We start from the raw sequence: 57,043 nt of genomic DNA on the forward strand, positions 1-57,043 counted from the left end.
GCGCACCAGCAGCGGCGCCGCCAACGCGGCCAGCGCCAGGGTCAAGCCCAGGTTGGCCAGGTTGCTGCCGACCGCGTTGCCCAGCGCCAGGTCCTGCGCGCCGACCGCGTAGGCGCGCGCATTGACCGCCAGCTCCGGCAGCGAGGTGCCGAACGCCACCAGCAGCAGCCCGGCGACGAACGGCGAGGCGCCGCAGCGCTGCGCCAGGCCCGAGGCCGCCTTGACGATCGAATCGCCGCCCAACGCCAGCAGCAGCAGTCCCACCAGCACCAAGCCGATCGCGCTCGCCATCGCCCACCCCTCGCCAATACGATGCGCGATTCTATGCGCAGCGCGGATGATGCGGCCGTCATCGTGGCGACGGCGGGCCGGGATGCACCGCCGGGCGGTTGTTCGGCGGCGTCGAGCGTTGGCGGCATGGATCGCGGCCGAGGGTCGAGCCGCTTGGGGTCGCCCCTGGATGGGCTCGCCGCCAGGTTGGGTGAGAGCGTGCGGGAAGATGAGCCCCGGGCGTTTGGGCCATCGGCCCCGACAGCCAACCGAAACCGGTGAGGCCACTGCGGCGTTCGTCGCGACTGAAGTCGCTCCTACAAGGGGCGTGCAGCCGGATAGCCGGCGAACTGCGGCGGGAGTTTGGGCGTGGCTTGGGACCGTCGGCTCCGGCGGCTATCCGAGCCGTTGAGGCTGCTGCGGCGTTCGTCGCGACTGAAGTCGCTCCTACAGGGGCGTGCAGCCGGATAGCCGGCGAACTGCGGCGGGAGTTTGGGCGTGGCTTGGGACCGTCGGCTCCGGCGGCTATCCGAGCCGTTGAGGCTGCTGCGGCGTTCGTCGCGACTGAAGTCGCTCCTACAGGGGCTTGCGGAGACCAGCTGGGCATACTGCAGGAGAGGCTTCGGCCCCGCCCGCTGCTGCCGAACCCACCCTCTCACCGTTGCGCCTGCCGCGGCTGAAGCCGGTCCTACAGAGGATGCGGTGCCTTGGCCGGGTGCACTGTGGGAGCGGCTTCAGCCGCGACGCGTTCCGCCGACCGCACCCGCTGGTTCAACGCCATCGCCGCCGAAGGCAACGGCAATCCGCTAGCCGCAGCCTTCGACATAATCCACCTGCGGCGGCAGGCCGACGCGCCAGGCGCTGGCCTTGCCGGCGGCGTCGATCTCGAACGCCAGCACGCCGGACTGGGCGGTGGCACCGGCGATGCGCAGGACCTTGCCGCCTTCGATGTACTTGTGCGGCTGCTCCTCCACGCGTCCGGCGTACAGCGCGCGCAGTTGCGCCAGGTCCATGCCGACCTTGCCGCCGCCCGGCGCGGTTTCCTTGGCATTGCGTACGTCGTAGCGCACCAGCTTGTCGGCCTCGAACATCAGGCCGAAGTCGTTGCCGCCTTTGGCCCAGCGCGGCCTGAGGACATAGCAGCCGCCAGCCTCGCCGGGCTGGCCATCGAGCTCGCCGCCCCACGCCGCGCGCGCCTGCGCCGCGCTCATGCCCAGGCGCAGGTCGCCGTAGCCGTCCTCGCGCGCCAGCTGGCGCGCGGCCGGCGCCATCTCCGGCGGGATCGCCGCCGCCGGGGCCTGTGCCGGGGGTACGTCGGTGTCCGGTTGGTCCAGTGCCGGCGGCGGCAAGGCCTCGTCGCGCGCCGCGGCAGGCGCGGGCGGCGGGGATGCCGGCGGCGCCTTGCCGCAGGCGCCCAGCGCGAGCAGCAGCAACGCGGCGGCGGGCAGGGTCGGCTTCATCGCAGTTCCTCGCAGGAGCAGCGCATAGGCTAACGCGCGTGCGGTGCGCATGCACTGACTGGCGTTGCGGAATCGCGATGCAGGCCGCCGTCGCTATCGCTGCCGGCTCGGCGTTGGCTTCGGCATCCGGGCCGGAATCGGCCCGAAGCTGGCATCGCGTCGGCGTCGGTATTGCCATTGGCGATGGCAGCGGTGGCGGTCGCAATGGCGCAGACAACGCCTCCGTGCGATCCGCCCGCCACGTACCGTACGCGTCGCATGGTGCGAGACACGACAAGCCGTTTCCACAAAAGGCCAATTCTTCGCCGCCGCAGCCCGAGGAAGGCCAGGAAGAGTCGCGCAACGCATCCTGCGCGATCGTCGCGGCGTTCCCATCGACATCACGGCGGCCACGAAGTTCGCCCCTCGCCGCGCTCGCGTCCGCTCTCCTCGCCGCGCAGGCGGCCCGCAGCGCCTGTCGCCTGCCGCTGTCATCAGCGTTTCACCGCCGGCGGCGAAGCTGCGCACCTTCCGGTATCCCGCCATGCACCCGCGCAAGACCGCCCTCGCCCTCGCGGCACTGCAATCCCATGCCGCGCCGCTGGACATGCGCCAGCGGCGCGTGCTGATCCTGGCCGATGGCCAGCGCAGCGTCGAGGAACTGGTCGCGTTGGGCGGCAGCAACGCCGCGGCGATCGTGCAGGCGCTGTTGCAGCAGGGTTACCTGGACGACGGCCGCATGCCCGCCGCGCCGGTCGCGGCACCGGCGGCCCCCGCCGCGGCGCCGGCGGATCCGCGCCGCGCGCTGCTCAACGCGCGCATGTATCTGCTCGACCTGCTGCAGCTGCAGCGCCATCCGGCCTCGCGCCCGCTGCAGCAACAGTTGCGCGACGCGCGCGAGGACGCCGCCACGCTGCAGGCGATCGCGCACGCGCTGCGCGCGATGCCGGAGATGACCTCGGAGCGCTATGCGCAGCGCATCCGCGAGCGCGTGCTGGAAGTGCTGCCGGCACCGCTGCACGCGTCGCTGGAAGCCGCCTGAGCGCACGGTTGCAGGGCCGCCCGCGCGCGGCACGGGCCGCGGCACCCCGCGCCACGCACGCTCAGGGCGCGCGGAAATGGCGGCGCAGGCCCTGCCAGCACTGCTGGTAGTCGCGCTGGCGGTGCGCGGCGGCCAGCGCCTGCGCGGTCGGGCGCAGCACCGCGCGGGTCTCGAACATGAAGGCCATGGTGTCGGCGATGACGTCCGGCCGCGACAGGTCCGCCTGCGAGGCCTTGTCGAAGGTGGCCGCATCCGGGCCGTGCCCGCTCATGCAGTTGTGCAGCGACGCGCCGCCCGGCGCGAAGCCTTCGGCCTTGGCGTCGTAGACGCCGTGCACCAGGCCCATGAACTCGCTGGCCACGTTGCGGTGGAACCACGGCGGCCGGAACGTGTGCTGCGCCACCAGCCAGCGCGGCGGGAAGATGGCGAAATCCAGGTTGGCGGTGCCTGGCGTGTCGCTGGGCGCGGTGAGCACGGTGAAGATGCTCGGATCCGGATGGTCGAAGCTGATCGAGCCGATGGTGTTGAAACGGCGAAGGTCGTACTTGTACGGGGCGTAGTTGCCGTGCCAGGCGACCACGTCCAGCGGCGAATGCGCGATCGGCGCACGCCACAGGTGGCCCTGGAACTTGGCGATCAGTTCGAACTCGCCCTCGTCCTCCTCGTAGGCGGCTACCGGGGTCAGGAAGTCGCGCGGATTGGCCAGGCCGTTGGCGCCGATCGGGCCCAGGTCGGGCAGCCGCAGCAGCGCGCCGAAGTTCTCGCACACGTAGCCGCGCGCCTGTCCGTCGGGCAGCGCGACGCGGAAGCGCACGCCGCGCGGGATCACCGCGATCTCCTGGGGCTCGACCTCGAGCGTGCCCAGTTCGGTGCACAGCTGCAGGCGGCCGAGTTGCGGCACGATCAGCATTTCCGCGTCGGCGTTGTAGAAGAACCGCCCCTGCATCGAGGCGCTGGCCGCATACAGATGCACCGCCACCCCATGCTGCGCGGCGGCCGAGCCGTTGCCGGCCATCGTGTACAGGCCGTCGACGAAATCCACCGCGGCCTGCGGCAGCGGCAGCGGGCTCCAGCGCAACTGGTCGGGCGACACCGGCCCGGCATTGACGTCGTTGTGGAAACCGCCGGCCTGCGCATACGCGGCGAAGGTGCCGTGCACCGCCGCCGGACGGATCCGATACAGCCAGCTGCGCCGGTTCACCCCGCGCGGCGCGGTGAACGCGGTGCCGGACAGCTGCTCGGCGTACAGGCCATGGGCGACGCGCTGCGGCGAGTTCTGCCCTTGCGGCAGTGCGCCGGGCACGGCTTCTGTGGCGAATTCGTTGCCGAAGCCGGATTGATAGCCGTTGTGCGAGATGTTCATGGCGTGGGCTCTTGCTCTGAAAGCCCCTCTCCCACCGGGAGAGGGGTTGGGGTGAGGGTACGGACGAAGACAGGATCGATAGCACCAGCAACATCCAAGATCGACGCGACCACCGCATCCGCGTGCAGGAGTACGTCGTCGTTCCAGAACCGGAGCATGCGCATTCCTTGGGACTCCAGGTAGCCAGACCGCTCGGCATCGATCTTTGTCGAATGTTGTGAGCCGTCCAGTTCAACGATCAGCTTCAATGCCTCGCAATAGAAATCGACGACATAAGTGGGACCGGATGCTGTCTGCGAAACTTCAAACCGTACAGACGCTCACCGCGTAGATGCTGCCAGAGTTTTCGTTCCGCATCGGTCATGTCGCGGCTCAGCTTGCGCGCGCTTCTCAGGGTCGTTGTGGGCAAGGGCGGCTTGGGCTTCATGACCCCACCATACCCTCACCCCAACCCCTCTTCCGTCGGAGAGGGCTTTTGCCGCATCGGCATTCTCCGCGACGTAGCCTCAGAGCACGCCGCGCTTCATCTGGTCGCGCTCGATGCTCTCGAACAGCGCCTGGAAGTTGCCTTCGCCGAAGCCCTCGTTGCCCTTGCGCTGGATGATCTCGAAGAAGATCGGGCCGATGCAGTTCTGGGTGAAGATCTGCAGCAGCTTGCGCTGCTTGGTCTCCGGGTCGGCGTCGATCAGGATCTTGTTGCGCGCCAGCCGCGGCACGTCTTCGCCGTGGTTGGGAATGCGCTGGTCGATCACCTCGAAGTAGGCGTCCGGGGTGTCCAGGAATTCCACGCCGGCCGCGCGCATCCGCTCCACCGTCTCGTAGATGTCGTCGGTGAAGCAGGCGATGTGCTGGATGCCTTCGCCATGGTAGGCGTCGAGGTATTCGTTGATCTGGCTCTTCGGATCGGAGGATTCGTTGAGCGGGATGCGCACCACGCCGTCCGGCGCGGTCATCGCCTTGGAGGTCAGCCCGGTCTTGGCGCCCTTGATGTCGAAGTAGCGGATCTCGCGGAAGTTGAACAGGCGCTCGTAGTAGTCCGACCAGCGCTGCATGTTGCCGAAGTACAGGTTGTGGGTCAGGTGGTCGATGAAGGTCAGGCCGAAGCCGGCCGGGTACGGCTCGGCGCCGGGCACCGGTTCGAAGTCGGCGTACACCGAGCCCTTCTCGCCGTAGCGGTCGACCAGGTACAGCATGCAGTCGCCGATGCCCTTGACCACCGGCGCCGGCACCGCGCGCGTGTCGGCCTTGTCGGCGATGGCTTCGCCGCCGTTATCCAGCACCTTGGCGAACACTTCCTCGGCCGGATGCTGGAAGCGGATCGCGAAGCCGCAGGCGCAGGGGCCGTGCGCGGCGGCGAAATCGGCGGCGAACGAATCGGGTTCCTCGTTGACCAGGAAATTGACCCCGCCCTGCCGGTACACGGTGATCGCGCGGCTGCGGTGGCGCAGCACCGCGCTGAAGCCCATGGCGCGGAAGTAGGCGTGCAGCTGCTCGCCCTGGCCGGCCGGCGCGGCGAATTCGACGAATTCGAAGCCGTCGATGCCCATCGGGTTCTCGAAGGTGGTGACCTGCATGCCCAGGTTGGCCGGCTGGGACGGATACTGCGGTTGTGCGCTCATGGCTCGTCTCCTGGAGGACGCGGGCCGGAGGCCGCCCGAAATTTCGGATGCGGACGGACGCCAGACTCGCGAGAATGGACAGTAGTCTCCTCCCTTATAGTTACAAATGAAACCACCAGCAAGGTGCAATGCAGCATGACGATCGCCCCCTCCGCGCCACCGCCTTCCGAGCCCTCCCTGGATCTGGAGCAGTTCCTGCCCTATCGCATCAGCGTGCTGTCCAACCGGATCAGCAGCAACATCGCCCGCGTCTACGGCGAGCGCTACGGCATGGCGGTGACCGAGTGGCGGGTGATGGCGGTGCTGGCGCTGTACCCGGGGCTGTCGGCCGGCGAGGTGTCCGAGCGCACCGCGATGGACAAGGTGGCGGTGAGCCGCGCGGTGGCGCGCCTGCTCGAGCGCGGTTTCATCCAGCGCGAGACCCATGGCGACGACCGCCGCCGCTCGGTGCTGCACCTGTCGGCGGCAGGCGTGGAGGTGTACCAGGTGGTGGCGCCGATGGTGCTGGAGTGCGAGCGCCGGCTGCTGGCGCCGTTCAGCGAGGAGGAGCAGCGCGTGCTGAACCGGCTGATCGACCGCCTGGCGGCCGAGGGGCTGCCGAGCATGACCGGAAAGTGAGACGACGGCACGCCACGCCCTCAGCGGGCGTGGCTTATGCGTACTGCACAACCGCGACCGCCTCGCCGACCTGCGCGGTGGACGCGGTACCGGACACGGTGGCCGACTCGGGCACCGCCTGCGCGGTACTCGCCGTCGCTGCCGGTGCTCGTGTAGGAGCGGCTTCAGCCGCGACAGGTTCTATCGGTAACGCCCGTCGCGGCTGAAGCCGCTCCTACAGGGTGCACGGCGGCTTTCGGCATCCCGGGAAGACGCCCTGGGCTTGGCCTAGGTCTTCGGCGGCGCCCACTGCTTGAGGAAGTCGAAGAACTTCTTGCGGTCGTAGCCCTTGCCCTTCTCCAGCTCGCCGGTGAACTGCGAGTGCAGCAGCTTGCCGTCGGCGTCGAGCACCAGCAGGTGCGGGTAGGCCTCGATCTTCGGGTACTGGGCCAGGAACGCCTCGTTCTTGTTCTCGTCGCTGTAGTTGACCTTGACCCACACGTAGTTGGCGTCGCGGAAGCTGCGCACCTCGGCGTCGCCCTCGATGAATTCGTCGAGGATGTGGCACCACGAGCACCACTGGCCGCCCACGTCCAGCAGGATCCGCTTGCCGCCGCGCTTGGCTTCCACCTCGGCCGTTTCCAGGTCGTTGGCCGGGTCGCGCGCCGGGTCGAACTGCGCGCCCAATGCCGCCACCGCGGCCACGTCGGCGGCGGCGGGGGTATTGCCCGAGGCCACCGGCTGGTTGGGATCGGCCACCGGCGGCTTCTGCACCGAGGTGTCCAGCGGCTTGGCCGGCGCCTGCTCGGCCTCCGGCGCGACGGCCTTCTCGCAGCCCGCCAGGGCCAGCAGCAGCGCCGCCGCGCCGCCCATCGTCTTGATCGTCTTGTTCGACATTGCGATCTACCTCACGTCATTTGACACCGTGCATCAGCTTGTTGATCAACGGTGCAAGCAGGAACAACAACACACCCGAGCCGAGCAGCGCCCAGAAACCGAAAGTGTAGCCCTTCAGCGCCGAGGCCACGGTCATGCCGGTCTCACCGCTGACGCCCGCGGCGAAGATGCCGGACAGGTTGTTGCCGATGGCGGTGGACAGGAACCAGCCGCCCATCGCGAAGCCCACCACCTTGGTCGGCGCCAGCTTGGTGGTCATCGACAGGCCGATCGGCGACAGGCACAGCTCGCCCACGGTCTGGATCACGTAGACCATGAACAGGGTCCAGAACGGGATCTTGCCGGAGCCGTCGACCAGCGAGGACAGGGCGAACATCAGCAGCGCGAAGGCCAGGCCGTTGAAGATCAGGCCCAGGCCGAACTTGCGCGGGATCGACGGGTTGGCCGAGCGCAGCGCCACCCACAGCCACACGAACACCGGGCCCAGCACCAGGATCGCCAGCGTGTTGACCGACTGGAACCAGCCGACCGGGAACATCCAGCCGCCCAGGTCGCGCTCGACGATGTTCTGCGCGAGGAAGTTGAACGAACTGCCGGCCTGCTCGAAGAACATGAAGAACATCACGTTGAACACGAACACGATCAGCATGGCGATCGAGCGGTCGCGCGGCACGCGGCCCTCGCGGATGCCTTCGACCAGGATCATCGCGCACAGCGCCACGAACAGCGCGGTGAGGATCCAGCCGAGGATGCCGGCGTCGATCAGCAGCAGGCCATAGGCCACCGGGATCACCACCAGCGTCGCCAGCAGCACGCCGAACGTGCGGCCCATGCCCTCGCCGCCGGCCGGCGGCTGGCCGACCGCGCCGAGCTGGTGGCGCCCGATCCAGAACCAGACCAGGCTGATCAGCATGCCGATGCCGGAGGCGATGAACACGTACTTGTAGGCCGGCATCGCTTCGGTGCCGAACAGCTTGTCGGCCAGCAGGCCGGTCAGGATCGGCGCGACGAAACCGCCGGCGTTGATGCCCATGTAGAAGATGGTGAAGCCCGAATCGCGGCGCGGATCGTCGAGCGGATACAGCTTGCCGACCATGGTCGACACGTTCGGCTTGAACAGGCCGTTGCCGGCAATGATCGTGGCCAGGCCGATCTTGAACACTTCTTCGTTCGGCACCGCGATCAGGAACAGGCCCACCGACATGACCACCGCGCCGATCAGCAGCGAGCGCTGGTAGCCGATCAGCCGGTCGGCGACGAAGCCGCCGAACAGCGCCGAGGCGTAGACCAGCGCCAGATAGGCGCCGTAGAGCCGGTTGGCCGGGGCCTCGCCCGCGCCGGAGCCCTGAAAGAACTCGGCCACGATGTAGAGGGTCAGCGCCCAGCGGATGCCGTAGAACGCGAAGCGCTCCCAGAATTCGGTCATGAACAGCATCCACAATGGCCGTGGATGGCCCAGCAAGGTCTTGAATTCGGGCGGTTGCGCCGGCTGCGGCGAGGCGGGGGGGTGCGACGCGACGTCGTCAACGCTCATGCGGTGTCCCTTGCGTATTCAGTATGGGCTGGGCGACTCCCGGCCGGGCCGGGCGAACGGGCGAGCATCACCGACAGTTGGCGGTCGCGTCAAATGGCCGGGATTGGGGATTCGGGATTCGTGGGAACCTCTGGATCTGACCCCGTTGCTCGAGACCAGTGCCCGAACGCGCTAGGGCGCCTGTAGCCCTTCATCGGGTCCCGCGTCCGGGGTCACGAGCCCCGGCTCGGCATCGCGCCCATCCGGCAGGCCCACCGAGGTGCGCACCTCGAACAGTTCGGGGAAGAAGGTCAGCGCCAGCGCCTGCTGCAGGAAGCCCACGCCGCTGGAGCCGCCGGTACCGCGCTTGAAGCCGATCACCCGCATCACCGTGCGCATGTGGCGGAAGCGCCACAGCTGGAACTGCGTCTCCAGGTCCACCAGGTCCTCGCACAGCGCGTACTCGCGCCAGTAGCGGTCGGTGTTCTCGTAGATGCGCTCGAACACCGGGCGCAGCAGCGGGTCGCTGACGTGCGGCTGGCGCCAGTCGCGCGCGCGGTACTGCTCGGGCACGGCATGGCCGAAGCGGGTCAGGTAGCGCAGGAACTCCTCGTACAGGCTGGGCGCTTCCAGCACCGCCTGCAGCCCGGCCTGCGCGTGCGGGTCGTGGCCGAACACGCGCAGCATCTGCGCGTTCTTGTTGCCGAGCAGGAACTCGATGGTGCGGTACTGCAGCGACTGGAAGCCGGACGCGGGCCCGAGCACGTCGCGAAAGCCCATGTATTCGGACGGGGTCAGCGTCTCCAGCACCGACCACTGCTCGGTCAGCAGGCGCAGCACCTGCTTGCTGCGCGCCAGCACCTTGCGGCACTGCCATACCTCGTCGCGCTGCAGGTGCGCGATCGCCGCGCGCAGCTCGTGCGCCAGCAGCTTCAGCCACAGCTCGGAGGTCTGGTGCTGGATGATGAACAGCATCTCGTCGTGGTGCGGCGGGTCGGACAGCGGCTGCTGCGCGGACAGCAGCTGGTCCAGCCGCAGGTAGCCGCCGTAGGTCAGCCGCCCCTCCAGGTCGGTGTGGATGCCGGCTTCGAGCGGGCGCTGGTTGTGTTCGACGGGCATGGGCGGGTACGGCGGTCCGGGCCGGCAAGGGTACCGCAGCGACGCCTGTCACATCCCGGTCAGCGGCCGGCGGCAAACTCGGGCAGAATCGGGCCAGCGCCTTGGGGGGCGCCCGGTCGTCGTCCGCGGTATTCCACGTCTTCAAGGATTGGGGAGAGTCTTCGTCATGCGAACCATGCTGCTTCGTGCCGCAGTGTTGTCGTGCGCGCTTGCCTGTGCCGGAACCGGCCAGGCCCAGGTCGTCATCAGCCAGGTCTACGGCGGTGGCGGCAACAGCGGCGCCACCTACAAGAGCGATTTCATCGAACTGCACAACAACGGCAGCGAGGCGGTGAGCCTGGCCGGCTGGTCGGTGCAGTACGCTTCGGCCGCCGGCAGCAGCTGGCAGGTCACCCCGCTGGCCGGCAGCATTCCCGCCGGCGGCTACTACCTGGTCAAGCAGGCCGACGGCAGCGGCGGCAGCACCGCGCTGCCGGCGCCGGACGCGACCGGCACCATCGCCATGAGCGGCACCGCCGGCAAGGTCGCGCTGAGCAGCGCGGCGGCCGCGCTGAGCGGCGCCTGCCCCGCGGGCAACGTGGATTTCGTCGGCTACGGCAGCAGCGCCAGCTGCGCCGAAGGCAGCGCGCCGACCGCCGCGCCGAGCAACGCCCTGGCGGTGCTGCGCGGCAACGGCGGCTGCAGCGACAGCGACAACAACAATGCCGACTTCGCCACCGGCGCGCCGACCCCGCGCAATGCCGCGGCGCCGGCCAACCTGTGCGGCGGCGGCAACCAGCCGGTGGCCAGCGTGGCCAACGTCAGCCGCGGCGAAGGCGACGGCGGCAGCACCGCGTTCGTGTTCACCATCGCCCTGAGCCAGCCGGCCGGCAGCGGCGGGGTCGGCTTCAGCGTCGCCACCCGCGACGGCAGCGCCAGCGCCGGCAGCGACTACCAGGCCCTGGCCGCGACCAGCGTGACCATCCCCGCAGGCGAGAGCAGCGCCCAGGTCAGCGTGCTGGTCGACGGCGACACCGCCAACGAGCCCGACGAGACCTTCTATCTCGACGTCAGCGGCATCAGCGGCGCGCTGCCGGCCACGCTGACCGCCAGCGGCGTGATCCTCAACGACGACTTCAACCTGGTGCCGATCCACAGCATCCAGGGCAGCGGCGCGCGTTCGCCGCTGGTCGGGCAGATCGTCGCCACCAGCGGCATCGTCACCGCGCGGCGCAGCGCCGGCTTCTTCCTGCAGGCGCCCGACGCCCAGGCCGACGCCGACCCGCTGACCTCCGAAGGCATCTACGTCTACACCGGCAGCGCGCCGCCGGCCGAGGCCGCGGTGGGCAACGCGGTGCGGGTGCAGGCCACCGTGCTCGAGTACGTGCCCAGCGCCGACCCGACCCAGCCGCCGCTGACCGAACTGGGCACGCCGACCGTGCTGCTGCAGTCCACCGGCAACCCGCTGCCGGCCGCGGTCACGCTGACCACGCAATTCCCCGACCCGACCGGCGCCTACGACCAGCTCGAGCGCCTGGAAGGCATGCGCGTGGCCGCGCCCAGCCTGACCGTCAACGCGCCCACCGGCGGCAACGTCAACGAGACCAACGCCACCGCCAGCAGCAACGGCGTGTTCCATGCCGTGGTCACCGGCCTGCCGCGCGCCTGGCGCACCGCCGGCGTGCAGCAGCCCGACCCGCTGCCGGCCGGCTCCCCGGCCGGCGTGCCGCGCTGGAACACCAACCCGCAGGTGATCGCGGTGGGCAGCGCCGGTCTCGGCGGCGAGCGCATCGACGTGGCCGGCGGCTGCGTGGTGCTCGGCGTCAGCGGCCCGCTGGACTACAGCTTCCGTCGCTACACGATCTATCCGGACACCGCGCCGACCGTGCAATGCAACGGCGCCGACCAGCCCAAGCCGGCGCCCGCGCCGCAGGCCGACGACGTCAACGTCGCCACCTACAACATGGAGCGCTTCTTCGACGACCAGAACGACCCGGCGATCGGCGAACCGGTGCTGACCGCGGCCGCCTACCAGGCCCGGCTCAACAAGGCCTCGCTGGCGATCCGCAACTACCTCAACACGCCCGACATCCTGGGCACGGTGGAAGTGGAGAGCCTGAGCGTGCTGCAGACCCTAGCCGCGCGCATCAACGCCGACGCGGTCGCCGCCGGCCAGCCCGACCCGCAGTACGTGGCCTATCTGCAGGAAGGCAACGACGTCGGCGGCATCGACGTCGGCTTCCTGGTCAAGACCGGCGCGGTGGGCGCCGGCGTCGCCCGCGTCGAAGTGCTCTCGGTCAGCCAGGAAGGCAAGACCACCACCTGGACCGAGCCGGCCGGCGGCACCAGCCTGCTCAACGACCGCCCGCCGCTGGTGCTGAAGGCGGTGGTGCATTTCGCCGACGGCCGCACGCTGCCGCTGACCGTGGTCGAGGTGCACCAGCGTTCGCTCAACGGCGCCGAGACCGACGACGCCAGCGGCCTGCGCATCCGCGCCAAGCGCCAGGCGCAGGCGGTGTTCCTGGCCAACCTGCTGCAGGCGCGGCAGGCCGCCGATCCCGGCGAACAACTGCTGGTGATGGGCGACTTCAACGCCTTCGAGTTCAACGACGGCTACGTCGATGCGATGGGCACGGTCACCGGCCTGCCCTCGGCCGACGCGCAGACCGTGGTCGACGGCGACGGCGCCGACCTGGTCGAGCCGGACCTGTACAACCTGACCCTGCTGTCCACGCCGGACCAGAGCTACTCGTACGCCTACGACGGCAACGTGCAGTCGCTGGACCATATCCTCGCCAACCGCGCGCTGATGCAGTCGGCGCAGGTCGCCAGCCTGGTCGAGGGCCATGCGCGGCTCAACGCCGACTTCCCGGCCACCGCGCGCAACGACGCCAATTCACCGGCGCGGCTGTCCGACCACGATCCGGCGGTGGTGCTGCTCAAGCTCAAGCCGCTGCAGCGTGCCGACCTGGGCGTGACCGCGAGCGCGGCCAATGCCGCGGTTTACGCCGGCGACACGATCCGCTACAGCGTCGAAGTCGGCAACGCCGGTCCGGACGCGGCGCGCTTCGCCGCGGTCGCCTTCGCCCTGGACGCGGCGGTGACGCCGACCGTGACCGCCGCCCCGGGCTGGGCCTGCGCCGCGCCGGACGTGGCCGCGCAGACCGTGGTCACCTGCACCACGACCGAGTTCGCCGCCGGCGCGGCGCAGCGCTTCGAGCTCGCGGTGCCGGCCGGCGCCGAGCTGGTCGGGCGCACGCTGACCCTGGCCGCCTCGGCCGCCTCGCAGACCGAGGACCCGAACGCCGGCAACAACGGCGCCAGCGCCGCGGTGGCGGTGCAGGCCGCACCCGCCGGCAACCTGGCGCTGCGCATCGATGGCCCGGCGACGCTGCCGCTGACCGCGTTCGGCGCCAACTACCGCATCGCCCTGGTCAACCGCGGCAATGCACCGGTGCGCCGCGCCAGCCTGACCGTCAGCGGCAACACCCTGTCGGTGCTGTCGGCGCTGGTGCCGCCGCGCGGCTGGCAATGCGTGCGCCAGGCCCACGGCCTGCGCAGCGCACAGTTCCAGTGCAGCACCCGCGCCGACCTGGCCCCGGGCGCCGGCACCGCCTTCACCCTGGCCGTGGCCACCCGCCCGCTGCCGGCCGACCGCACCATCGTGATCGAAGCCAGCGCCAGCTCGGCCTCGCCCGATGCCGACCCGTCCGACAACGCCGCACGCTTCAGCACCCGCATCGGCCGCTGATCGCAACCGCCTGAGGGAAGCACAAGGGCGCGGCCACAAGCCGCGCCCTTTTTTTTTTGCCGCCGCTCCAGAAGCAGCAGTGGCCCTCGAAACTCCACGGTCGAAGCCCCTCTCCCCACGGGAGAGGAGTTTGGATGAGGGTACGGGCGCAGCCTCATGCACCCAAACGCTGCGAGACGCTTCGCGCCGTACCCTCATCCGCCCCTACGGGGCATCTTCCCCCGAAAAGGAAGCCATGGTCCCGGTGGGAGAAGGGAACAGCCGACGGGCATAGCCACCTCGCCCTCCATTCAAATGCAGTCTTCGCTCCCGCTTCGAGCCTTTCGCTGTCGCTCTTGAGCTTTTGCTTTTGCCTTTTTGCTTTTGCCGTTAGCTGTCGCTGTTAAAACTTCCCGCCTTAAAGCGAGCCGAGCACTACAGGCGCGAGCGGCCGAAGAAGCGCCCCTGTCTGAGCGAAGCGAGTTTGGGCGCCGTCCCGAAAGGGGATGAATGCCGCTCGCGCCGAGGAGCGCAGGGCACCGGTGCGGCTTCATCGCACCGGATCGCGTCGGGCGGGAGCGGTTTTGGTTGCTTTTTGCCAAGACAAAAGTAACGCGCGCCAACAGGCGCGAAAGCTCTTGATCCTGATCTTGCTCCAGCCGTTGCTTTTGCAGTCAAGCGAACACGCCCAGCCCGCAGCATCGCCTGCACTCCGGGCGCCAGGCCACCGCGAAGCAAAACGTCCACCGCTGGACATCCACATCCGCTGCCCACCCGCTGCGCACATCGCACCGCACCGCAGCAATCCCCCAAGTGAACGCCAGCAATGCAACCCACGCCCGCCCCGCGCGTTTTTGCTGCAATCCAGCAAGATACTGTGCTGCGGTGCAGGACGGCTTTTGTGCACGCCTTCCTTAACATGTCGAGTCTTATCATTTGAAACTTGTTGTCGAGAGTGCCGCCGTCATGACCATCGCCGCGCAATTCGAAATTGAATACCTGCAGTACCTCGACGCGAGCGGCCAGCCGGTCCGCGACGCGCTTCCGGCCGATTCGGCCAACCCGCAGACCCTGCTGGCCCTGTTCAAGCAGATGCTCTACGTGCGCACCTTCGACAGCAAGGCCGTGGCCCTGCAGCGCACCGGCAAGCTCGGCACCTACGCCTCGTGCCTGGGCCACGAAGCCACCCACATCGGCATCGGCGCCTCGATGCGCAGCGGCGACGTGCTGGCGCCCAGCTATCGCGAGTACGGCGCCATGTTCATGCGCGGCGTGCGCCCGCGCGAGGTGCTGCTGTACTGGGGCGGCGACGAGCGCGGCAGCGATTTCCTGCGCGAGACCGACGCGGTCAAGGACTTTCCGATCTGCGTGCCGATCTCCACCCAGTGCCTGCACGCCGCCGGCGCGGCGCTGGCGTTCAAGCTGCGCGGCGAAGGCCACGTCGCGGTCGCTACCTGCGGCGACGGCGGCTCCTCGAAGACCGATTTCTATGCCGCGCTCAATTCCGCCGGCGCCTACCAGCTGCCGCTGATCCTGTGCGTGATCAACAACGGCTGGGCGATCTCGGTGCCGCGCGCGGCGCAGACCGGCGCGCAGACCCTGGCGCAGAAGGGCCTGGCCGGCGGCCTGCATTGCCTGCAGGTGGACGGCAACGACCTGATCGCGGTGCTGGAGGCGATGCGCCAGGCGCGCGAGCGCGCGCTGTCCGGCCAGGGCGGCTCGGTCATCGAGTTCATGACCTACCGCCTGTCCGACCACACCACCGCCGACGACGCGCGCCGCTACCGCGACGAGGCCGAGGTCAAGCAGGCCTGGGAGCGCGAGCCGCTGACCCGCCTGCGTGCCTGGCTGACCGCGCAGGGCCTGTGGAGCGAGGCCGAGGAAGCGGCGTGGAAGCAGGAGTGCGCGCGCCTGGTCGACACCGAGGTCAACGCCTACCTGGCCACGCCGGTGCAGCCGGTGGAAGCGATGTTCGACTACCTGTACGCCGATCCGCCGCCGGAGCTGCTCGCGCAGCGCGCCGAGGCCGTCGCCCTGGAGCAGCGCCATGGATGAGCTCGCGCCCCGCCTCGCCGACACGGCCGCCGCGCACGCGGCCGGCACCGCCCACAACGCCGCCACCGCGCGCGGAGACACCAGCATGACCAGCACGCCCATCACCCTGATCGAAGCGGTCACCCAGGCCCTGGCCTGGGAACTGCAGCACGACCCGTCGGTGCTGGTGCTGGGCGAGGACGTGGGCGTCAACGGCGGCGTGTTCCGCGCCACCGCCGGCCTGCAGCAGCGCTTCGGCGCGCAGCGCGTGCTGGACACCCCGCTGGACGAGACCACCATCGCCGGCCTGAGCGTCGGCCTGGCCGCGCAGGGCATGAAGCCGGTGGCCGAAGCGCAGTTCGACGGCTTCGTCTACCCGATGGTCGATCACCTGATCTGCCACGCCGCGCGCCTGCGCAACCGCACCCGCGGCCGCCTGCACTGTCCGATGGTGCTGCGCGTGCCGTGGGGCGGCGGGATCCGCGCGCCGGAGCACCACAGCGAGGCCAACGAGGCCATCTTCACCAACGTGCCGGGCCTGCGCGTGGTGCTGCCGTCCTCGCCGCAGCGCGCCTACGGCCTGCTGCTGGCGGCGATCCGCGAGCCGGATCCGGTGATCTACATGGAGCCCAAGCGCCTGTACCGCCAGTACAAGGAAGTGGTCGCCGACGACGGCGAGGCGCTGCCGCTGGACGTGTGCTTCGTGCTGCGCGAAGGCAGCGACGTGACCCTGGTGGCGTGGGGCGCGCAGGTCAAGGAAGCGCTGGAGGCGGCCGACAGGCTGGCCGCCGACGGCATCAGCGCCGAGGTCATCGACGTGGCCACGCTGCGTCCGCTGGACTTCGACACCATCGCCGAATCGGTGGCGCGCACCGGCCGCTGCGTGATCGTGCAGGAGGCCCCGCGCAGCGCCGGCTTCGGCGCCGAGATCGCCGCGCGCCTGGCCGAGCAGTCGATGTATGACCTGGTCGCGCCGGTGCAGCGGGTGACCGGCTACGACACGCACATCCCGTTGTTCCGGCTGGAGATGAAGTACCTGCCGAGCGTGGACAAGATCGTCGCGGCGGCCAAGCGTGCCGTCGCCGCAGGCTGACATGCGCGCGCGCCTGCTCAGCGACTACCGCGCCGCCTACCCGCACCCGATCCGCTTCGCCGCCGGCGAGCGGGTGGCGCTGGGCGTGCGCGACGAGGAATGGCCCGCGTTCGTCTGGACCACCACCGCCGCCGGCGGCGCCGGCTGGGCGCCGCTGGCCTGGCTGCGCGCCACCGGCGACGGCCATGCCGAAGCGCTGCGCGACTACGACGCGCGCGAACTGACCGCCGCGCAGGGCGACACCGTGACCCTGCACCACGAATACGGCGACTGGTGGTGGGCCGAGCGCGCCGATGGCGTGCAGGGCTGGCTGCCGGCACGCGACCTGGAACTGCTGGAAGAGACCACATGAGCGAAACCAAGAACTTCAACCTGCCCGACCTCGGCGAAGGCCTGCCCGACGCGACCATCGTCGAATGGTTCGTCAAGGAAGGCGACACCATCCAGCTCGACGAACCGCTGGTGTCGATGGAGACCGCCAAGGCGGTGGTCGAGGTGCCCTCCCCGGTCTCGGGCAAGGTGCTGAAACTGGCCGGCGCGCCGGGCGACATCGTCGTCACCGGCGCCATGCTGGCGCAGTTCGCGCCCGACGCCAGCATGCCGCAGCGCGCCGAAGGCCAGGACACCGGCCACCACCATGGCGGCGCCGCGCCGGCCAGCCCCGGCAAGGGCGCCGGCGCCGATGCGCCGGGCGACAACGACCGCGTCGTCGCCTCCGACGACGGCGGCGAACTGCGCGATGCCGACGCCGCGCAAGCCGGCGGCGAACGCGACGACGCCGGCACCGTGGTCGGCGCGATGCAGAGCTCCAACACCGTGCACAGCGAGCGCACGGTCTCGGTCGGCGGCGTGCGCGCGATGCCGGCGGTGCGTGCGCTGGCCAGGAAACTGGGCGTGGACCTGGCGCGGGTGCGCGCCAGCGGCGGCGACGGCGCGGTGACCCTGGCCGACGTGAAGCAGGCCGCGGCCGACGGCTCGGCCGTCGCGGGTGCGGCGGCACGTGGCCCAGGGCCATCGGCCACGGCTGCACGCTCCCCGCAGGTCGCCGCTGAAGCCGCTCCTGCGCCGGCGCCGGCAGCCGCGGCGCCGACGCGCACGCCGCTGTCCGCCGCCGGCAAGCCGATGCGCACGCAGCCGCCGGGCACCGCGGTGCAGGGCCAGCCCGAGCAGCTCAAGGGCGTGCGCCGCAACATGGCGCGGGTGATGGCCGACGCGCACGCCAAGGTGGTGCCGACCACGCTCAACGACGACGCCGACATCCACGCCTGGGCGCCCGGCAACGACATGACCGCGCGCCTGGTGCGCGCCATCGTCGCCGCCTGCCGCGCGGTGCCGGCGCTCAACGCCTGGTTCGACGGCGACGCGCTGACCCGCACCCTGCACGCGCAGGTGGACATCGGCATCGCCGTGGACACCGACGACGGCCTGTTCGTGCCGGCGCTGCGCAACGCCGACATGCTCGATGCGCGCGGCATCCGCGAAGGCATCACCCGCCTGCGCCAGCAGGTGGAAGCGCGCAGCATCGCCGCCTCGGAACTGAGCGGCTACACCATCTCGCTGTCCAACTTCGGCATGTTCGCCGGCCGCTACGCCACCCCGGTGGTGGTGCCGCCGTGCGTGGCGATCGTCGCCGCCGGTCGCGCCCGCCACCAGCTGGTACCGGTGATGGGCGGCATCGAGACGCACAAGCTGATCCCGCTGTCGGTCACCTTCGACCACCGCGCCTGCACCGGCGGCGAAGCGGCGCGCTTCCTGCGCGCGATGATCGACGACCTGGCGCTGGCGGGCTGAGCGACGCCGCGCGGCGTCGCCACCGCGCGCTCGGCCTGCTTTCGGCGCCGCTGCGGCGTAAGCTTCGCCGCAGCCTGGCGGCGCGATCGGCTCCGTTCGGATGTCGCGAACCCGCCGGCCGCGCTCCTCCTCCTTCGGATACCGCTTCATGCCATTCGCCTCGCTGGGCTTTTCGCCCGAGCTGCTGCCGTTCCTCGCCCGCGCCATGGACGAGGCCGGCTACGCCGCGCCCACCGCGGTGCAGGCACAGGCGATCCCGGCGATCCTGCAGGGGCGCGACGTGCTCGGCTGCGCGCCGACCGGCTCGGGCAAGACCGCCGCGTTCGCGCTGCCGTTGCTGCAGCACGCGGCGCAACGCGCGGCGCCGCCCGACGGGCAGGTGCGCGCCCTGGTGCTGGTGCCCACGCGCGAACTGGCCGCGCAGGCCAGCGACACGCTGGCCGCGCTGGCGCGGCACCTGCCGCGGCGCATCAAGGTCGTCGCGCTGGCCGGCGGCGTGTCGATCAACCCGCAGCTGATGCAGCTGCGCGGCGGCGCCGACCTGGTGGTGGCGACGCCGGGGCGATTGCTCGACGCGATCGCGCACAACGCGCTCGGCCTGGGCGGCGTGGCGACGCTGGTGCTGGACGAAGCCGACCGCCTGCTGGAGCTGGGCTTCGCCGACGAACTGGGCCAGATCCTGGCGCGGCTGCCGCCACAGCGGCAGACCCTGTTGTTCTCGGCCACCTTCCCGGCGCCGGTCGAGCGCCTGGCGCGGCGCCTGCTGCGCGAGCCGCTGCGCGTCGACGTCGCCGCCGGCGCCGGCGCCGAAACGGAAGCCGCGCCGGCGATCCGGCAGCGCGCCATCGAGGTCGATCCCGCGCAGCGCACGCAACTGCTGCGACACCTGCTGCACAGCGAGGCATGGCCGCAGGCGCTGGTGTTCGTCGCCAGCCAGCGCGCGGCCGAGAACGTGGCCGAGAAGCTGCGCAAGGCCGGCCTGGCCGCGCAGCCGCTGCACGGCGAACTGAGCCAGGGCCGGCGCCGCCAGACCCTGGACGCCTTCAAGGCGGGCCAGCTGCAGGTGCTGGTCGCCACCGACCTGGCCGCGCGCGGGATCGACATCGCGCGGCTGCCGGTGGTGGTCAACTACGACCTGCCGCGCGCGACCGTCGACTACACCCACCGCATCGGGCGCACTGCCCGCGCCGGTGCCGCCGGCATGGCGGTGAGCTTCGTCGGCGCCGACGCCCAGGCGCACCTGCGCCTGATCGAGAAACGCGAGCGGCTGCGGGTGCCGCGCGAACGCATCGCCGGCTTCGAGCCGACCCAGGCGCCGGCGGCGAATCCGGCCGATCCGCAGGGCAACGGCGGGATCAAGGGCAAGCGCCCGAGCAAGAAGGACAAGCTGCGCGCGGCGAACGCGCAGGGCGGCGGCGCGCCGGGTGGGCAGGGTTGAGCGCATTGCCGCGGCATCGGATGCGCGTCCTGCGCTGATCAGAGTGTGCGAGGGCTGGTCCCGGAAAGAGGACAAGCGCCGTTCCTATGGGCCGGCGACTGGCGGTGCACTGTAGGAGGGCTTCAGCCCCGACTGGTCCGGCGCCTGAACGTCTGCCGCTTCGCTCGTCGCGACTGAAGTCGCTCCTACAAAGAAGCCGGGACGCCTGTTGCGTGCCGCGGGAGGAACTTCGGTCCCCTGGTCCGGCGCCGGGAAGCTCGCCGCTTCGCTCGTCGCGACTGAAGTCGCTCCTACAAAGAAGCCGGGACGCCTGTTGCGTGCCGCGGGAGGAACTTCGGTCCCGCCTGGGTCCGGCGCCGGGAAGCTCGTCGCGACTGAAGTCGCTCCATAGCGCATCCGGCCGGCATTCGGTGTGCCGCTTCTTGTGGGAGCGACTTCAGTCGCGACGCGACGGTCCGTCAGCGGCCGGCTTCGGAAGCCGTCGCGACTCCTGACACTGCCCGGATCGCCTGGCGCGCAGTTCGGGGCGATTCCCTCGGGTTCGCCATTGCGTCCGTCCCACCCTCGGCCAGCGCGGCAAGCGCACCGTTTCGCGCGGTTCCGGCTGGCCGAAACCATCGCTCGCGCAGGAGCCGCCTGCCTCAGTCGTCGAATGGATCGGCCACGGCAGCGCCGCCGTTCGGGCGTGGCGTGCGCTTGCCCGGCTTGCTGCGGATCTCGACGTAGAACTGGGTGGCGCCGGTCGCCACCAGCGCGTCGATCGCGCGGATCAGTTCGGCCGGCGGCAGCACCGCGGCGCTGGCTTCGTCGGCGCCGAACAGCGTGTCGAAGTCCCAGTAGTCCGCGCCGGCCGGCAGCGTCTTGCGGCGCTCGCGGCGGATGTACTTGCGGATGTCGTGCTTGCTGGCGTCGAGCAGGCGGTCGGGGTGCTTGCCTTCGATGCGGAGCTGGTAGGTCTTCTTCACTGCGGGAGGATCCTGGAAAAGGGGGAACGCGGCCGCCGGACGCGACGCGTCGGCGCTCGCTGGCGGACAGGCCGGGCCCGGCTCGGGCCTGCCTGCCGTCGGCGGCAGGCGGGCGCGGCGGGCCGCCATGGTGCCAGAACCCGGCCCCGCGCTGCGGATTGGCCGACAATCGGCGCCTGGCGCACTCCCGCGCCGCCGCAGGAGCCGCCGATGACCGATCCTTCCACCTTCGCGGGCTACCGCGTGCTCGTCGCCGGTGCCAGCCGCGGCATCGGCCTGGCGATCGCCGACGCCTTCGCCCGCCGCGGTGCGGGCGTGGCGATCTGCGCGCGCAACCCCGGCGACCTGGCGGATGCGGCCGAGCAACTGCTCCGCCATGGCCATCCGGTGGCGCGGCTGACCTGCGACCTGGCCGATCCGGCGCAGATCCAGCAGTGGGTGGCGCATGCGGCCGGCGCCCTGGGCGGCATCGACGTGATGGTCAACAACGCCTCCGGCTACGGCCACGGCGACGACGACGCCAGCTGGCAGGCCGGCTTCGACATCGACCTGATGGCCGCGGTGCGCTGCAACCGCGCCGCGCTGCCGGCGCTGCGCGCCAGCGCCCACGGCTGCATCCTCAACGTCAGTTCGATCAACGCACTGCGGCCGACACCGCGGGCGCCGGCGTACTCGGCGGCGAAAGCGGCGCTGAACTACTACACGACCACCCTGGCCGCGGAACTGGCGCGCGAGCGGATCCGGGTCAACGCGATCGCGCCCGGTTCGATCGAATTCCCCGGCGGGCTGTGGGACCAGCGCCGCGAGCAGCAGCCGGAGCTGTACCGGCGCATCCGCGCCGGCATCCCGTTCGGCAGCTTCGGCGCGCTCGAGGACGTCGCCCACGCCGCACTGTTCCTGGCCTCGCCGCAGGCACGCTGGATCACCGGCCAGATCCTGGCGGTGGATGGCGGGCAGTCGCTGGGGGTCTGAACCGCGCCGCGGCATTCCCGCCGGCCTGCAGCGGGCACTGCGGCCACTGGCCGAGGGCACGCCGGGCGAGACACCGGCGCGGGCAGGCAGGCGACCCCGTTCCCCAACACGCGGGCTGCCAGTCGCATGCCGACGCGCGGCAGCGCACCGTCGGTGGGCGATCGTTGCGCGCTGCTGTGCAAACACGTCGCGGGCAAGCGTCGGCCAACGCCGCCGGTTGCTGGCGGCGCGACGACTGCTGCCGGGCCGGCCCGGCTGGCGACCATGCCATGCCCGGAAGCGGCCTGCCGCCGTCCCGGCAGTCTTCGGCCCGCCGCTCCACGCTGCGGCGCACCAAATTCCCCAATTCGCCGATGCGCCGCCACGCGCCGGCGCAGCGGCCTGCTGCCCGTCCGAGCCGCGCCCAGGCAGGCAGAAACCCCGCCCGATCAAGGCCGCCACCCGAAGCCGAGCGCGCGCACCTGACCGCACACCTGAATAAATAACAACAAGAAAGTTCCAAATCGAACAATAACGAACATCAAACGAGCATCGCGACGATATGCTCCGGCCGCACAGGGGTTTGCATCGACTTTCATCCGCCCGTCGACACGCGTGGCGACAGGCGACCTGGAGGCCACGTGTTCCATCCGCGCACCGACGTCGTTACCAGCCCCGTTCCCCGTCACCGGGCCAGCGCGGCAGGCCGCAGGCCCTGTTTCCGCCGTGCCCCGGACCGCGCCGCGGTCTACGCCGGCGTCGGTGCGGCCGCCGTCCCCGCGGCGGTCGTCCTGCTCCACGCGGCAACCGTCGCGCCGGAGTCCTTCTCCATGAACGGGCCGCGCAGTTCGGCCCCCCGCAAAGCGAGTCACTCATGAACAAGACCCCATGCATCGCCCTGGCGGCGCTGTCGGCCGCGCTGTGCTGCGCACCGGCCGCGGCCCAGGATTTCGACCCGGCCAAGACCCTCACCGGCGACTGGGGCGGCGCGCGCACCCGGCTGGTCGACAGCGGCGTGGACCTGCGCCTGTCCTACACCGGCGAGTTCGCGCACAACAACTCCGGCGGACGCCGCGACGACACCTATGCCTACGCCGACCAGTTCTTCCTGGCCGGCACCTTCGACCTGGACAAGCTGTGGGCCTGGCGCGGCGCGACCTTCAAGGTCGAAGTGGCCAACCGCAACGGCGAGTCGCTCAACGACACGGCCGGCTTCCCGACCCTGCTGGCGGTGCAGGAGATCCACGGCCGCGGTTCGGTGACCCGTTTGAGCCAGTTCTCGCTGACCCAGGAACTGTTCGACGACCGGCTCAGCATCAAGCTCGGTCGTTTGTACGCCAACGGCGATTTCTTCTCGTTCTCCTGCAAGTTCCAGAACCTGAGCTTCTGCGGCGGCCTGCCCGGCTACGTCAGCAACGGCTGGTACGTCGACCCGATCAGCCAGTACGGCGCGGTGGTGGCGTTCAAGCCCAACGATGCCTGGCGCTTCAAGGTCGGCGCCTACGACGTCAACCCGAACAACCTGGACCGCGACCAGGGCCTGAAACTACGCACCGACGGCGACAGCCAGGGCACGCTGCTGGTGGCCGAGGTCGAGTACCTGCCCAGCTTCGGCGACGGCCTGCAGGGCCACTACCGCGCCGGCGGCTGGCGCAACAGCGCCAACTACCGCAACACCGTCACCACCAGCGGCCTGCCGTCGGACCTCAGCGACGACGCCACTGCGGTGATGGACAGCGAAAGCGGCTACTACGCCACCGCCGAGCAGGTGCTGTGGCGTGCGCCCGGCGGCGGCACGCTGCGCCTGTTCGGCAACTGGGTGCAGGCCGACAAGGACACCGACCGCATCGACCAGATGCTGCAGCTGGGCGCCTGGCTGGACGCGCCGTTCGCCTCGCGCCCGTACGACCGCATCGGCTTCGCCGCCGGCCGCACCCGGGTCAGCGAACGCCTGGGCGATGCGCAACGCCGCTACAACGCCGCGCTGCCGGCCGGGGCGGCGGCCGTGGGCGTGCAGGAATACGAATATCCGCTGGAACTGAACTACCAGTACGCCATCACCCCGGCGCTGTCGCTGATGCCCAACCTGCAGTACATCCGCAACGCCAACGGCATCAAGGACAACAACGGCGTGGTCGGCGGGCTGCGGGTCAGCATGAACTTCTGATCGGCGGCGGCCGCCGATGGCGCCAGTCGCATGGCGCCATCGAGGGATCCCTGAGAACCCCGATTTGCAAACCTGACGCGCTGCGCATCGATGGTGTGCGAGCGCTTCGATCGAGTTTCTCAGGGTTGGAGGTTCCCGCAAGGCGGTGGTGCGGCGGGAGCGGTTCGGCGATCAGGTCGCCGCCTTCTTCCGATGCACCGCGGTGCGGTCGGTTGCCAGGTGTCGCGATGCAGGCACAGCAAGCGCAATAGCCGGTGCATGCGGCCAGCGCAGCGACGCGGTCATGACGGACGCGGCAGCGGCAGTGCCTGTCTTCGGGCAAGCCGCCGCCGCTGCGCCGGCGCAGCATCGCCCAAGCGCGCGGCTGCGCCGGGCCATCCGCGCTCCGCAGTGCTCAGGCCAACTGTTCCGACCCGACCACATGGACGCCGGCGCGTGGCCGCAATGCGTTGTCCACCAGCGCGGCGGCGACGTGCGCGGCGGGATTGATCCGGTAGCGTCGCGGCAGCAGCGGGCCCAGCGCCTGCAACACCGTGCCTGCCAGGCGCTCGGCGCGGCGCGGCTGCGCGCGTTCGCCTCCGATCAGGCCCGGCCGCACCAAGGCGAGCGAGGCGAAGCCCAGCGCCTGCAGCTCGCGCTCCAGCTCGCCCTTGACCCGGTTGTAGAAGAAGCGCGAGCGCGGATCGGCGCCCAGCGCCGAGTTCAGCGCGAACGCGGCGGCGCCGTGCCGCTGCGCCAGCCGCGCGATCGCCAGCGGATAGTCGTGGTCGACACGGCGGAACGCGGCGCGCGAACCAGCCTGCCGCAGCGTGGTGCCGAGCGCGCAGATCACCGCGTCGACCGGCCACCACGACGCCTGCGCCGGCAATTGCTCGAAGTCCACGAGCGGGTTGTGCAGCTTGGGGTGGACGAGGTCCAGCGCGCGCCGGGTCGGCGCCACGACCGCGCTGCACGCCGGCGCGGCGAGCAATTGCGCCAGCGCCTGGCGGCCGACCAGGCCGGTGGCGCCGGCGAGCAGGATCTTCATCGAAAGCGCCCTTGCGCGGTGGAAAGAGGAAGCTAGGACGATCGCAGGCGCCTGGCAAGGCGCTGTCGGCGCGCGCGTGCGACTGGCTACCGGAGCCGCGAGTCGCTGCGCGCCGTACCTCACCCCAACCCCTCTCCCGGCGGAGAGGGCCAGGCCGCCCCTTCTCCCATCGGGACCATGGCCCCCTTTTGGAGGGAAGGTGGCCCGCAGGGCCGGATGAGGGTCCGGGCGAAGCCTCGCACGCCCAACCCACAAGCCCCTGGCTCGCACACCAACCGCGATCCCACATCGCCGCACGCGGTCGCCGCGCTGCGGCTTGTACGCCACAATAGCCGGCCATCGCGCCGACCGGCGCCGCAGCAGCCAACCGAGGAGCCGTTCGATGTTCGTGGTGTGTGGAGAGGCCTTGTACGACATCTTCATCGACGGCTACGCCGGCACCTCGGTCGGCATGACCGCGCGCCAGGGCGGTTCGCCGTTCAACGTGGCGATCGGCCTGGCCCGCCTCGGCACGCCGTCGGCGCTGTTCACCGGCCTGTCCACCGACCCGCTCGGCCGCCAGTTGCGCGCCACCCTGGAACGCGAGGGCGTGGCGCTGGACCACTGCGTCGACAAGGCCGAGGCGACCACCCTGGTGATGGTCGCGCTGGACGCGCAGGGCGTGCCCAACTACTCGTTCTACGGCACCGGCTGCGCCGATCGCGCGCTGACCGCGGCCGACCTGCCGGCGCTCGGCGCCGCGGTCGGCGGCCTGCACTTCGGTTCCTACACCCTGGTCGCCGAGACCACCGCCAGCACCTTCCAGACGCTTGCCGAACGCGAACGCGCGCAGCGGCTGATCTCGCTGGATCCGAACGTGCGGCCGACGGTGGAGCCGGACATGGCGGTGTGGCGCGCGCGGCTGGATCGCTGGATCGCGCTGGCGCACGTGGTCAAGGTCAGCCAGGAGGACATCGAGCTGCTGTACCCCGACCAGGATCCGTTCGCGATCGCGCGCGGCTGGCTGCAGCGCGGCCCGTCGCTGGTGGTGATGACCCTGGGCGGCGACGGCGCGGTGGCCTGGAGCGGTACCGCCGAGGCGCGCGTGGCCGGGCGCGCGGTGCAGGTGGCCGACACCGTCGGCGCCGGCGACAGCTTCCAGGCCGCGCTGCTGCACCAGCTGCCCGACCTGGCCGCGCTCGCCGCGCTGGGCCGGTCGGTGCCGGCGCTGCAGCGGCTGCTGGAGTTCTGCGTGGCCGCCGCGGCGATCAACTGCACCCGCGCCGGCGCCAATCCGCCGCGCCTGGACGAGGTGCGCGCCGCGCTGTAGGCCGGGCCGCCGTCGGCTCAAGCACGCGCCGCCGGCGCCGATATCCTGTTCCTGGGCGTCACCCCGGTGGCCGCGTTCGCGGCAGGGCGGCGCATTCACTGGAAAGGAAGCGTGCGCATGCCGGATAAACGCGACGAGCCATCTGCCGGCGGGCTGCGCAAGCTGTTGTCGCCGCGTCGCCGCGAGCCGGCGGCCGCCTCGGCGCTGGCGCCGCGCGGGCATGGCCATGCGCACGCGCAGGGCGCCGCGCCCGCGGCGCCGGGCGCGCCCGCCGATCCGGCCGCGGCCACGGCGGCGCTGATCCGCCTGTTCAACCACGCCCACGAGCCGCTGGACCTGCTCGGCGCCTTCGCCGAGGGCATGGCCGGCCTGCACGGGGAGCTGGGCGACATGGGCCGGCGCCTGCAGTCGGCGGCCGCCGCCGGCGACTGGCCCAGCTATGGCCGCGCGCTGCGCCAGTTGATCGACAAGTACATCCGCACCATCGACGTCGACGATCCGCTGGCCGGGCCCAGCGACACCGAGCGCCTGCGCGACCTGCTGCGCCAGGCGGTGGCCGGCGCGCTGGCCTCGCTGCTGCACAGCCTGCCCGAGCTGGCCACCGAATCGGAGGCCACCGGCGAGGCGTTGCGGCAGTGGCGGCCGGGCCAGCCGCTGGAACCGCTGGCGCAGCGCGTGCGCGAGCTGTGCCACCAGGTCGCGCTGCGCGCCAGCGACAGCCAGGAGCAGCAGACCCTGCTGCTGGGCCTGTTCGACCTGCTGCTGGAGAACATCGGCGAACTGCTCGACGACACCAGCTGGCTGCAGGGCCAGATCGCGGTGGTGCGCGACCTGATCAGCGGCCCGCTGGACCGCTATTCGATCGAGGAAGCGCGCGGCAGCCTGCGCGAGGTGACCTACAAGCAGGGCCTGCTGAAACAGGGCATCGCCGAATCCAAGGAAGCGATGAAGGACATGATGGTGTCCTTCGTCGAGAACCTGGACGGCATGGCGATCAGCACGAGCGAGTTCCACGACCGCATCGCCGACTATTCGCAGACCATCCGCGACGCGCGCAGCATCGGCGACCTCAACCGCCTGCTGCAGGAAGTGCTGCAGGACACCGGCCACGTGCAGCAGCAGGCGCTGCGCGCGCGCGACCACCTGATCGCCGCGCGCCAGGAAGTGGAAGCGGCCGAGCAGCGCATCCTGCGCCTGGAGCAGGAACTGCAGGACGTCAGCGGGCTGGTGCGGGTCGACCAGCTCACCGGCGCGCTCAACCGCCGCGGCCTGGACGAACTGTTCGCGCGCGAGCTGGTGCGCACCGAACGCGGCGAGCAGCCGCTGTGCGTGGCGATGCTGGACCTGGACGACTTCCGCAAGCTCAACGAGACCTATGGCCATCCCGGCGGCGACGCCGCGCTGCGCCACGTGGTCGAGGTGGCGCGCACCACGCTGCGCGGCAGCGACGCGATCGCCCGCTTCGGCGGCGAGGAATTCCTGCTGCTGATGCCCGACTGCACCATCTTCGAAGCGGCCGCGGCGGTGACCCGGGTGCAGCGCGCGCTGGCCCAGCGCGCGGTGGTGCACGAGGACCAGCGCGTGTTCGTCAGCTTCAGCGCCGGCGTGGCGATGCGCCGCGCCGGCGAGACCCAGGACGTGGTGGTCAGGCGCGCCGACCGCGCGCTGTACGAGGCCAAGAAGGCGGGCAAGAACCGGGTGGTGTCGGCGGATTAGTGCCGGCGCATGCGCCGGCGCGGGATTGGGGATTGGAGAGTCGGGATTGGCAGGCGCGCAGGCGCGCTGCGTTCTTGCGAATCCCCACCCCCGAATCCCTAATCCCGGATCTTCTTGAACAGCAACACCGCCCCCAGCACCACCGCGCCGGCCACGATGCCGACCAGCGCATTGCCCAGGTTGAGGATCACGCTGCCCCAGGCGCCCTGAGGCGCGAGGCCCTCGATGGCGTGGTGCAGCGGGCCGATGCTGTGGACCAGGATGCCGCCGCCGACCAGGAACATCGCCGCGGTGCCGGCGATCGACAGCGCGCGCATCAGCCACGGCGCCAGCCACAGGATGCCGCGGCCGATCGCCGCGGCGGCGGCGCCCTTGCGGGTCAGGTACAGGCCCAGGTCGTCGAGCTTGACGATGCCGGCGACCAGGCCGTACACGCCGACCGTCATCGCCAGCGCGATCGCCACCAGCACCGACACCTGCTGCACGAACGGCACGCCGGCGACCACGCCCAGCGACAGCACGATGATCTCCGCCGAGAGGATGAAATCGGTGCGGATCGCGCCCTTGATCTTGTCCTTCTCCAGCGCGACCACGTCCACCTTCTCATCGGCCAGCGCCTGCAGCTGCTGCGCGTGGTGCTGCGCGTCCTCTTCCTTGGAATGCAGGAAGCGGTGCGCCAGCTTCTCCACGCCCTCGAAGCACAGGAACGCGCCGCCGATCATCATCAGCGGCGTGATCGCCCACGGCAGCCACACGCTGATCGCCAGCGCCGCCGGCACCAGGATCGCCTTGTTGAGCAGCGAGCCCTTGGCCACCGCCCACACCACCGGCAGCTCGCGGTCGGCGTTGACCCCGGTGACCTGCTGCGCGTTCAGCGCCAGGTCGTCGCCGAGCACACCGGCGGTCTTCTTCGCCGCCACCTTGGTCAGGATGGACACGTCGTCCAGCAGCGTGGCGATATCGTCGAGCAGGGTGAACAGGCTGGCGCCGGCCATGCGGGGATTCCGTTCGGAGGTGAAGGGGGATTCTCGCCGATTCCCCGCGCCCGGTGCGTGAGCGGCGCCGCGCCCCGGCCTCAGCCGCGCATAACGCCGGCTCGGTTACCGTGCGCGGCAGACCCCGCCGTTCTGCGAAGGAGACCCATGGACCAGTTCCTCACCGCCCCGCGCGCGATCGTCGACGACGTGCTCGACGCCGTCGCCGCGCTGCAGCCGCTGCTGCGCTCGGACCCGGCCAGCGGCGCGCGCATCGTGCTGCAGGCCGAGCGCGATCCCGCGCAGGTCGCCGTGCTGTCCGGCGGCGGCGCCGGGCACGAGCCGGCGCACGCCGGCTTCGTCGGCCCCGGCATGCTCAGCGGCGCCATCGCCGGCGACCTGTTCGCCTCGCCGGGCGTGGAAGCGGTGCTGGCCGCGATCCGCGCCTGCGCCGACGCGCCCGGGGTGCTGCTGGTGATCAAGAACTACACCGGCGACCGGCTCAACTTCGGCCTGGCCGCCGAGCGCGCCCGCGCCGAGGGCATCGACGTGGCCAGCGTGCTGGTCGCCGACGACATCGCCCTGCCCGACGCCGCCCAGCCGCGCGGCATCGCCGGCACCGTGCTGGTGCACAAGTACGTCGGCCACCTGGCCCGCGCAGGGCTGCCGCTGGCCGAGCTGGCGCAGCGCGGCCAGGCCTTCGCCGACCGCCTGCTGTCGCTGGGCATGGCGCTGTCCAGCTGCACCGTGCCGGGCCAGCACGCCGGCCGCCGCGCGCCGGAGCTGGGCCTGGGCATCCACAACGAACCGGGCACGCGCAAGGTGCAGCCGGGCTCGGTCGAGGAGGCGCTGGCGCTGGTGCTGGACCCGCTGCTGGCGCAGGCCGACGCGCGGTACGGCGCCGACGCGCCGCTGGTGCTGATGCTCAACGACCTGGGCGGCTGCTCCACCCAGGAACTGGGCGTGCTGACCCGGCTGGCGCTGCAGCGCATCGGCGTGGCGCGGATCGCGCTGATGACCGTGCCGGCGGCGCTGATGACCTCGATGGACATGCACGGCTTCTCGGTCACCCTGGCCCCGGCCGATGCCGACGTGCTCGCCGCGCTGCAGGCGCCGGTGCAGACCCTGGGCTGGCCCGGCGTGCGCGTGCCGCATGCGCCTGCCCGTTTCGCCCCGGCGTTGCTGCGCAGCGAGGCGCACCGGCAGGGTGCCCGCGACGCGCAACGCGGCGCGGCGCTGGCCCGGGTCGCGCAGGCGCTGATCGGCGCGCAGGCGGAGCTGGACGCGCTCGATGCGCAGACCGGCGACGGCGATGCCGGCAGCACCTTCGCCGCCGGCGCCCGCGCGTTGCAGCAGGCGCTGGATGACGACGCGCTGGCGACGGGCGAGGCCGCCGCACTGGCGCACGGCCTGGCGGCGACGATCGAGCGCAGCATGGGCGGCTCCAGCGGCGTGCTGCTGTCGATCCTGTTCACCACCGCGGCCACCGACCTGGAGGCCGGGCGCGGCTGGGTGCCGGCGCTGCAGGCGGGCGTGGCGCGCATGCAGCACTACGGCGGCGCGCAGCCGGGCGACCGCACCATGCTCGACGCGCTGCTGCCGGCGCTGGACGCGCTGGCGCGCGGCGGCGGCCTTGACGACGCGGCGCGCGCGGCCCGCAGCGGCGCCGACGCCACCGCCCAGCTGACCCAGGCCCGCGCCGGCCGCTCGGCTGCGGTGCCGGCGGACGCGCTGCGCGGCGTGGTCGACCCCGGCGCCGAGGCGGTGGCACGCGCATTCGCGGCATGGGGCCGGTAGCCGTCTTGCTCTTGCCCTTGTAGGAGCGGCTTCAGCCGCGACAGGCACTCTCCGGTAAGACCCTGTCGCGGCTGAAGCCGCTCCTACAGGGAACATCGATGCGCGGCGCCGGCCCTACTCCGCCGCAGCTGCCTGCGCGGCCCGCAGCGCCTGCGCCACCGCCTGCAACGAGCCGCGCACCGAACCGGGCTGCAGCGCCAGCGGCTGGGTCTTGCCGCGCACGACGACCTCCATGCGCTGCGGCACGCCCCGCGCATCGCCGACGATGCGGTAGGTCGTGTCGCCACGGCCGAAGCCGAGCACGTGCCGCTCGGCGTCGTAGTCGAAGCCTTCGCCCGCGCTGTCCGGATACAGCAGGTCCACCCGCTGCTGCGCGCCGATCGCCGCGTAGTACGGCGTGCCGGCGACGCCGTCGCCCTGGTTGGCGAACACCACGATGCGCTTGCCGGCGGGCGCGAGGCGGAATTCGAGCAGGATCGTGCGCGCGCCCAGTGCGGTGCCGCCGTCCTCGTCCCACAGGTAGCGGCTCTGCCCCACGCGCTTGCCGCCCTGGTCGCGGTAGCGCGTCTCCTGCGCCAGCCCCGATGCGGCGCCGGTGGCGTCCTCGACCACTTCGCGCTCCAGCAACGGCTCGCCGCCGCGCACCGTGTACACGGCGAACTGGTGCCAGCAGCAGCCGCTCTTGGTCATGGTGTGCAGTTCGCGCGCCTGCGCGTCCACCTGGAACAGGCCGCAATTGCTCTGCGCCAGCTCGGTGAATGCCGGGCTCGGCGCGAACCCGTCGGCGGTGCCCACGTACACCTGGTACGAAGGGCCGTGGTAGCAACTGTTCTGCCCGTCCATCAGCGCCAGGTCCTTGATCCCGTCGAAGTTGAAATCGTCGTAGATCAGCACGCTCTGCTCGCCGTACGGCAGCTGGTGCACGTTGGCCTTGGCCTTGCCGCCCTTGGCATCGGTGTCCAGCACCAGCTCGGGCGAGGCCACCTCGATCAGCGGCGTGGCGCTGCCGCGCGCGAATACGCGCACGACGCCGGGGCGGAACACCTCGCCGCTGTCCTCGACCTCCAGCGTCGCCCGGAAGCGCTCGGAAAAATCCTGCACCTCGTAGCTGCGCCGCGCGCTGGCGGCGAAGGCCTGGGCGTCGAAGCCGTCGCTGGCATAGCGCTGCGGCGCGGCCGAGGCCGACGCCGACAGCAGCAGCGCGCCGAACAGGGCCAGGCGATGGCGCCAGGCCGCTACGCGCACGCGAGGAACGACGCTCGGAACAACGGATGGCATGGCGGCGGTCCTGGAGGGTGGCGGCGGGGCGCCAAGGGTAAGGCCGGACGCGGCGCCGGAACAGGGGCCGCTTGCCGCAACCCGCCCGCGGCGTCGGGGCAAGGCGCGCGCGGCGCGGCGCCTCGGCGGCGCACTCGCCGCCATGCCAGGTCCACGCGCGCGGCGCGGGCAACGGGTTCACCGCGCGACGACCCGGCCGTCGCCACACTGGCCTCCGCCCTTTGCCCTGCCCGGAGCCACCATGAGCGCGACGCCTGACGCTGCGGACACCTCGCACGTAATCGGCGGCCTCAGCCGCCGCACCCAGATCCTGCGCCTGCTGCTGCGCTACCGCAGCTCGGGGGTGTTCTCCGGCATGGACGTGGAGGCCGCCGACGGCGAGCACGCGTTGCCGCCGGAAGGCACGCCCGAGCAGTTCGTCACCGACCTGGAGGCGCTGGGCCCGACCTTCGTCAAGCTCGGGCAGATGCTGTCCACGCGCCCGGACGTGGTGCCGCCGGAATTCGCCACCGCGCTGGAGCGCATGCAGGAGAACACCGCGCCGATCCCGGTGGAGCGCATCCGCGAAATCGTCGAGGCCGAACTCGGCGTGGCGGTGAACAAGGCCTTTTCCGAATTCGACGACACGCCGCTGGGCACCGCCTCGCTGGCGCAGGTGCACCGCGCCGCGCTGCGCGACGGCACGCCGGTGGCGATCAAGGTGCAAAAGCCCGAGGTCGCCGCGCAGGTGCGCTCGGACCTGGAAGTGCTCAGGAGCTTCGCCAGCGCCGCCGACAAGCTGACCGGGCTGGGCCGGCGCATCCGCTTCGTCGACTGGCTGGCCGAGTTCGGCAAAGCGCTGCTGGCCGAACTGAACTACGAGGCCGAGGCGGAGAACCTGGCGCGCTTCGGCGAGCACCTCAAGCCGTTCCCGCAGCTGTGGGTGCCGCAGCCGATCTGGGACCTGAGCAGCCGCAAGGTGCTGACCATGCAACTGGCCGAAGGCGTGCGCGTGGACAAGATCTCCGGGCTGCGCCGCACCGAGCAGCCGATGGACGACCTGGCCGCGGCGCTGGTGCGCGGCTACCTGGACCAGATGTTCGTGCACGGCGAGATCCATGCCGATCCGCACCCGGGCAACCTGCGCGTGCTGAGCGACGGGCGCCTGGCGATCTTCGACCTGGGCATGGTCGCGCACGTGCCGCCGAAGCTGCGCGAGCGCCTGCTCAAGCTGCTGTTCGCCGCGGTCGACGGCCGCGGCGAGGAGGTGGCCGAGGAGACCATCGCGCTGAGCACGCGCCTGGAGGATTTCGACGAGGACCACTACCAGCGCGAGACCGGGCAGATGATCGCCCGCTACGCCGCGCACGACGCCACCTCCGAAGGCCGCGTGGTGCTGGACCTGGTGCGCATCGCCACCGCCTACGGGCTGCGCACGCCGCCGGAGCTGAGCCTGCTCGGCAAGACCCTGCTGAACCTGGAGGCGGTGTGCCGCGCGCTGTCGCCGAACCTGGACACGCGCAGCGTGGTCGAGGACCAGCTGCAGCACGTGATGCGCGCGCGGCTGAAGAAATCGCTGTCGGCGGCGAACCTGGCCAGCGAGGCGATGGAGATGCAGGCGCTGCTGCGCGAAGGCCCGCGCAAGCTGTCGGACATCCTGTCGCTGGCCGCCGACAACCGCCTGCAGGTGCGCGTGGCCGGGCTGGAGGAATCGCGGCTGATGGAGAGCCTGCAGAAGATCGCCAACCGCGTGGCCGCCGGCGTGGTCACCGCCGCGCTGATCCTGGCCTCGGCGCAGATGATGCGCATCGACACCGGCAGCAAGCTGTTCGGCTACCCGACGATCGCGATGGTGCTGTTCCTGCTCGGCGTGGCGCTGGGCCTGGGCATCGTGGTCAGCGCGGTGCTGTTCGACCGGCGTGCGCATGCCCGCGAGGAGCGCGGGCGGCGCTAGGAGCCGGGATTCGGGATTCGGGATTCGGGATTCGGGATTCGGGATTCGGGATTCGGGATTCGGGATGATGTCTCGGGGCAAATCGCCGTCAAGCGATGTGATGAAGAAAGTGCCGGAAAAGCGGCCTTTCTGCGATCACTGCGCAGCGCTTTGTGTAGGAGGGGCTTTAGCCCCGACGCCTTACCGGTAAGGCGTCGGGGCTAAAGCCCCTCCTACAGAAAGCAAAAGCTGCGCACCTGCGAATCCCCAATCCCCAATCCCGAATCCCGGCCCCACCTACCCCCGCGGATCGCGCAGCAGCTTGACCTCCTGCGGCGTTTCCAGCGCGATGCCCTCTTCGGCCAGGCGCTGCAGCAGGCTGAAGAACAGGTCGCTGCGGATGCCGTAGCTGAGCCGCGGGTTGCCGACGTAGGCGAAGCTGTTGAGGGTGACGTGGCCGCTGGCGATGGAGTCGATGAACACCGACGGCGCCGGGTCTTCCAGCACGCCCGGATGCGCGGCGTAGAGCTCCAGCAGCAGCGCGCGCAGCTTGACCACGTCGGTGCCCAGCGACACCGCGAACTGGATCTGCACCCGGCCCAACGGCCCGGCCAGGGTCATGTTGCGCAGGGGTTTGGTGATCAGTTCGGAGTTGGGCACGATCAGCGTGGAGCGGTCGCCGATCTGGATCTCGGTGGAACGCACGCTGATCTTGCGCACGTCGCCCTCCTGGTCGCCGATCTTGACCCAGTCGCCGACCTTGACCGGGCGCTCGGCCAGCAGGATCAATCCGGACACGAAGTTCTGGATGATCGACTGCAGGCCGAAGCCGATGCCCACCGACAGCGCACTGACCACCAGCGCGATCTGCGCCACCTCGATGCCCGACGCCGCCAGCGCGCACAGCGCCGCGAACAGGATGCCGGCGTAGCGCGCCACGGTGCTGACCGAATTGCGCGAGCCGTCGTCCAATTCGGTCTTCGGCAGGTAGGTCTGGGTCAGCCAGCCGTGGATGTACTGCATCGCCAGCAGGCCCAGGCCCAGCACCAGCACCGCGCGCACGACGTCGCCGAGGTACAGGTGGCCCTTGCCGATCGGAATGCCCTGGGTCAGCACCGAGAACCAGTCGGTCAGGGTCGACACGTTGGTCCCGAACGGCATCAGCAGCGCGCCCAGGCCGATCAGCAGCAGGACCACGCGCAGCACGGCCGAGGTCAGCACCCCCGCCTGCTCCAGGCGGCTGGCGCGCACGCCGAACGCGCCGCTGGCGGCGCGGCCGATGCGGCCTTCGCTGGCGAACAGCCACAGCGCGAAATCGTCGGCGAAGGTCATCAGCAGGCGGATCGCGCCGACGATCATGGTGATCCAGATGATCTGCCGGGTGATGAACAGGCCCAGGTACAGATAGCCCAGCAGCGAAGCCAGCAGCGCCACCACCACCGCCACCCGCACCAGCACCCCGACCAGCGCCAGCGCGCCGCCGTGCTGTCCCGGCGGCGGCGGCTGCGCGTTGGCCAGCGCCTGCGCCGCGGCCTCGGCGTACTGGCGCCGGCGCAGCCGCGACAGGCTGGTCAGGATCGCCAGGATCAGCACCGCGTACACCAGCGCGATGATGCCCTCGGCGGCGAACGTGGCCGACTCGCTGGTGAGGCTGGCCCGGTTGATCACCAGCAGCATGCTGCTGAGCCAGGCTAGCGTCGCGGTGGCCCAGGTGAACTTGCGCAGGCGCCGCGCGGTGGCGTCGTCGATCGGGAACAGCCGCCACGACGGCTGGTTCGGCAGCAGCACGCTGGCGCCCAGCGAGCCCATGAACGCGGCGGCGAAGCTGTACACCAGGAAGCCGTGCACCACGATCTCCAGCTTCGCCGGCACCGCGCCGATGCTGCGCAGGCTCTCGGCCAGCACCAGCGCGGCCAGGCCCGGGGTCAGCGTGCCCAGCAGCAGGAACCACAGCGCCAGCCCGGAGCGGCGCAGGCGGCTGCCCGGCGCGCGCGACACCGCATAGCGCTTGCCCAGCCAGCGCAGCAGGTAGCGCAGCGGGAACAGCAGCACGAACGCGATGGCCACGCCGATGCCCAGGCCCCTGGCGCCGTTCTTGGCGATCGCCGCGTCCAGCGACTGCGCACCGAGCCGGTACAGGCCGAGCAGGCGTTCGCGGTCGTCGGGGAAATCGCTGGCGATCTGCCGCCACAGCGCCGGCGACAGCGGCGAGGCCGAGCGCAGCGACAGCTCCTGGCTGAAGTGCTCGGCCTGCACGCCCTCGATCTGCTCGCCGAGCTGCTTGGCCTCCACCGCCAGCAGCTTGCCGCGCTTGATCCCCGAATCCAGCGGCGCGCGCTGCTTGGCCAGGTCCTTGCGCTGCGCGGCGATGTCGCTGGCCTCGCCCGCGGCGGGCTCGCCGAGCTGCTGCAGGCGCGCATCGACCTGGGCCAGTTGCGGGGTCAGCGCCGCGACCGCGGCATCGGCATCGCGCTGCGCGTCGGCGACCTGGCCGATCAGCTTGCGCAACGTTTCCTGGTCGGCGGCCGCGTCCATGCCGCGCCGCGCCTCCTGCAGCGTCTGCTCGGCGCCTTCCAGCAAGGCCTGCGGGTCCGGCGCCTGCGGCGCGTCCTGCGGCTGCGCGGCCGCGGCCGCGCTCAGGCACAGCAACAGCGCCAGCAGCGCGCAGCGCAGCAACGGCATCGGCAGGGCGGAACGGAACGGAAAGCGCACGCGGGGACCGGCAGTCAGGCGCGGACCACCGCGCGTGCGGCGCAATATACGGGGTGGGGCTTGAACAGAGCCAGCGCCGGGCGGGCACGGGGATGGCGCGGTGGGCGTTCTGTCGCGGCTGAAGCCGCTCCTACAAGGACAGCCGCGCGGTGTACCCCCTGTAGGAGCGGCTTCAGCCGCGACAGGCACTCACAGCGCCCCGTTCACTGCGTCGCGCCCGCCGGCGTCCGCAGTACGGTCTTGCCGATATGCGCACTGGCTTCCATCCCCATGTCCCCCGCACCGCCTCGACCAGCGCAAGAGCGAAGGACAGACGGGTGTGCCCCCTGTAGGAGCGGCTTCAGCCGCGACAGGCACTCACGGCCCCGCGCTCACCGCGCCGCGCCCGCCTCCGTCAGCAGCACGATCTTGCCGATGTGCGCGCTGGACTCCATCCGCGCATGCGCCTGCGCCGCCTCGGCCAGCGCGAAGCAGCGGTCCAGCTGCGGCTTGATCCGACCCTGTTCCAGCAGCGGCCACACCTGCTGCTCCAGTTCGCGCGCGATCGCCGCCTTCTCCATCACCGAGCGCGCGCGCAGGGTCGAGCCGGTGTGGGTCAGGCGCTTGGCCAGCAGCGGCATCAGGTCCAGTTCGCGGACCTTGCCCTGCTGGATGCCGATCTGCACGATGCGCCCGTCCAGCGCCGCGGCCTGGTAGTTGCGCGGCAGGTAGTCGCCGCCGAGCAGGTCCACGATCACGTCGGCGCCGCGGCTGCCAGTCAGGCGCAGGGTTTCGGCAACGAAGTCCTCCTCCCGGTACAGGATCGCCGCCTCCGCGCCCAGCGCCAGGCTGGCCGCGCGCTTGTCGGCCGAGCCGACCGTGCTGATCACCCGCGCCCCGAAGGCCTTGCCCAGCAGCGTGGCGACGCTGCCGATGCCGGAGGTGCCGCCGTGCACCAGCATGGTCTCGCCGGCCTGCAGGCGGCCGCGCTGGAACACGTTGGCCCACACGGTGAAGAAGGTCTCCGGCAGGGCCGCGGCCTCGGCCAGGCTCAGCGGCGACGGTACCGGCAGCGCGTTGCGCTCGTGCACCACCGCGTACTCGGCATAGCCGCCGCCGGCGACCAGCGCGCACACCGCATCGCCACGCCGATAGCGCTCCACGCCCTCGCCCAGCGCCACCACCTCGCCGGCGAACTCCAGCCCCGGCAGCGGCGAGGCGCCGGGCGGCGGCGGGTAGCTGCCGCGGCGCTGCATCACGTCGGGACGATTGACCCCGGCCGCGGCCACCCGCACCAGCAATTCGCCGCGGCCCGGGTGCGGCAGCGGCAGGCGTACCGGCACCAGCACCTCGGGATCGCCGGGCTGGCGGATCTCGATCGCGGTCATCGAATCGGGGAGCGAAGCGGCGGAGGTCGGGGACATGGCGGGAACCTGGGCAAAGGCGCGGCGCCACGCGGGCGCGAAACGCGGGGGAAGCGCGATGATCGGCCTTCGCCGCGTTGCGATCCGTGACGGCGCGCGCAGCGTTCTTCCAGAGCCGGCACGGCCCACCCGGGAAATGGAGGATGCCGTGAAACAGTGTGGGAGCGACTTCAGTCGCGACGGGCGTTACCGGGAGAGCCCGTCGCGACTGAAGTCGCTCCCACAGTTGCGTAGCCGGCTTGGAGGGAGCCTGCCGCTTGGCGCTACCGCCTGGCCCGGTCACGGCGTCAGCCCGGGACCGCGGCTGCACCTCCCGCGCGGCACCGCGATCGGCAACGGCAGCGCAGGCGGACGTGGCGACCCGGCAGAGACAGCGCTGTCCGCCCGGCCCTCGCCATCGAAGCGGTCGTTGCGCAGCGCCTGCAGCGCGAGCGCGGCGCCACATCCAACGTTCCACGTGCGGGACAGGATGTCCCCGCGACCGGCCTTCCATTTCGCCGCTCCCGCTCCATATTCAAGGAATTGCCGCGCCCATCCAGCCGGCGCCCGCGAAGGACCTCCTCATGACCGACCCCGTCGTCCAGATCAAGCCGCTCGGCTTTCCATGGGAAACGATCGACCCGTTCCTGTTCTGCGTCCATCACGACGACGCCTACCCCGCCGGCAACGGCGCGATGGGGCCGGCGGCATCGCTGCAGGGCCGCGACATCGGGCAGGACTTCAGCCGCAAGGACGGCTGGAGCATGTATCACGGCCGCGACATCCCCGGCTTTCCCGGCCACCCGCACCGCGGCTTCGAGACCGTGACCATCGTGCGCCAGGGTCTCATCGACCATGCCGACTCGCTCGGCGCGGCCGCGCGCTTCGGCGCCGGCGACGTGCAATGGGTGACGGCCGGTGCGGGCATCGTCCATTCGGAAATGTTCCCGCTGCTCGACACCCAGGCGCCCAACCCGCTGGAACTGTTCCAGATCTGGCTCAACCTGCCGGCGCGCAGCAAGCTGGCGGCACCGCACTTCACCATGTTCTGGGCGCAGGACCTGCCGCGCTTCACCGCCACCGACGCCGCCGGCCGTACCACCGACGTGGCCTGCGTGGCCGGCCGCATCGGCCCCGTCGACGCCGCGCCCGGCAGCGCCGGCGGCCCGCTTGCGCCGCCGCCGGATTCGTGGGCCGCGCAGGACGACGCCGACGTCGCCATCTGGACCATCCGCATGGCGCCCGGCGCGCGCTGGACGCTGCCCGCCGCGCAAGGCCGCGGTACGCGCCGCAGCCTGTACTTCTTCAAGGGCGCATCGGTGAGCGTAGGTGGACGCGGGGTGCCGCACCACGCCGCCATCGAGTTGCGCGCCGACCAGGCGGTCGAACTGGTCAACGGCGACGCGGCCGCAAGCGAGTTCCTGGTGCTGCAGGGCCGGCCGATCGCCGAACCGGTGGCGCAACATGGCCCCTTCGTGATGAACACCCAGGCCGAGATCGCACAGGCCATGGCCGACTACCGCCGCACCCAGTTCGGCGGCTGGCCGTGGAAGGACGAGGCGCCGGTGCACGGGAGCGACCCGAGCCGCTTCGCGCGGCATCCGGACGGGCGCGAGGAGCGGCCGGCGCCGCTCGCGACGGCCGCGGGCACCGCGAGCGGTTAGCGGTTGTTCCATGGCGAATGGCCGCGGAAAACCGCACATCGCAACCAACCCCTCTCCCTAGAGGAAGGGGCTAGCGGCTGTCCCCTTCTCCCATCGGGACCATGGTCCCGTTTTGGGGGAAGGTGGCCCGCAGGGCCGGACGAGGGCTACGAGCGTCGTGTAACTCCGCTCAATAACGCGCCGAGGCCAGCGCCTGCGCGCGCTCCAGTTGCTCGGCGATGCGCTTGCGCGCCTGCTGCAGCTCCTGCTTGGTCGCGTCCTGCTGCGCCGCCGGCACCAGTTCGGCGTCGATCACCGCCAGTGCATCGGAGTAGCTGCGCACCATCGTCGCCATGTAGGCGTTCATGTACGCCGAATCGTCCTTCTCCTGGCCCAGCGCCTGCAACTGCGCCTGGCCCTTGGCCGCCTGCGCGGCGATCTTCTCCGCGTCGCCCGGTCCGCCCTTGCCGGCGTCCGCGACCGTGGCGCCCTGGTGCGCGGCGACCACCTCGCGGGCGAAGTCGGCGACGCTGCCGCTGACGTTGCGCGACAGCGCCTGTTGCGACAGCGCCACCGCATTGCCTTCCAGCACCTGCAGCATCGCCTTGGCCGACGCGTCGCCACCGATCGGGGCGCGCCCGCTTTCGCCGCCGACCGGCGCGGCGGTGGGCGCGGGCGAGGTCGCCGGCGCGGTGCGCGAAGTCTGGTCGCCCGGCTTGCCGCAGCCGCTCAGCGCCACGGCGGCCAGCGCCGCGAGAATCGAAAGCCGGGTCGTGGTGAGCCTCGGGGTCATGGGGTGCTCCTGGTTTGCCAGTGCCTACCTTGCCCAGGCGGCGCGCAAACCCGCGTGAATCGCTGCGTTTTTTCGTGACGCGGCATTGACGCGGCCAGGCGCATGCAGTGGCCTGCCGCAGCGGCGGCAACATGGAGACCGCGCATGGCGAACAACGAAAAAACCGGCGACAGGGCCGGCAAGGCCGCATCCAAGGTGCTCAAGGACGGACGCACCGGAAAGGACAGCAAGGCCGCCGCAGCATCGGCGCTGTCGCAGCGCCCGGACACACGAAGCAAGGCAAATAGGCCATGCCGGCGGGAAACGCCTCACCGGCGGCGTTTCCCGCCGGCCGCTAGAATGGTTGCATCGCCGTTGCAGGCTCCAGAGCGTTCCGATCCGCCGATGACCCTCGCGCCCGACACCCGCACGCCGCGCAAGCGCGTGGCGCTGTACGAAGACGTGGCCGAGCGGCTGCGGCAGAAGATCTACGACTACGTGCTGCCGCCGGGCGAGTGGATCGACGAGCCGGCGCTGGTCGCCGAACTAGGCATCAGCCGCACCCCGCTGCGCGAGAGCCTGAAACTGCTCGCCGCCGAAGGCCTGGTGCAGATCGAGCCCGGCCGCGGCGCGCGCGTGACCCGGCTGAACCTGGAAGACCTCAACGAGCTGTTCCCGGTGATGGCGCTGCTGGAAGGACGCTGCGCCTACGAGGCGGTGCGCAAGGTCGACGCTGCCGGCCTGGCGCGGCTGGAAACGCTGCACGCGCGCATGGAGCAGGCCGCCGATGAAGGCGACCTGGCCGAGTACTACCGGCAGAACTACCTGATCCACGAATCGGTGCAGGAATTCGCCGGCAACCCATGGCTGATCCGCGTCACCCACGACCTGCACCGCATCCTCAAGATGCACCGCGGCCGCCAGCTGCTCGCGCCCGGGCGCATGCAGCAATCGCTGTCCGAGCACCGCGAACTGATGGACTGCTTCCGCCGCGGCGACGCCGAAGCCGCCGAGCGCACCATGAACCGCCACCTGCAGAGCCAGGGCAACGCCCTGGCGATGTACGTGGCCGCGGGCGGCAAGCTGAACGTGCCGGCGCCCTTGCCTAGGGGCCGGGATTCGGGATTGGGGAGTGGGGATTCGCTGGACTGCGGGGATTCGGGATTGGGAATTGGGGATTCGTAACAGCGGCATCTGCTGCGCCGACATGCCGATACGCGGGTTTGAGACCCTGCAAAAAAAAAGCGCCGACCCAGGGCCGGCGCTTTTTTTGTGCGACGCATTTGGGTTCAGCAAACGAGATCCGCTTTAACCAATCCCGGATCCCGAATCCCCAATCCCGGCCTCACAGCCACCCCGGCACCACCAGCAGCAACCACGCCAGCAGCGGGCCGAACAGGACCACCAGGCCGCTGTAGATCAGGAAGCGCTTGTACAGCGATTCGCGTTCGTCCGGGGCGGCCGAGGCCACCACCAGCGCGCCGTTGGTCGAGAACGGGCTCACGTCCACCACCGTGGAGGAGATCGCCAGCGCGCAGATCACGCCGGCCGCGCCGAGGTGGCCCTGCAGCAGGAACGGCACCGCCAGCGGGATGGTCGCGCCCAGCACCGCCGCCGAGGAGGCGAACGCGGAGACGATGCCGCCGACGTAGCACACCAGCAAGGCGCCGAGCAGCGGGATGCCGATGCTGGACACGCCGTTGCCGATGTAGTCCACCGCCCCGCTCTCCTGCAACACCGCCACGTAGGTGACCACGCCGCTGATCAGCAGCACCGTGGACCAGCTGATGCCGTCCACCGCGCCCTTCTGCGCCTTCGGCGACAGCAGCGCCAGCACCACCGCCACGGTGATCGAGACCAGGCCGACGTTGAGGTTGTAGATCAGCGAGGCGATGCCCAGGCCGAGCAGGCCGAGCAGGGTCAGCACGCGGTCGCGGTTCAGGCTCACCGCCTCCAGCGCCACCGGGTCGGTCGACAGGGTGCCGCCGCCGGCCGACAGCAGCGCGCCATGGCCTTCGATCGCGAACTGGCGGTGCGAGGCCTGGTCGCCCACCGGCACATACTCGGCCGTGGCCAGCGACGGCGCCTGGCCGCGGCGCAGCAGCGCCAGGCCGCCGAAGGCGAAGAAGCAGATCAGCGCCATCAGCAGGTTGAAGCCGAGGCTGGTCAGGAACACCGCCATCTCGGTCACGTCCAGCCCGGCCTTTTCCACCACCTTGTTGGTGATGCCGCCGTACACGCTGATCGGCGAGAAGCCGCCGGCCTGCGCGCCATGGATCACCAGCAGGCCCATCAGCAGCGGATTGATCCTGTACTGCTTGGCGAAGCGCAGCGCGACCGGGCCGATGATCGCCACCGCCGCCGGGCCCAGCGCGCCGAACGCGGTCAGCACCGCGGTGACCACGAACATCACCCACGGGATCGCCACGATCCTGCCGCGGACCGCGCGCACCGCCCAGTGCACCAGCAGGTCGATGGTGCCGTTGTTGCGCGCGATCGCGAACAGGTAGGTGATGCCGACCAGGGTCAGGAACAGGTCGCCGGGAAACCCGGCCAGGACCTCCTTGCCATCCATGCCGACCCAAACGCCACCGACGATGAAGGCCAACGCGAACGCGACTGCGCCCATGTTGACCGGCAACGCCGTGGCCACGATGAACATGACGATCAAGCCGATGATCGTCGCGATTTGTGGACTCATGCGCCCTCCCGAGCTTGCTGGATCCGTACCACTGCCGCGAATGGCCACCCGCCACCCTGGGTCGATCGCCAACTGCCAACCTCCGCTGCGGCGCGGCGGCTCCCATCGCCGCCCCCCGTCGCCGCCGCGGCTGCATCACTGCATGCGTTGCTCCGCCTGCCGCACCCAGGCCGCCGCCGCGGCCAGGCTGCCGAACTCTTCCACCGAGCGCGCCTGGCAGTCCGGCAGCAGCGCGCGCGCGATGCGCGCCAGCGCGCCGCCCGGCCCCAGTTCCAGGAACACGCGCGCGCCGCGCTCGGCGGCCTGGCGCAGCGTCCCGGCCCAGTCCAGCGTCGTCGCCAGCTGCGCCGACAATGCGGCGACGGCGTCGTCGCGGTCGCCGATGCGGTGCCCGTCGATGCCGGCCAGCAACGCGGCGCGCGGCGCGGCCAGCGGCGAGGCGCGCAGGTCGCCGGCGAACGCCTGCGCCGCGCTCGCCAGCAGCGGCGTATGCGCGGCCACCGCCACCGGCAGGCGTGTGGCCCGCGCCCGCAGCGCACGCGCCTGCCGCTCGCCTTGCGCCAGCGCATCGGCATGGCCGCCGAGGATCAGATGGTCGTCGCCGTTGACGATCGCGATGTGCAGGCCGGTCTGCGCGCACAGCGCCTCGGCCGCGTCGCGCAGCAGACCCTGCACCGCGATCAGGCCATCGCCGTTGCGGCTGGCGGCATCCATGCGCTGCGCGCGTTGCACCGCCAGCGCCAGGCAGGCGGGCGCGTCCAGGCCGCCGCCCAGCGCATGCGCGGCCAGTTCGCCGATGCTGTAGCCGAGCAGCAAGGCCGGCGCCGGCAACTGCGGCAGCAGCGCCGCGGCATTGGCCAGTGCCGCGGTGCAGACCAGCGGCTGCGCGATCGCGTTGTCGTAGCGCGCGTCGTCGCCGGCCAGCACGCGCGGATCGGCACCGAGCACCTGCGCCGCCGCGGCCAGCACCGCCTCGGCCGCGGGATCGCCGGCGATGTAGTCGAACATCGCCGGGTGCTGCGCGCCCTGTCCCGGGCAGAGCAGGGCCAGGCTCATGGCTGCTCCTGGCGATGCAGGAAGCAGGTGCAGGCGAGCAGGTCGGCGCTGCCGCCCGGACTCAGCCGGCGCGCCACGAACGCATCGCCGAGGCGTGCGAGTCGCTGCTGCCAATCCTGCTGCTTCACGCCACCGGCATCGAGGAAGGCCTGCGCGCTGCGTTGCGCGAAGCGCAGGCCGTCGCGGCCGCCGCGGTGCAGCAGGTTCAGGTCGTCGGTGTGCGCGATCAGCTGCAGCAGGGTCTGGGCCATGGCCGCGTCGTGCGCGAGGCCGGCATGCAGCGCGCCGCGCAGCGTCGGCAGCGCAATCTCGCGCAGCAGCGGGAATCCGTCGGCAGCCTGTTCGCGCACGCCGGCGACGCCATGCGCACGGCGCATGCGCTGGCCATGGCTGTGCGGATCCAATGGCGCGTCCAGCAACGCCTCACGCCACAGGGCGACCGCGTTGCAGACCGCCTCGCCGGTCGGTGCCGCGGATGCCTGGTTGCGCAACCGCGCCGCTGCGGCGACCAGCAGCCCCAGACTGAAGATCGCACCACGATGGGTGTTGATGCCGCCGGTGGCGCGCAGCATGGCGCGCTCGGCGCCGATGCCGAGCTGGCGCAGCATCGCGAACGGCGCCTCGGCCGCGCCGGCGGCGGCGATCGCGACGAAGTAGCCGCGCAGCGCGAACAGGCTGCGCAGGAAGGTGCCCGCATCCATGTCGTCGTGGCTGCCGCGATCGAACGGCGTGACCAGCCCGGGCTTCGGCGCGCAGGCCAGTTCCGCATGCAGGCTGGCGACGGCGAGACGGCCGAGGCGATGCGGGGTGGGACCGCAATCGGCGTGAGCATGCTGCCGGGTTGCGCGAACCCGCCGCGTTTCGGCGGCGGCATTGGCAATGGTCGCCGCGGTCTTCGCCGCTGCACGTGCCGATTGCGGGTTGCTTGCGCGTTGCCCTGCGTGCGACGCATCGGTGTGGACCGATTCCGATACCGGGAGGCCCCCCGCTGCGTTCGTCGCGACTGAAGTCGCTCCCACAGGACGTGACGCGCGGCTGGATGGTTCCGCTGGGGAATGGGCGTCGGCGCCGACTGCTTCAAAGGTCGGAAGGATCCCCGCTGCGTTCGTCGCGGCTGAAGCCGCTCCTACAGGATGCGGAGAGGGGCTGGCTGGATTCGCCTGGAAACGGGTTTCGGTGCCGAAAGCTTCCGACTCCCGGGAGCTCGCTGCTTCGTTCGTCGCGACGGAAGTCGCTCCCGCAGAGATTCGCGGATCGCTGGCGACCTGCACTGTGGGAGGGACTTCAGTCCCGACGGCTTCCGAAGCCCGGAGGTTCGCCGCTGCGTTCGTCGCGGCTGAAGCCGCTCCTACAGGGGGCGGTGAATGATCGGCTGGCTTCACTGCAGGACGGGCTTCAGTCCTGGCCGCTTGTGGCGCCTCCCTGTCCGCGGCGGCGGAAGCCAACGCCGCAACGCTGTCGTCCTCCATGCTGCGCTTCGCCTGCAGGTCCATCACGCCTCCCATGCCTGCAGCAGCGCCGCGCGCGGCTGCAGCCGGCAGTCGCGCAGCGCCTTGACCAGCAGTTGCGCGCTGTCGCCGGCGAGCTCGCGCCAGCTCACCGCGCTGCCGTCGGGCAGCAGCACTTCGCCGTCGGCGCGGCGGCCGTGGCGTTGTTCCCAGCGCGCCAGGTCGGCGAGCAGCGCGGTGGCCTGCGCCGGCGTGGGCAGCTGCCACAGCAGGTCGATGTCCGAGCCGGCATGCACGTAGGGCAAGCCGGTCAGCGCCTGCCAGGCGAAGGCGCCGAACACGCGCGGCGTCAGGCCGTGCGTGGCGGCCAGCGCCTGCAGGTCGCGCAACGGCTGTTGCCATTCGGGGGGCGCCTGCAGCTGCGCGCAGACCTCGTCCAGCGTCAGCGGCGGGCGGTGCCGCACCACCGCGCCGCGCTCGGCCGACAGCGACAGGCGCTGCTTGCCCTCGGCCGGCGGCAACGGCACGCCGAGACGCAACAGCTCCGGATCGTCGCCGCGATCGCCGCGCGCCACGATCGCCGGGTGCCCGGCCGCGAACCACGCGCGCAACCGCGCCTGCGCGCCCGGCGTGCGCGCCTGCCACGGCGCATCGGCCGCCAACCAGACCAGGTCGTGCCGGGCAGGCGGCTCATGCATGGCCGGCAGCGACCTCCGCGGCGATCGGCGCCGCCAGCAGGCGGCCGTTGCGCTCGGCGCCGCGTTGCGCGCGTTCGTCGCCGTGCAGCGGTTCCTGCAGCGCGGCGAGCAGCGCTGCGGCCAGGTCGCCCTGCCACAGCGCCTGCACCGCGCCCATCGCCACGTAGTTCTCCACGCCCGGCGCGAACACCGGCGAACTCTTGCTCAGGGCCTGCAGCTTCTCCAGCGGCTGCTTGGTGACCCGCGCCATCGCGCGCAGGTCCATCACCCGCACCTGCGCCTCGGGCAGCGCGTAGATCGCATCGGCCATCAGCCCGAACGCCAGGAAGCCGCCGCTGACCGATTCGCCGTAGACCAGCGTCAGCAGCCGCGCGCCGCGCCGCCGCGCCAGGTCCAGACACTGCGCCAGATGGCCGAAATAGCCGTTGATGCCAAGCAGTTCGTCCTTGCGCGAGGGCCGCTGGCCGGCGGTATCGACCAGCATCACGATCGGCCGCTGCGGCTGCGCGCGGGTGCTGTCCAGCACCGCGGCGGCCAGCGCCAGTGCATGCTCCACGCCGACCTCCAGCTTGTCCGCGCTGCCGATCACGGTGACCTCGCCCAGCGCGGTGGTGGCGCTGCCGACGATCACCCCGTCGCGCACCTCGACGCGGTGACCGAGCGGAAACAGTTGCTCCAGCAAAGGCGTCAGTTCCATCACGGACTCCGGTCGGCGACGGCGGCAAGGAAGGCGGCGGTGTCCAGCAGCGGCAGCGCCTCGGGATCGGCGATGCCTTGTCGGCGCCAGATCTCCACGCCGTCGCGGCAATCGCCGTAGGTGTCCAGGCGCCGGCGCAGTTCTGCATGTTCGGCGGCGATGCGCGCCAGGCCGTCGTCGTCCTCGGCCGGCGCCGGCGCCGCCAGCGCGGCGATCGCCGCGGCGCGGAAGTCCTCGATCGCATCGGCGACCAGGGCCTGCGCCTCGCCGAGCAGGTAGCGGTGCTTGCCACCAGTCACGCGCCACACCAGCGCGCGATCGCGCGAATCGAATTCCTCCACGCCGCGCACGGTCTCGATCACTTCCGGGCCCGACAGGCCCAGCCGCCCTTCCTCGGACATGACGATGCGCGAGCAGCAGCGGCTGACGATGCCCATGCCGCCGAAGCAGCCGTTGCCGCTGCCGATCAGCGCCAGCACCGGCACGCCGGCGGCGCGGGCCTCCAGCGTGGCGCGCATGATCTCGGAAATGGCGATCAGGCCGGCATTGGCCTCGTGCAGGCGCACGCCGCCGGTATCGGGCAGCAGCAGCACCGCCGCCGGCCTGGTCGCGATCGCGCGCTGCAGCAGGCCGGTGAGCTTGGCGCCGTGCACCTCGCCGACCGCCCCGCCCATGAACTGGCCCTGCTGCGCGGCGATCAACACCGTGCGCCCGTCGAGCCGGCCTTCGCCGACGACGATGCCGTCGTCGAACGCGCCGGGCTGGTCCAGCTGCGCCAGGTGCGGGCTCATCGCGCGCTGGCGCGGGCCGACGAATTCGCGGAACGAGCCGGGATCGAGCAGGCCGGCGATGCGCTCGCGCGCATCGGCTTCATAGAAGCTGCGCGGGCGGCGGTGGGTGGGGACGGCGCTCATGCGCTCCTCCGGAGTGGACGGTAGACGTGCGGGATGGGCGATGCAAAAGAATCGTTCGCTGCGGCATCGGCTTGGATTGCGACAGGCGCCGTCCAAGCGGCGGAGGCGGATCGCGTCGGGGCTGAAGCCCCTCGCACAAGGTTTCGCGCAAACGTGACATCCACTGTGGGAGCGACTTCAGTCGCGACGAACGAAGTCCGAATGGCGCCCGCCGCGCATGCCGTCGGAGCCGAAGCAACTCCCACAAGCGCGCGGCCCTCTGTAGGGGCGGCTTCAGCCGCGACGAACGGAGCCGACATGTCCCAGGCTGCGCGCACAGCCGGGGCCACAGCCCCTCCCACAGGAAGCACAGCGTGTGCGCCGCGGCTCCCGGCCGATCCAGAACGCCGACGCATCACGCATCCTCCTGCAAGGCTTCCACCGCCTGGTCCAGGCGCAGCCCGACCACCGCCGGCGTGGCGCCGACGTCGTTGATCGAGATGCGCACGTCGCGCAGCGGGTGGCGCGTGGCGAAATCGTCCAGCACCGCCTGCCAGATCGCGCCGAACCCGTCGGCGGCGGTGACGATCTCGATCTGCATCGCGCCGCCCAGCTCCTGCGGCTCGATCAGCACTTCCAGGTTGCCGGACGACACCACGCCGACCAGCACGTGGTCGCGCCGGCCGTTCGGCGCCAGGCGCCCGTCGTAGCGATAGCGAAGGGTTTCCATGGTGTCCCCTTACCAGTTGCGGAAGCGTTGCGGCGGCGCGTACAGGCCGCCGGACCAGCGCACCAGATCCTTGACGCTGCGCGCGGCCAGCAGGTCGCGGCTGGCGTCGCGCAGGCGGATGCCCAGGTCCTCGGGGCGGCGGATCACGCCGCGGTCGCGCAGGTTCTCGACCATGCGCTTGTCGCGGCCCAGGCCCACCGCGGTGTAGCCGGCCACGCCGCGGATCGCCTGCTCGCGTTCCTCGGCGCTGCGGCACAGCAGCAGGTTGGCGATGCCTTCTTCGGTCAAGACATGGCTGACGTCGTCGCCGTAGATCATCACCGGCGGCAGCGGCAGGTTCGCGCGCTCGGCCAGTTCCCACGCGTCGAGCCGTTCGACGAAGGCCGGCGCCATGTGTTCGCGGAAGGTCTCCACCATCTGCACCACCAGCTTGCGCCCGCGCGGCATCTCGCCCGGGCGCGCGGCCTCGCGCCCGGCCTTGAGCCAGGCGGCGCTGCCGTGGCGGCGCCCGCGCGCGTCCGAGCCCATGTTCGGCGCGCCGCCGAAGCCGGCGATGCGGTCGCGGGTGGCGGTGGAGCTGTTGCCCTGCAGGTCGATCTGCAGCGTGGAGCCGATGAACATGTCGCAGGCGTACAGGCCGGCGGTCTGCGAGAACGCGCGGTTGGAGCGCATCGAGCCGTCCGGGCCGGCGAAGAACACGTCCGCGCGCGCAGCGATGTACTTCTCCATGCCCAGTTCCGAGCCGAACGAATGCACCGATTTGACGAAGCCCGACTCGATCGCCGGGATCAGCGCCGGATGCGGATTCAGCGCCCAGTGCCGGCAGATCCTGCCGCGCAGGCCCAGCGACTCGGCGTAGGTCGGCAGCAGCAGTTCGATCGCCGCGGTGTCGAAGCCGATGCCGTGGTTGAGCCGGTCCACGCCGTACTCGGCGTAGATGCCCTTGATCGCCATCATCGCCATCAGCACCTGGATCTCGGAGATCTGCGCCGGGTCGCGGGTGAACAGCGGTTCGATGTAGTGCGGGCGCGGCGCCTGCACCACATAGCCGACCCAGTCGGCGGGAATGTCCACGCGCGGCAGCGTGTCCACGATCTCGTTGACCTGGGCGATGACGATGCCGCCCTTGAACGCGGTGGCCTCGGCGATCACCGGCGTGTCCTCGGTGTTCGGCCCGGTGTAGAGATTGCCGTGGCGGTCGGCGGCCTGCGCCGCGACCAGCGCCACGCGCGGGGTCAGGTCGACGAAGTAGCGGCCGAACAGTTCCAGGTAGGTGTGGATCGCGCCGATCTCGATGCGCTTGTCGGCGACCAGCCGCGCCAGGCGCAGCGCCTGCGGCCCGGAGAAGGAGAAATCCAGGCGCTGGGCGATGCCGCGCTCGAACACGTCCAGGTGCGCCGGCAGCGCCAGCACCGATTGCAGCAGGTGCAGCCCGTGCACCCGCGCCGGATCGACCTCGGTCAGGCATTGCGACAGGAAATCGGCCTGCTTCTGGTTGTTGCCCTCCACGCACACGCGGTCGCCCGGCTCGATCACCGCCTCCAGCAGCGCCACCGCGTCCTTGGCGTCCACCAGCCGCCCGCGCGCCAGCCCTTCGGCCCGCTGCAGGCGCTGCCGGCGATTGTCGGCGAGCGTGTTCCAGTCTTGAGACATGAGGCTTTCCGTCGGCGAAAGGGAGGCGGCAGCGCCTGGCGGCGCGGCCGGCCGAAAGTGTAATTACGATATAATTATGAAGCGGTGACAATGCACGCTGCACTGCACCAGCGCATTTCCGATGGCCGGATGGCCCCCCTGCCCGGCAAGGAGGAACCGGCCTGGCGGCGCTGTCGGCCGGACCGGAACGCGCTTCGATTCAGGGTTCGCCTCGCCGCCCGCGAGCCTTCAACGCCTTCGGCTGCCGGTGCGATGACCTCTTCGCCCAGGCAGCACTCGCGGTGCCCATGCAGCGCTCCAGGGTGCGCCGCATCGACCGTCGGATCCGCCACCGCAGGCGACGCAGCGGCGGCCTAGCTGGAGCCGATCAACCGGTCGAACACCTGGCCAAGGAGCTGGGCGAGCTCGGTCTCGTCGGCGTCGGCCAGCGCGGGCAAGGCGATCATCTGCCGCATGACCTGGAAGCCCGAGATCATGGCCAGGATCAGCGCCGCGCGTTCGGCGGGAAGCGCGCCGTCCAGGGCGGCGGTGACCGTCTTCAGATGATGGGCGGCGATCTTGTCGCGGCCTATGTGCGCCGCCAGCGGGCTGGATGCGGAATGGAAGGTGATGAGGAAACCGTCCAGCGGCGTGGCATCGGCGCGCGTCATCCTGACCAGCGCTTCGGCCAGCGCCTTGCCGGGATCCGGCCGATCCATGATGCCGCCTGCGATCAGGCTGCCCTGGGTCATGGTCGCTTCGACCACTTCGGCGAACAACTGCTCCTTGGAGCCGAAGTAGCGGTTCACCATCATCGCCGTCACCCCGGCGCCCGCCGCGATCTCGCGCACCCCTGCGCCGTCGTAGCCGGACTGGGCGAACGCGCGGCGGGCGGACGCGAGGATCGCCTCGCGCGTGGCTTCGGCATCGCGCGGGCGGGGCTTGGGGGCGCTGGCGGCGTTCTTCATGGCCCAAGTATACGCGCGTAGACAAACGTCCGCACCGGATGTATACAGGTGTATACATGCCAGCTTCGAGCGCCGGATCACCCACGCGGCGGCATGGAGGACACGACATGAACAAGACCGTGCTGGTCACCGGAGGCACCGGTTTCATCGCGCAGTACTGCATCCTGGCGCTGCTCGGCGCGGGCTATCGGGTCCGCACCACCGTGCGCACGCTGGCGCGCGAAGCGGAAGTGCGGCAGCAGCTGCAGGCGGGCGGCGCCGAGCCCGGCGAGCGCCTGTCCTTCGTCCAGGCCGACCTGGACAGGGACGAGCACTGGGCGGACGCGGCGGCGGGATGCGCCTACGTCATGCACGGCGCCTCGCCGACGCCGACCGGCCAGCAGACATCCGAGGACGACTGGGTCAGGCCCGCCGTGGACGGGAACCTGCGCGTGCTGCGCGCCGCGCGCGCGGCCGGCGTCGCCCGCGTCGTGCTGACCTCCGCCTTCGGCGCGATCTGTGCGGGACACGGCAAGAGGGACAGGCCGTTCGACGAGACCGACTGGAGCGACCTGTCCGGCGATGTCTGGCTTTACCAGAAATCGAAGACGCTCTCCGAGCGCGCCGCGTGGGACTTCGTCGCGCGCGAAGGCAACGGGCTGGAGCTGTCCGTGGTCAATCCGACCGCGGTGCTCGGCCCGGTACTGGGCGCGGACTACTCGCACTCGATCCGCCTGATCAAGCACCTGCTGGAAGGGCAGCCCGGCTGCCCGAAGATCAACTGCGGCTTCGTCGACGTGCGCGATGTCGCAGACCTGCACCTGCGCGCGATGACGGATCCGGCCGCCAACGGCGAGCGCTTCATCGCGATCGCGGGCGACAGCCTGTGGCTGGGCGAGGTGGCGCAGGTGCTGAAGCAACGCATGGGAACGGCGGCGCGCAAGGTCAATACGCGGGTGCTTCCCAACTGGGTGGTGCGCCTGGGCGCGCTGAAGGATCCGGCCATGCGCGGCTCGGTGCCGTTGCTGGGGCGGAACATGAACGCCACCAGCGAGAAGGCCAGGCGCCTGCTGGGCTGGACACCGCGTCCGCGCGAGGACGCCATCGTCGCCACCGCCGAAAGCCTGATCCGGCTGGGGCTGGTGACCGGGGTGGAGCAAGCGGCATGAGGACGAGGCCGATCCGGCCGCTTCTGGCCGGTGTCATGGGTCTGGCGCGATGACAGCGAACGGCTCGGCACCGCAACCGACGCCCTGCATCGCCGCCGCCGGTGGCCGGACTGCAACGCCATCCCGCGCGGGTCCGGTGGCGATTGCCGCGGCGCCGCTTCGGCGACGCCGCGTCGCCATGGGCGACCGACGCAGCCTCCTCCCGCTGGCCTTCGCACCGGCCGGCGGCAGGATCGAACCGGGGTTCAGCCCGCGCCGTTGCGCGGCGGGCTGTACATCAGCGCGCGGGTGATCTCCGCCGCCGCCGCGCACACCGCCTGCATCGCGGCTTCCGCGTCGATTTCCTGCGGGCGGCGTTCGATGAAGGGCACGGTCAGCGTGTAGATGGCGCTGCCGTGCTGCAGGATCGGCGCGGTCAGGTCGATCACGCCGACCACCGCTTCGCTGGGATGGATGCTGTAGCCCACCGCATGCACCTGCCGCGCGGCGGCGACGAACGCGTCGCGGTCGTAGGCCACGTCGCTGGCGTCCAGGCGCTGCAGCAGCCGCGCCTGTGCGTCTTCGTGCTGGAACGCGAACAGCACCAGGCCGGAGGTGGAATGGGCGAGCGGGCGGCGGTGGCCGGGGCGCACCACCAGGCCCAGGTCGCTGGGCACGTCCACCTGCGCGATGACCACGATCTGGTCGTCCGACGGCGCCACCAGATGGCAGGGCTGGCGGATCGCGTCGGCCAGCCGGCGCATCACCGGCAGCGCCGCCTCGGTGACGTTCTGCACCTGCGGCTGCTGCATGCCCAGCATGAACAGGCGGTTGGTCAGCACGTAGCCGCCCTCGCCCGCCCCGCCCTTGCTCAGGTAGCCGCGCTCTTCCAGCACCTGCAGCATGCGGAAGATCTCCCCGCGCGAGCGGCCGATGCCCTGCGAGATCTCGCTCATGGTCATCGGCCGCGCATCGCGTGCCAGCAGTTCGAGGATGTCCAGGCCCTTGTCCAGGGCGGGAGCGCGGTATTTGGGCGGGGGCGTGGTCATTCCGTCGAGGCCCGGCAAGGTGGAAAGGGCGCTAGGGTACAGGGAATGCCGTGGACGCAAGCGCAGCGCGAACGGCCTGCCCTGGCGCGAAGGCGACGCGCCGAGCGGGCGCGACCAACCTGCCAAAGACAGCGGATGCCGTCCCTTGGACAATCCGCACGCCCGGCCATTCCATGCAAATATAAACACGGATTTTATATTTGCATGGCGGCCGCGGGCGCAGTACGCTCCGGCCACAACTCAACGCGACGCGGCACATCCTGGGAGGGGTAGGCGGCATGCACTACAGCAGCGACACCGCGCCGGCGGCGCCCGGCAGCCTGGCGCGTACCGCCCTCGTGCCCCTGGTCCTGATCGTCAGCCTGTTCTTTCTCTGGGGCATGGCGAACAACCTCAACGACATCCTGATCAAGCAGTTCAAGAAGGCGTTCGAGCTGTCCGACCTGCAGGCCGGGCTGGTGCAGAGCGCGTTCTACCTAGGCTACTTCGTGTTCGCGATTCCCGCGGCGATGTTCATGCGCCGCTTCAGCTACAAGGCCGCGGTGGTGCTGGGGCTGCTGCTGTACGCGGCCGGCGCGTTCCTGTTCTACCCGGCCGCGCAGGAGCACACCTACGGGTTGTTCCTGCTGGCGCTGTTCGTGATCGCCAGCGGCCTGGCGTTCCTGGAAACCACCGCCAATCCGCTGGTCACCGTGCTCGGCCCGGCCGAGGGCGCGGCGCGGCGGCTGAACCTGGCGCAGGCGTTCAATCCGCTGGGCTCGATCACCGGCGTGCTGATCGGCCAGCACTTCATCCTGTCCGGCGTGGAACACACGCCGCAGCAGCTGGCGGCGATGACGCCGGCCGCGCGCGAGGCCTTCTTCGCCGCCGAATCGGCGGCGGTGCAGACCCCGTACCTGATCCTCGGCGCGGTGGTGGTGGTGTGGGCGCTGCTGATCGCGCTGACCCGCTTCCCGGCCACCCGCGACAGCGGCGCCGACGCCAGCGGCGGCAGGGCCTATTTCGGCCCGCTGCTGCGCAACGGCCGCTTCGTGTTCGCGGTGGTCGCGCAGTTCTTCTACGTCGGCGCGCAGGTCGGCATCTGGAGCTACCTGATCCGCTACCTGCAGGACGCGGTGCCGGGCACGCCGGAGAAGACCGCGGCCAGCTTCCTGACCATCTCGCTGGTGCTGTTCATGGCCGGCCGCTTCATCGGCACCGCGCTGTTGCGCTACGTGGCGCCGGCGCGGCTGCTGGGCGCGTTCGCGCTGCTCAACCTGCTGCTGTGCGGCGTGGCGATCGCGCTGCCGGGCTGGACCGGGCTGTACGCGCTGGTGGCCAGCAGCCTGTTCATGTCGGTGATGTTCCCGACCATCTTCGCGCTGGGCCTGGACGGCTTGAACGACGACGCGCGCAAGCTCGGCTCGTCGCTGATCGTGATGGCGATCATCGGCGGCGCCGCACTGACCGCGATGATGGGCGCGGTGTCCGACCGCGCCGGCATCCACTGGGCGATGGCGGTGCCGGCGCTGTGCTTCGCGGTGATCCTGGGCTTTGCGTTGCACGCGCAGGGCCGCGCCGCGGCCCTGCGCGCCACCGCCGCAACCGGAGCCTGAGATGCCGCGCCATTGCTACCTGCTGGACCTGCACGACGACCCGGCGCTGATCGCCGAATACGAACGCTGGCACCGCCCGGACACGGTGTGGCCGGAGATCGTCGCCTCGCTGCAGGCGGCCGGCATCCGCGAACTGGACATCCACCGCTGCGGCGACCGCCTGGTGATGCTGATGGAGGTGGACGAAGACTATTCGCCCGCGGCCAAGGCTGCCGCCGACGCGGCCGATCCGCGCGTGCAGGCCTGGGAAGAGCTGATGTGGCGCTTCCAGAAACCGCTGCCGGGTTCGGCGCCGGGCGAGAAGTGGCGCGAGGCGTTGCAGATTTTCTCGCTGCAGGCGGCGGTGGCGGAACAGGCGCGGGCGCAGGCGAGCGATTGAGGTCTCTGTTAGCGCTGCGGCCCTACCCTGCCGAGGCATCATTCTGTAGGAGCGGCTTCAGCCGCGACAGTCTGCGTGGGTAGAGCGTGTCGCGACTGAAGTCGCTCCTACAAAATCGTCATGTGACGTAGGCCGTGGACACTGTGGGAAGGACGTCGGTCCCGATGGCTTCCGAAGCTATCAGGTCCGCCACTTCGTTCGTCGCGACTGAAGTCGCTCCCACAGGGGCTTGCGGCAGGCTTGCTGGGTGCACTGTAGGAGGGGCTTCAGCCCCGACTGTTCCCGAAGCCGGCAGATCCACCGCTTCGCTCGTCGCGACTGAAGTCGCTCCTACAGGGCTTGCGGCAGGCTCGCTGGGTGCACTGTGGGAGGGGCTTCAGCCCCGACTGGTTCCGAAGCCGGCAGGTCCGCCGCTTCGCTCGTCGCGGCTGAAGCCGCTCCTACAGGGCGAGCGTGCGCGGCGCGGGGCCGCGCACGCCTACGGCGTCATGCCTGCTGCGCTGCCAGGTCCGCGCTCCAGAACGGGCCGTCCGGATACAGGTACTGGGTGACCGATTCCGCGTGCATCTCGGCCGAGAAGCCGGGCTGGGTCGGTGCCAGGTAGCGGCCGTGGTCGATCCGCACCGGATCGACGAAGTGCTGGTGCAGGTGGTCGACGAACTCGATCGCGCGGTCCTCCATCCTGCCGGTGATGGCGACGAAATCGGCCATCGCCAGGTGCTGCACCAGTTCGCACAGGCCGACGCCGCCTGCATGCGGGAACACGCGCACGCCGAACTTCGCCGCCAGCAGCAGGATCGCCAGGTTCTCGTTGACGCCGCCCACGCGCGCGGCGTCGATCTGGATCAGGTCCACCGCGCCGGCCTGCAGCAGTTGCTTGAACACCACCCGGTTCTGGGTGTGCTCGCCGGTGGATACCGGCACCGGCGCGATGCCGCGGCGGATCGCGGCATGGCCGAGCACGTCGTCCGGGCTGGTCGGCTCCTCGATCCAGGCGATGTCGAATTCGGCCAGCTGGCGCATCCAGGCGATCGCCGGGCCCACGTCCCAGCGCTGGTTGGCGTCCACCGCCATCGCGATGTCCGGCCCGATCGCCTCGCGCGCCAGGCCGCAGCGGCGGATGTCGTCCTGCACGTTGGCGCCGACCTTGAGCTTGATCGTGCGGAAGCCCTCGGCCACCGCTTCCCTGGCCAGGCGCACCAGCTTCTCGTCGGAATAGCCGAGCCAGCCCGGCGAGGTCGTGTATGCCGGATAGCCCTGTTCGAGCAGCGTCTGCGTGCGCGCGGCGCGCTGCGGTTCGGCCGCGCGCAGCATCGCCAGCGCTTCGTCCGGGGTCAGCGCGTCGGTCAGGTAGCGGAAGTCGATGGTGGCCACCAGCTGCTCCGGCGACAGCTCGGCGATGTAGCGCCACAGCGGCTTGCCGGCGCGGCGCGCGGCCATGTCCCAGGCGGCGTTGATGACGCCGCCGATGGCCATGTGCATCACGCCCTTCTCCGGGCCCAGCCAGCGCAGCTGCGAATCGTCGGTCAGGCTGCGCGCGA

Annotated in this window: 44 protein-coding genes and 1 pseudogene (2 of these 45 running past the window's edge); 19 read left to right on the forward strand and 26 right to left on the reverse strand. The window is 71.1% G+C overall.

Features of this window, described 5'->3' with window-relative positions; genetic code table 11:
- Window positions 1-291, reverse strand: partial view of a calcium/sodium antiporter gene (locus tag OCJ37_RS19010; protein ID WP_263111248.1) — the 5' end (the start) only. The gene continues 660 nt to the left of window position 1, outside the view; the window shows 291 of its 951 coding nt (coding positions 1-291); it begins with the start codon at window positions 289-291; its stop codon lies off the left edge, out of view.
- Window positions 292-1,076: 785 nt separating this feature from the next.
- Entirely contained in the window at window positions 1,077-1,730 is a 654-nt protein-coding gene (locus OCJ37_RS19015) for a lectin (protein ID WP_263111249.1), read from the reverse strand.
- A gap of 523 nt (window positions 1,731-2,253) precedes the next feature.
- On the opposite strand from OCJ37_RS19015, the gene OCJ37_RS19020 reads away from it, so the two are divergent.
- Window positions 2,254-2,751 carry a hypothetical protein gene (locus OCJ37_RS19020; protein WP_263111250.1) on the forward strand — a complete coding sequence of 166 codons (498 nt, stop codon included), beginning with the start codon at window positions 2,254-2,256 and terminating at the stop codon, window positions 2,749-2,751.
- 61 nt (window positions 2,752-2,812) lie between these two features.
- Here the strand turns inward: OCJ37_RS19020 and hmgA are convergent, their stop codons facing one another.
- The 3 genes from hmgA to hppD all read right to left on the reverse strand — a co-directional run bounded on the left by hmgA (window position 2,813) and on the right by hppD (window position 5,688).
- Entirely contained in the window at window positions 2,813-4,114 is a 1,302-nt protein-coding gene (gene hmgA, locus OCJ37_RS19025) for a homogentisate 1,2-dioxygenase (RefSeq protein ID WP_263111251.1), read from the reverse strand.
- Complete coding sequence (locus OCJ37_RS19030; RefSeq protein ID WP_263111252.1) at window positions 4,111-4,362, reverse strand: endonuclease domain-containing protein; 252 nt, start codon at window positions 4,360-4,362, stop codon at window positions 4,111-4,113. The genes hmgA and OCJ37_RS19030 overlap by 4 nt, the downstream gene beginning before the upstream one ends.
- 258 nt (window positions 4,363-4,620) lie before the next feature.
- Entirely contained in the window at window positions 4,621-5,688 is a 1,068-nt protein-coding gene (gene hppD, locus OCJ37_RS19035) for a 4-hydroxyphenylpyruvate dioxygenase (RefSeq protein WP_263113736.1), read from the reverse strand.
- A gap of 180 nt (window positions 5,689-5,868) precedes the next feature.
- Here hppD and OCJ37_RS19040 point away from each other — a divergent pair, with 180 nt between their 5' ends.
- Window positions 5,869-6,351 carry a MarR family winged helix-turn-helix transcriptional regulator gene (locus OCJ37_RS19040; RefSeq protein ID WP_263111253.1) on the forward strand — a complete coding sequence of 161 codons (483 nt, stop codon included), beginning with the start codon at window positions 5,869-5,871 and terminating at the stop codon, window positions 6,349-6,351.
- Window positions 6,352-6,618: 267 nt separating this feature from the next.
- On the opposite strand, the gene OCJ37_RS19045 is transcribed toward OCJ37_RS19040, so the two are convergent.
- The 3 genes from OCJ37_RS19045 to OCJ37_RS19055 form a co-directional block, all read right to left on the reverse strand.
- On the reverse strand, window positions 6,619-7,227 hold the full coding sequence (locus tag OCJ37_RS19045) for a thioredoxin family protein (protein WP_263111254.1): 609 nt from the start codon (window positions 7,225-7,227) through the stop codon (window positions 6,619-6,621).
- A gap of 16 nt (window positions 7,228-7,243) precedes the next feature.
- Window positions 7,244-8,761 (reverse strand): peptide MFS transporter, encoded by a 1,518-nt coding sequence (locus tag OCJ37_RS19050; protein ID WP_263111255.1) that lies wholly within the window; start codon window positions 8,759-8,761, stop codon window positions 7,244-7,246.
- A 171-nt stretch (window positions 8,762-8,932) separates the two neighbouring features.
- Window positions 8,933-9,859 (reverse strand): tryptophan 2,3-dioxygenase, encoded by a 927-nt coding sequence (locus tag OCJ37_RS19055; RefSeq protein WP_263111256.1) that lies wholly within the window; start codon window positions 9,857-9,859, stop codon window positions 8,933-8,935.
- A 166-nt stretch (window positions 9,860-10,025) separates the two neighbouring features.
- Here OCJ37_RS19055 and OCJ37_RS19060 point away from each other — a divergent pair, with 166 nt between their 5' ends.
- From OCJ37_RS19060 to OCJ37_RS19085, 6 genes are all read left to right on the forward strand, one after another.
- Complete coding sequence (locus tag OCJ37_RS19060; RefSeq protein WP_263111257.1) at window positions 10,026-13,589, forward strand: lamin tail domain-containing protein; 3,564 nt, start codon at window positions 10,026-10,028, stop codon at window positions 13,587-13,589.
- A 945-nt stretch (window positions 13,590-14,534) separates the two neighbouring features.
- Complete coding sequence (gene pdhA / locus OCJ37_RS19065) at window positions 14,535-15,623, forward strand: pyruvate dehydrogenase (acetyl-transferring) E1 component subunit alpha (protein ID WP_263111258.1); 1,089 nt, start codon at window positions 14,535-14,537, stop codon at window positions 15,621-15,623.
- Window positions 15,616-16,695, forward strand: coding sequence for an alpha-ketoacid dehydrogenase subunit beta (locus OCJ37_RS19070; RefSeq protein WP_263111259.1), 1,080 nt, complete (start codon window positions 15,616-15,618; stop codon window positions 16,693-16,695). Before pdhA ends, OCJ37_RS19070 begins: the two co-directional genes overlap by 8 nt.
- A 1-nt stretch (window position 16,696) precedes the next feature.
- Window positions 16,697-17,047: an SH3 domain-containing protein gene (locus tag OCJ37_RS19075; protein ID WP_263111260.1), complete on the forward strand. Its 351-nt coding sequence runs from the start codon at window positions 16,697-16,699 to the stop codon at window positions 17,045-17,047.
- Window positions 17,044-18,486, forward strand: coding sequence for a dihydrolipoamide acetyltransferase family protein (locus OCJ37_RS19080; RefSeq protein WP_263111261.1), 1,443 nt, complete (start codon window positions 17,044-17,046; stop codon window positions 18,484-18,486). Before OCJ37_RS19075 ends, OCJ37_RS19080 begins: the two co-directional genes overlap by 4 nt.
- A 148-nt stretch (window positions 18,487-18,634) precedes the next feature.
- Complete coding sequence (locus tag OCJ37_RS19085) at window positions 18,635-19,924, forward strand: DEAD/DEAH box helicase (RefSeq protein ID WP_263111262.1); 1,290 nt, start codon at window positions 18,635-18,637, stop codon at window positions 19,922-19,924.
- Between the two features lie 641 nt (window positions 19,925-20,565).
- On the opposite strand, the gene OCJ37_RS19090 is transcribed toward OCJ37_RS19085, so the two are convergent.
- Entirely contained in the window at window positions 20,566-20,889 is a 324-nt protein-coding gene (locus OCJ37_RS19090; RefSeq protein ID WP_263111263.1) for a DUF6172 family protein, read from the reverse strand.
- Between the two features lie 210 nt (window positions 20,890-21,099).
- On the opposite strand from OCJ37_RS19090, the gene OCJ37_RS19095 reads away from it, so the two are divergent.
- Window positions 21,100-21,861 (forward strand): SDR family NAD(P)-dependent oxidoreductase, encoded by a 762-nt coding sequence (locus tag OCJ37_RS19095; protein WP_263111264.1) that lies wholly within the window; start codon window positions 21,100-21,102, stop codon window positions 21,859-21,861.
- An 853-nt stretch (window positions 21,862-22,714) separates the two neighbouring features.
- Window positions 22,715-24,007: a carbohydrate porin gene (locus tag OCJ37_RS19100; RefSeq protein WP_263111265.1), complete on the forward strand. Its 1,293-nt coding sequence runs from the start codon at window positions 22,715-22,717 to the stop codon at window positions 24,005-24,007.
- A gap of 394 nt (window positions 24,008-24,401) precedes the next feature.
- Here the strand turns inward: OCJ37_RS19100 and OCJ37_RS19105 are convergent, their stop codons facing one another.
- A complete protein-coding gene (locus OCJ37_RS19105; RefSeq protein WP_263111266.1) occupies window positions 24,402-25,034 on the reverse strand; it encodes a Rossmann-fold NAD(P)-binding domain-containing protein in 633 nt (210 codons plus the stop codon).
- A gap of 406 nt (window positions 25,035-25,440) precedes the next feature.
- Here OCJ37_RS19105 and OCJ37_RS19110 point away from each other — a divergent pair, with 406 nt between their 5' ends.
- Together OCJ37_RS19110 and OCJ37_RS19115 are read left to right on the forward strand one after the other, a co-directional pair.
- Window positions 25,441-26,343: a carbohydrate kinase family protein gene (locus OCJ37_RS19110; RefSeq protein WP_263111267.1), complete on the forward strand. Its 903-nt coding sequence runs from the start codon at window positions 25,441-25,443 to the stop codon at window positions 26,341-26,343.
- Window positions 26,344-26,460: 117 nt separating this feature from the next.
- Window positions 26,461-28,059 carry a GGDEF domain-containing protein gene (locus OCJ37_RS19115; protein ID WP_263111268.1) on the forward strand — a complete coding sequence of 533 codons (1,599 nt, stop codon included), beginning with the start codon at window positions 26,461-26,463 and terminating at the stop codon, window positions 28,057-28,059.
- A gap of 98 nt (window positions 28,060-28,157) precedes the next feature.
- Here OCJ37_RS19115 and OCJ37_RS19120 read toward each other — a convergent pair whose 3' ends face one another.
- Window positions 28,158-29,054: a DUF808 domain-containing protein gene (locus OCJ37_RS19120; RefSeq protein WP_263111269.1), complete on the reverse strand. Its 897-nt coding sequence runs from the start codon at window positions 29,052-29,054 to the stop codon at window positions 28,158-28,160.
- 147 nt (window positions 29,055-29,201) lie between these two features.
- On the opposite strand from OCJ37_RS19120, the gene OCJ37_RS19125 reads away from it, so the two are divergent.
- Window positions 29,202-30,830 carry a dihydroxyacetone kinase subunit DhaK gene (locus tag OCJ37_RS19125; protein ID WP_263111270.1) on the forward strand — a complete coding sequence of 543 codons (1,629 nt, stop codon included), beginning with the start codon at window positions 29,202-29,204 and terminating at the stop codon, window positions 30,828-30,830.
- Between the two features lie 114 nt (window positions 30,831-30,944).
- Here OCJ37_RS19125 and OCJ37_RS19130 read toward each other — a convergent pair whose 3' ends face one another.
- Window positions 30,945-32,108 carry an XAC2610-related protein gene (locus OCJ37_RS19130; protein ID WP_263111271.1) on the reverse strand — a complete coding sequence of 388 codons (1,164 nt, stop codon included), beginning with the start codon at window positions 32,106-32,108 and terminating at the stop codon, window positions 30,945-30,947.
- Between the two features lie 241 nt (window positions 32,109-32,349).
- Here OCJ37_RS19130 and OCJ37_RS19135 point away from each other — a divergent pair, with 241 nt between their 5' ends.
- Entirely contained in the window at window positions 32,350-34,041 is a 1,692-nt protein-coding gene (locus OCJ37_RS19135; protein WP_263111272.1) for an ABC1 kinase family protein, read from the forward strand.
- A 276-nt stretch (window positions 34,042-34,317) separates the two neighbouring features.
- Here the strand turns inward: OCJ37_RS19135 and OCJ37_RS19140 are convergent, their stop codons facing one another.
- Both OCJ37_RS19140 and OCJ37_RS19145 read right to left on the reverse strand, forming a co-directional pair.
- Window positions 34,318-36,702 (reverse strand): DUF3772 domain-containing protein, encoded by a 2,385-nt coding sequence (locus tag OCJ37_RS19140; RefSeq protein WP_317633238.1) that lies wholly within the window; start codon window positions 36,700-36,702, stop codon window positions 34,318-34,320.
- 401 nt (window positions 36,703-37,103) lie between these two features.
- Window positions 37,104-38,135, reverse strand: coding sequence for an NAD(P)H-quinone oxidoreductase (locus OCJ37_RS19145; RefSeq protein ID WP_263111274.1), 1,032 nt, complete (start codon window positions 38,133-38,135; stop codon window positions 37,104-37,106).
- Between the two features lie 563 nt (window positions 38,136-38,698).
- Between OCJ37_RS19145 and OCJ37_RS19150 the strand changes: the two genes are divergently transcribed.
- The gene (locus OCJ37_RS19150) at window positions 38,699-39,778 is read left to right on the forward strand and encodes a pirin family protein (RefSeq protein ID WP_263111275.1); all 1,080 of its coding nucleotides are present in this window, start codon (window positions 38,699-38,701) and stop codon (window positions 39,776-39,778) included.
- Between the two features lie 169 nt (window positions 39,779-39,947).
- Here OCJ37_RS19150 and OCJ37_RS19155 read toward each other — a convergent pair whose 3' ends face one another.
- A complete protein-coding gene (locus OCJ37_RS19155; RefSeq protein ID WP_263111276.1) occupies window positions 39,948-40,550 on the reverse strand; it encodes a DUF4142 domain-containing protein in 603 nt (200 codons plus the stop codon).
- A gap of 384 nt (window positions 40,551-40,934) precedes the next feature.
- Between OCJ37_RS19155 and OCJ37_RS19160 the strand changes: the two genes are divergently transcribed.
- Window positions 40,935-41,714: a GntR family transcriptional regulator gene (locus OCJ37_RS19160; RefSeq protein WP_263111277.1), complete on the forward strand. Its 780-nt coding sequence runs from the start codon at window positions 40,935-40,937 to the stop codon at window positions 41,712-41,714.
- Window positions 41,715-41,874: 160 nt separating this feature from the next.
- On the opposite strand, the gene OCJ37_RS19165 is transcribed toward OCJ37_RS19160, so the two are convergent.
- From OCJ37_RS19165 to OCJ37_RS19205, 9 genes and pseudogenes are all read right to left on the reverse strand, one after another.
- Window positions 41,875-43,230: an SLC13 family permease gene (locus OCJ37_RS19165; protein ID WP_263111278.1), complete on the reverse strand. Its 1,356-nt coding sequence runs from the start codon at window positions 43,228-43,230 to the stop codon at window positions 41,875-41,877.
- 135 nt (window positions 43,231-43,365) lie between these two features.
- Window positions 43,366-44,286, reverse strand: a complete 921-nt coding sequence (locus OCJ37_RS19170; protein ID WP_263111279.1) for an acyltransferase domain-containing protein — start codon at window positions 44,284-44,286, stop codon at window positions 43,366-43,368.
- Window positions 44,283-45,089: pseudogene (gene mdcB, locus OCJ37_RS19175) on the reverse strand (triphosphoribosyl-dephospho-CoA synthase MdcB); the annotation flags it as partial. The pseudogene mdcB and the gene OCJ37_RS19170, both read right to left, overlap by 4 nt.
- Window positions 45,090-45,778: 689 nt before the next feature.
- Window positions 45,779-46,432 (reverse strand): malonate decarboxylase holo-[acyl-carrier-protein] synthase, encoded by a 654-nt coding sequence (gene mdcG, locus OCJ37_RS19180; RefSeq protein WP_263111280.1) that lies wholly within the window; start codon window positions 46,430-46,432, stop codon window positions 45,779-45,781.
- Complete coding sequence (mdcE, locus tag OCJ37_RS19185) at window positions 46,425-47,129, reverse strand: biotin-independent malonate decarboxylase subunit gamma (RefSeq protein WP_263111281.1); 705 nt, start codon at window positions 47,127-47,129, stop codon at window positions 46,425-46,427. The genes mdcG and mdcE overlap by 8 nt, the downstream gene beginning before the upstream one ends.
- The gene (locus OCJ37_RS19190) at window positions 47,129-48,043 is read right to left on the reverse strand and encodes a biotin-independent malonate decarboxylase subunit beta (protein WP_263111282.1); all 915 of its coding nucleotides are present in this window, start codon (window positions 48,041-48,043) and stop codon (window positions 47,129-47,131) included. The genes mdcE and OCJ37_RS19190 overlap by 1 nt, the downstream gene beginning before the upstream one ends.
- A gap of 394 nt (window positions 48,044-48,437) precedes the next feature.
- On the reverse strand, window positions 48,438-48,752 hold the full coding sequence (gene mdcC / locus OCJ37_RS19195) for a malonate decarboxylase acyl carrier protein (protein WP_263111283.1): 315 nt from the start codon (window positions 48,750-48,752) through the stop codon (window positions 48,438-48,440).
- A 9-nt stretch (window positions 48,753-48,761) separates the two neighbouring features.
- A complete protein-coding gene (gene mdcA, locus OCJ37_RS19200) occupies window positions 48,762-50,405 on the reverse strand; it encodes a malonate decarboxylase subunit alpha (protein ID WP_263111284.1) in 1,644 nt (547 codons plus the stop codon).
- Between the two features lie 353 nt (window positions 50,406-50,758).
- Window positions 50,759-51,352: a TetR/AcrR family transcriptional regulator gene (locus OCJ37_RS19205; RefSeq protein ID WP_263111285.1), complete on the reverse strand. Its 594-nt coding sequence runs from the start codon at window positions 51,350-51,352 to the stop codon at window positions 50,759-50,761.
- A 107-nt stretch (window positions 51,353-51,459) separates the two neighbouring features.
- On the opposite strand from OCJ37_RS19205, the gene OCJ37_RS19210 reads away from it, so the two are divergent.
- The gene (locus OCJ37_RS19210) at window positions 51,460-52,500 is read left to right on the forward strand and encodes an SDR family oxidoreductase (RefSeq protein WP_263111286.1); all 1,041 of its coding nucleotides are present in this window, start codon (window positions 51,460-51,462) and stop codon (window positions 52,498-52,500) included.
- A gap of 245 nt (window positions 52,501-52,745) precedes the next feature.
- Here the strand turns inward: OCJ37_RS19210 and OCJ37_RS19215 are convergent, their stop codons facing one another.
- Window positions 52,746-53,528 carry an IclR family transcriptional regulator gene (locus OCJ37_RS19215; RefSeq protein WP_263111287.1) on the reverse strand — a complete coding sequence of 261 codons (783 nt, stop codon included), beginning with the start codon at window positions 53,526-53,528 and terminating at the stop codon, window positions 52,746-52,748.
- 278 nt (window positions 53,529-53,806) lie between these two features.
- Between OCJ37_RS19215 and fucP the strand changes: the two genes are divergently transcribed.
- Complete coding sequence (gene fucP, locus OCJ37_RS19220; protein ID WP_263111288.1) at window positions 53,807-55,123, forward strand: L-fucose:H+ symporter permease; 1,317 nt, start codon at window positions 53,807-53,809, stop codon at window positions 55,121-55,123.
- A gap of 1 nt (window position 55,124) precedes the next feature.
- Window positions 55,125-55,502: an L-rhamnose mutarotase gene (locus tag OCJ37_RS19225; RefSeq protein WP_263111289.1), complete on the forward strand. Its 378-nt coding sequence runs from the start codon at window positions 55,125-55,127 to the stop codon at window positions 55,500-55,502.
- A 486-nt stretch (window positions 55,503-55,988) separates the two neighbouring features.
- On the opposite strand, the gene OCJ37_RS19230 is transcribed toward OCJ37_RS19225, so the two are convergent.
- Window positions 55,989-57,043, reverse strand: partial view of an L-fuconate dehydratase gene (locus OCJ37_RS19230; RefSeq protein ID WP_263111290.1) — the 3' portion only. It continues 265 nt past the right edge of the window; 1,055 of the gene's 1,320 nt are visible here — the last part of the coding sequence; its start codon lies beyond the right edge, outside the window; it ends in the stop codon at window positions 55,989-55,991.

It is taken from the genome of Xanthomonas sp. AM6 (assembly GCF_025665335.1).
Lineage (GTDB): Bacteria > Pseudomonadota > Gammaproteobacteria > Xanthomonadales > Xanthomonadaceae > Xanthomonas_A.

Excerpts from the sequence above, each read along its gene's own strand:
- OCJ37_RS19205 (WP_263111285.1), bottom strand. The coding sequence starts at position 51,352 with ATGAAGAACGCCGCCAGCGCCCCCAAGCCCCGCCCGCGCGATGCCGAA.
- OCJ37_RS19095 (WP_263111264.1), top strand. The coding sequence starts at position 21,100 with ATGACCGATCCTTCCACCTTCGCGGGCTACCGCGTGCTCGTCGCCGGT.
- OCJ37_RS19155 (WP_263111276.1), bottom strand. The coding sequence starts at position 40,550 with ATGACCCCGAGGCTCACCACGACCCGGCTTTCGATTCTCGCGGCGCTG.
- OCJ37_RS19060 (WP_263111257.1), top strand. The coding sequence starts at position 10,026 with ATGCGAACCATGCTGCTTCGTGCCGCAGTGTTGTCGTGCGCGCTTGCC.
- mdcC (WP_263111283.1), bottom strand. The coding sequence starts at position 48,752 with ATGGAAACCCTTCGCTATCGCTACGACGGGCGCCTGGCGCCGAACGGC.
- mdcE (WP_263111281.1), bottom strand. The coding sequence starts at position 47,129 with ATGGAACTGACGCCTTTGCTGGAGCAACTGTTTCCGCTCGGTCACCGC.
- mdcA (WP_263111284.1), bottom strand. The coding sequence starts at position 50,405 with ATGTCTCAAGACTGGAACACGCTCGCCGACAATCGCCGGCAGCGCCTG.
- OCJ37_RS19130 (WP_263111271.1), bottom strand. The coding sequence starts at position 32,108 with ATGCCATCCGTTGTTCCGAGCGTCGTTCCTCGCGTGCGCGTAGCGGCC.
- mdcG (WP_263111280.1), bottom strand. The coding sequence starts at position 46,432 with ATGCATGAGCCGCCTGCCCGGCACGACCTGGTCTGGTTGGCGGCCGAT.
- OCJ37_RS19165 (WP_263111278.1), bottom strand. The coding sequence starts at position 43,230 with ATGAGTCCACAAATCGCGACGATCATCGGCTTGATCGTCATGTTCATC.
- hppD (WP_263113736.1), bottom strand. The coding sequence starts at position 5,688 with ATGCAGGTCACCACCTTCGAGAACCCGATGGGCATCGACGGCTTCGAA.
- OCJ37_RS19085 (WP_263111262.1), top strand. The coding sequence starts at position 18,635 with ATGCCATTCGCCTCGCTGGGCTTTTCGCCCGAGCTGCTGCCGTTCCTC.
- OCJ37_RS19045 (WP_263111254.1), bottom strand. The coding sequence starts at position 7,227 with ATGTCGAACAAGACGATCAAGACGATGGGCGGCGCGGCGGCGCTGCTG.
- OCJ37_RS19050 (WP_263111255.1), bottom strand. The coding sequence starts at position 8,761 with ATGAGCGTTGACGACGTCGCGTCGCACCCCCCCGCCTCGCCGCAGCCG.
- OCJ37_RS19070 (WP_263111259.1), top strand. The coding sequence starts at position 15,616 with ATGGATGAGCTCGCGCCCCGCCTCGCCGACACGGCCGCCGCGCACGCG.
- OCJ37_RS19020 (WP_263111250.1), top strand. The coding sequence starts at position 2,254 with ATGCACCCGCGCAAGACCGCCCTCGCCCTCGCGGCACTGCAATCCCAT.
- OCJ37_RS19210 (WP_263111286.1), top strand. The coding sequence starts at position 51,460 with ATGAACAAGACCGTGCTGGTCACCGGAGGCACCGGTTTCATCGCGCAG.
- OCJ37_RS19140 (WP_317633238.1), bottom strand. The coding sequence starts at position 36,702 with ATGCCGTTGCTGCGCTGCGCGCTGCTGGCGCTGTTGCTGTGCCTGAGC.
- OCJ37_RS19100 (WP_263111265.1), top strand. The coding sequence starts at position 22,715 with ATGAACAAGACCCCATGCATCGCCCTGGCGGCGCTGTCGGCCGCGCTG.
- OCJ37_RS19015 (WP_263111249.1), bottom strand. The coding sequence starts at position 1,730 with ATGAAGCCGACCCTGCCCGCCGCCGCGTTGCTGCTGCTCGCGCTGGGC.
- fucP (WP_263111288.1), top strand. The coding sequence starts at position 53,807 with ATGCACTACAGCAGCGACACCGCGCCGGCGGCGCCCGGCAGCCTGGCG.
- OCJ37_RS19115 (WP_263111268.1), top strand. The coding sequence starts at position 26,461 with ATGCCGGATAAACGCGACGAGCCATCTGCCGGCGGGCTGCGCAAGCTG.
- OCJ37_RS19160 (WP_263111277.1), top strand. The coding sequence starts at position 40,935 with ATGACCCTCGCGCCCGACACCCGCACGCCGCGCAAGCGCGTGGCGCTG.
- OCJ37_RS19125 (WP_263111270.1), top strand. The coding sequence starts at position 29,202 with ATGGACCAGTTCCTCACCGCCCCGCGCGCGATCGTCGACGACGTGCTC.
- OCJ37_RS19075 (WP_263111260.1), top strand. The coding sequence starts at position 16,697 with ATGCGCGCGCGCCTGCTCAGCGACTACCGCGCCGCCTACCCGCACCCG.
- OCJ37_RS19055 (WP_263111256.1), bottom strand. The coding sequence starts at position 9,859 with ATGCCCGTCGAACACAACCAGCGCCCGCTCGAAGCCGGCATCCACACC.
- OCJ37_RS19225 (WP_263111289.1), top strand. The coding sequence starts at position 55,125 with ATGCCGCGCCATTGCTACCTGCTGGACCTGCACGACGACCCGGCGCTG.
- OCJ37_RS19040 (WP_263111253.1), top strand. The coding sequence starts at position 5,869 with ATGACGATCGCCCCCTCCGCGCCACCGCCTTCCGAGCCCTCCCTGGAT.
- OCJ37_RS19080 (WP_263111261.1), top strand. The coding sequence starts at position 17,044 with ATGAGCGAAACCAAGAACTTCAACCTGCCCGACCTCGGCGAAGGCCTG.
- hmgA (WP_263111251.1), bottom strand. The coding sequence starts at position 4,114 with ATGAACATCTCGCACAACGGCTATCAATCCGGCTTCGGCAACGAATTC.
- OCJ37_RS19145 (WP_263111274.1), bottom strand. The coding sequence starts at position 38,135 with ATGTCCCCGACCTCCGCCGCTTCGCTCCCCGATTCGATGACCGCGATC.
- OCJ37_RS19170 (WP_263111279.1), bottom strand. The coding sequence starts at position 44,286 with ATGAGCCTGGCCCTGCTCTGCCCGGGACAGGGCGCGCAGCACCCGGCG.
- OCJ37_RS19135 (WP_263111272.1), top strand. The coding sequence starts at position 32,350 with ATGAGCGCGACGCCTGACGCTGCGGACACCTCGCACGTAATCGGCGGC.
- OCJ37_RS19215 (WP_263111287.1), bottom strand. The coding sequence starts at position 53,528 with ATGACCACGCCCCCGCCCAAATACCGCGCTCCCGCCCTGGACAAGGGC.
- OCJ37_RS19120 (WP_263111269.1), bottom strand. The coding sequence starts at position 29,054 with ATGGCCGGCGCCAGCCTGTTCACCCTGCTCGACGATATCGCCACGCTG.
- pdhA (WP_263111258.1), top strand. The coding sequence starts at position 14,535 with ATGACCATCGCCGCGCAATTCGAAATTGAATACCTGCAGTACCTCGAC.
- OCJ37_RS19105 (WP_263111266.1), bottom strand. The coding sequence starts at position 25,034 with ATGAAGATCCTGCTCGCCGGCGCCACCGGCCTGGTCGGCCGCCAGGCG.
- OCJ37_RS19190 (WP_263111282.1), bottom strand. The coding sequence starts at position 48,043 with ATGAGCGCCGTCCCCACCCACCGCCGCCCGCGCAGCTTCTATGAAGCC.
- OCJ37_RS19150 (WP_263111275.1), top strand. The coding sequence starts at position 38,699 with ATGACCGACCCCGTCGTCCAGATCAAGCCGCTCGGCTTTCCATGGGAA.